The following is a 55,729-nucleotide window of genomic DNA, read 5'->3' as shown; positions in this document are numbered from 1 at the left end:
TGCCGAGCAGGGCCTGGCGCAGCGTCGCCGCGGGGATGCTGCGGGTGGCGTGCGCCGATCCGCTCAGCACGACCTGGCGGGCGCCGTGCACGACGGCCGGCGCGACGACGACGGTCTGGTCCTCCTTGATGCCGGCGTTGGACAGCGTGACGTCGTCGAGCAGCGCCACCCCGGGGGGAGTGCCCACAGGCGTCAGCGCGACGACGGCCGCGGTGTGCCTGGCCCCCGACAGCGCGATCCCGTCCCACTCGCGCAATCCGAGGGCGGTCAGCGCCTCCGGGTGCAGCCGCACCACCCCGCGTCTGGCGTCGGCGGCGGACGGATTCAAGCGAGCGGTGAGCGCCAGTTCTGCCACTGTGCCATTCTGCCCGCTTCCCGGGAGTCCGCCATCGCGCCTGCTGCGGTCGCGCGGACGGTCGCCCTTCCGCTCGATTCCCGGGGTTCCGCCGGCGCCACGGAATTACTCGGCGGCCTGCTTCGTCAGCCCCGCAGCCTCGGCGACGGTCTTTTCCGCGTTGGACTCCGACAAGCACACCAGCTTGGCGGTGCCGAGAGCGACGTTCGGGCTGCCCGAGTACTGGCTGTCGGGGTTCTCGGCGAGGATCGCCTCGACCACGGCCTTCTCCGCCTCGGTGTCGAGGGTCTTGAACTCCGCGCAGGTGATCTGCGTGGTCTTGTCCGCCGAGTCGGCTGCCTCGCCGGAATCCGAACCGCCACAACCGGAAAGGGTCAGGGTCAGCGCCGCTGCGGTGGACAGGACGACGGAAAATCGCTTCATGCTCGTTCTTCCCGGGGGTGCCATCAGGCGCCGGAGCCTCCGGCGCGATCGCAGAGCCTACCGGCGGGTACCGCGGGAAGTGGCACGGGTCGCGATGTCAGGGGAGAGCGATCTCAGGGGAGGGCACTGTCGTGCGGGCGTGCCGATGCGGATTCCGGGTCGAGGGTCATCCGGTGTTCGAGGACCAGGGCGAGTTCGGTGGGGGTGAGCAGGCGTTCGAGGCGCTCTTCGTCGGTGAGCGGGGCGGTCCGAGGTGCGGCGGTGGTCGGCGGCGCCGCGGCGGGGTCCACGGAGCGGCGGTCGTCGGGTCCGATCAGCGGCAGCGGTGGGACGCGGTCCGGGCGGCGGCGGTGGAGCAGGGAGCGCAGATTCACGGCCTGATCACCTCACTCGAATAGGTGGGATGCTGAGGGTTGTCTCATCGGGGTTGTTCATCGGTATCGGGATGCCCGTTGTCGCAACGCCTCTGCCGTGTCGTGCCGATTCGTGACGCAAATGTCTTCGGGACGTGGCGTGGAACACGCCGTCTAGGATGGCCGGGAACAGGTTCGTCGAGCACGGAGGTACTCATGGCCGAAAACCTCGAAGCAACAGTCGACATCATCGCTCCGCCCGAGCGGGTCTGGCGGGTGGTCTCCGACCTGGACCGTATGTCGGAATTCAGCCCGACGACTCGGCGCATGAAGACGCTGGGCACGCCGAAGGCGGGCGCCTGGACGGTCAACTGGAACAAGAAGGGCTGGAAGGTCTGGCCGACCAGTTCGCGCATCGTCTCCTACGATCCCGAACGCGAACTCGCCTTCCGGATGAACGAGAACGGCACCACCTGGAGCTTCACGCTCGAGCCGACCGCGACCGGCACCCGGCTCACCCAGCGCCGCGACGCCTCGGCGGGGGTGCCCTGGCCGATCCGCAAGGCCATCGACGTCTTCTTCGGCAGCGAAACCTCTTTCGAGAAAGACCTGGTCGGTGGCATGACCACCACGCTCGCCCGGATCAAGGCCGCCGCCGAGACGGCGTGATCGTTCGGCTCCGCGGCTGATTCCGGCGCGGAGCCTTTCCCAGCGCGGGGGACTACTTCCAGCGCGGCAGGGTGACCACTTGAGCGGCGTAGGACAGTCCGGCGCCGAAGGCGATCAGCAGCGCGGTATCGCCGGGGCGCGCCTCGCCCTTGCGAAGCAGCGCTTCCATCGCCAGCGGGATCGAGGCGGCCGAGGTATTTCCGCTCTCCTCGATGTCGTTGGCCAGTGCGCAGTCCTCCGGCAGCTTCAGCACCCGCGCCATGATCTCGATGATCCGGCCGTTGGCCTGGTGCGGGATCATCGCCTGCAGGTCGTCGGTGGTCAGCCCGGCCCGGTCGATCGCGTCGCGGCAGACCTTCTCCAGCGAGTGCGCCGCCCAGCGGAAGACCGCGGTGCCCTCCATCGCCAGGTAGGGGCGGACCGCCTCGAGTCCCTTCTCCTCGATCTCGGCGAAGAACTCGAGCCAGTCCTTGGTCTGGCGGATGGCGTGGTGCTGCGTGCCGTCCGACCCCCACACCGTCGGGCCGATGCCCGCTTCCCCCGGCTTCTCGGAGGGGCCGACCACCACCGCGCCCGCGCCGTCGGCGAACAGGAACGCGGTCGAGCGGTCGGTCATGTCGACGGTGTCGGTCAGCTTCTCCACGCCGATGACCAGCACCTTCTTCGAGGTGCCCGCGCGGACCAGGTCCGAGGCCATGGCGAGCGCGTGGCAGAAGCCCGCGCAGCCGGCGGAGATGTCGAAGGCGGCCGCGCCGTTCATGCCGAGCTCGGTGGCGATGCGCGGGGCGGCGGCGGGAGTGAGCAGCAGATGCGTGGAGGTGGCGACGATGACGCAGTCGATCTCGTCGGCGGAGACCTCGGCGGCGTCCATCGCGTTGCGCGCGGCGGCCACACTCATCGATTGAACGGTCTCGGAGGCGTCGGCGAATCGCCTGGTCCTGATTCCGGATCGGGTGCGAATCCACTCGTCGCTGGAATTGATCGGACCGGCGATCTCGTCGTTGGTGACGATCCGGGCCGGGCGATAGACGCCGAGTCCGAGGATCGCGGTGCTGTCGACGCCGGTCGTCTGGGCGATTCGTACGGACATGTGCGGCTCCTGGTTACCTGCGGGTTCAGATCCGAACTCCTTAGACATGAGGCACCCTCATATTAGCCCTCCGGTTGCGGATGTGTGGACCGAACGCCACATCGGTGTGAACGACCGGTCGGCGGAGGGGTGACCGGGACGAGCGAAGCGCCCGACCGCACGTTCGGCGTACTGTGTGGTGGCTTGCAGTTGGGCGCATCGAGCACGCGAAGCGCATCGAGCACGAAAGAGGAGTCTGTGGCACGCCGTCCCACCCCGCCCGGCACACCCGAGACCACCGGGGTCGGCCATGTCGTCGATCTGGTGCGATCCACGATCCCACCGTTGCATCCCGCCGGGCTGCCCTTCGTGGCCGTCCCGCTCGCGGTCGCGGTCGCGGCAGGTAAACGCAGGTGGCTGCGCCGGGCCGGTCTGGTCACCGCCGCCGCCTGCGCGGGTTTCTTCCGCCACCCCAACCGGGTGCCCCCGAACCGGGCAGGCGTGGTCGTCGCCCCGGCCGACGGTGAGATCGCCCTGGTCGATACCGCCGCCCCGCCCGCCGAACTCGGCCTCGGCGATCAGCCGCTGCCGCGCGTGAGCATCTTCCTCTCGGTGCTCGACGTGCACGTGCAGCGCACCCCGGTCTCCGGCGTGGTCCGCGAGGTCCGGCACCAGAGCGGGCAGTTCAAGTCCGCCGATCTGCCCGAGGCCAGCTCGGTCAACGAGCGCAACAGCATGGTGCTCGAGACCGCGAAGGGCGCGACCGTGGTGGTCGTGCAGATCGCCGGTCTGCTGGCGCGGCGCATCGTGTGTGACGCCCAGGTCGGCGACGTGCTGACCATCGGCGACACCTACGGCCTGATCCGCTTCGGTTCCCGGGTGGACACCTATTTCCCGGTCGGTACCGAACTGCTCGTGCAGCCGGGCCAGCGCACCATCGGCGGCGAGACCGTCCTCGCCCAGCTGACGTAAGGGAGTTGCCGTGATGGAGGCGGCCACGCCGTCCCCCAGGCGCCGCCGTCGCAGCATCCGACTGCTGCCGAGCGTCGTGACGATCCTGGCGTTGTGCTCGGGCCTGTCTTCGGTGAAGTTCGCCCTCGACGGTGAGCTGGCCGTGGCCCTGGCGATGATCGGCGCCGCGGCCGTGTTCGACATGCTCGACGGCAGACTGGCGCGGATGCTCGACGCCACCACCAAGATCGGCGCCGAACTCGATTCGCTGTCCGACGCCATCTCCTTCGGCGTCGCGCCCGCCTTGGTGCTGTATGTGGCGTTGCTGGACGAGCACAGTGTCGGCTGGATCATGGCGCTGCTGTTCGCGGTCAGCATCGTGCTGCGGCTGGCCCGGTTCAACACCTTGCTCGACGACGACAACCGCCCGGACTGGGCGCGCGAGTACTTCGTCGGCGTGCCCGCCCCCGCGGCGGCGCTGATCGCGCTGGTGCCCATCGCGCTGCTGGTGCAGTTCGGGGACGGCTGGTGGGTCGGCTTCTTCGAGGTCGCGGCATGGACCGTGCTGTCGGCCGCGCTCGCGGTCAGCACCATCCCGACGCTGGCGCTGAAGTCGGTGTCGGTGGCGCCGCAGGCCGCGGCCGGGCTGCTCGTACTCGTCGCGCTGGCCGCCGCGCTGCTGGTCACCTACCCGCTGATCCTGCTGCTGGTACTGGTCGCGGTCTATCTGGCGCACATCCCGTTCGCCTGGCATTCGCAGCGCTGGGTGGCCGCGCGGCCGGAGACGTGGCAGGCCAAGCCGGCCGAACGCCGGGCCCAGCGGCGGGCGCAGCGGCGCATTCCGCGGCCCGCGATCCGTGGTTCCAGTGCCCGGCTGCGGCTGCGCAGGCCGGGGGGCGAGCCGACGGATACGCCCGAGGACTGATTCGGGCCGACAGCCGGTCGCGAGGACGAGCTATCCGGGAGGAGCGGCGATGGACCAGGACGGGCTGCGCGCATTCGAAGCGCATCGTCGGCGACTGTTCGCGCTCGCCTACCGGATGCTCGGCTCGGCGACCGAGGCCGAGGACGCGGTGCAGGAGACCTACCTGCGCTGGGACGGCGTCGACCGGACCGGCATCCGCTCCGCCGAAGCCTGGCTGACCACCGCCGTGGTGAACCTGTGCCGCACCTGGCTGGTGTCGGCCCGCGCGCGCCGGGAGAGCTACGTCGGGCCCTGGCTGCCCGAGCCGGTGCCCACCTCGGAACTCGGTCCGCTCGAGACGGTCGAACTGCGCGAGTCGGTGTCGCTGGCGCTGCTCACCGCCCTGGAGCGGCTGAATCCGCTCGAGCGCGCGGTGTTCGTCCTGCGTGAGGCCTTCGGTTACCCGCACCGCGAAATCGCGGAGATGCTCGAGGTCTCCGAGGCGGCCTCCCAGCAGGCCCTGCACCGTGCGACGCAACGGGTCAGGCTGGACCGCAGTCGATTCGAGGTCTCCGGTGCGCACGCCCGGCAGATGCTGGAACGCTTCCTGCACGCCGCGAGCACCGGCGACGTGGAACGCCTGCGGCACCTGCTCTCCGCCGACGCGACCGCGACCGCCGACGGCGGCGGTGTGGTCAGCGCGGCCCGCCGCCCGGTGCACGGCGCCGATCACGTCGCCCGCTACCTGATCGGCCTGTTCCGCAAGCAGGTGCCCGGCATGGCCTTCGACATCGAGGAGATCAACGCCGCCCCCGCGCTGGTGGTCCGCCTCGGTGGGGCGCCGATGCTGGTGGTGGGCATCGACGTCGCCGACGGGCAGGTCGATGCCGTGCGACTGCTCGTGAACCCGGACAAGCTCGCCTACTTCATCCGAATCGCCACCCGTACGCCCTGACCAGGTCGCGCCCGGGTTCTGATCCGAGGTGGTCGCGTCGGCGTCCGTTGTGGCGCGGTCGCGTCGGCGTCCGTTGTGGCGCGGTCGCGCCGGCGTCCGTTGTGGCGCGGTCGCGCCGGTGTCGTTGTGACGCGGTCGCGCCGGTGTCGTTGTGACGCGGCTCACCGGTGCCGCGGTCAGATTCTGCGGGGCTGTCCGGTCTTGGTGAGAGAGGGCGAACGGAAGGAGCCTCATCATGACCGGAGAACAGCATCGGATCGTCGTGCTCGGCGCGGGATACGCGGGCCTGGCCGCGGTGCGGAAGCTGCGGCGGGCGCGCGGGGCGCGGGTGACCGTGGTGGACGCCAGGGCGGAATTCACCGAGCGGGTGCGACTGCATCAGCGGGTCGCCGGACAAGAACTCCGGCAGTGGGAACTGGCGCGGGCGCTCGATCGGCACGGCGCCGAGTTCGTGCGGGCCCGCGCGATCGAACTGGACCCGGCCGCGCGGTCGGTCCGCCTGGACACCGGCGGCACGCTCGAATACGACACCCTCGTCTACGCGCTCGGCAGCATCGCGCCGAATCACGTTCCCGGCGTGGCCGAATACGCCAGGTCGGTCGCCACCCCGGAGGACGCGTGGTGGACGACCGGGGTCGAGGGGCCGGTCGCCGTCGTCGGGGCGGGCGCGACGGGCATCGAACTGGCGGCCGAACTCGCCGAGTCGTATCCGGGCACGCCGGTGATCCTGCTGGGCGCCGACGAGCCCGCCGCCTGGCTGGGCGGCAAAGCGGTCGCGCACGTGCGCGGAGTGCTCGACCGGCTGGGGGTCGAGGTGCGCACGGGCGCGAAGGTGGTCGAGGTGACCGAGAACGGTCCGCGTCTGGCCGACGGCAGCGTGGTGCCCGCCGCGACGACGGTCTGGACGACCGGATTCGCGGTGCCGGATCTCGCGGCACGGGCGGGCCTGGACGTCGACGCGGCGGGCCGGATCCGCACCGACGGCTACCTGCGCTCGACCTCGCACCCGGAGATCCTCGCGGTGGGCGACAGCGCGGTGATCGCCGGTCCCGGCGGCCGGGAGCTGCGGATGGCGTGTGCGACCGCGATACCGACCGGCGCGCACGCCGCGGCGGTGATCGTCGCCGGGCTGCGCGGGCGCGAGCCGAAGCCGTTGCGGTTCCGGTATCAGGGGCAGTGCCTGAGCCTGGGCCGCCGAGACGGACTGGTCCACGGTCTGCGCGCCGACGATCGGCCGGGCAGGTGGATGCTGCGCGGCAGGGCCGCGGCGGTCGTGAAGGAACTGGTGGTGCGCAGCACGATTCCGATGGCCGGACTGCGCTGACGGCGAGCGCGGACCGCGCTGTCGGATATCGTCAACCAAGGGTTGACGATATGGGTTCGTCAACTTATGGTTGACGTATGACCTCGCAAATTCGCCTCGACGACCTCATCGCGGGCATCAAGACCGCCCGCCCGGACAGTGTGCTCGAACAACTCTCCGACGCTGTGGTCGTCGGGAATCACCTCGGCGAAGTGGCCGACCATCTGATCGGCCACTTCGTCGACCAGGCTCGGCGCTCCGGCGCCTCGTGGACCGAGATCGGCGCCAGCATGGGCGTCTCCAAACAGGCCGCGCAGAAGCGCTTCGTCCCGAAGGGGCCTGCCAGTGCGGCCATGGATCCCAAGGACGGCTTCGCCCGCTTCACCCCCCGCGCCCGCAATGCGGTGGCGGCCTCGCAGGAAGCCGCCCGCGAGTCCGGGCATGCCGAGATCGCCGCGCCGCACCTGATCCTCGGCCTGCTCACCGAACCCGAGGGCCTCGCGATACGTGAGATCGTGGGCCGCGGCATCACCGAGGACGCGCTGCGTGCCGCAGCCGTCGCCGCCCTGCCGCCCGCCCCGGCCGAACGGCCCGAACACCTCGACGGCGGTCTGATCCCGTTCGCCGCCGATGCCAAGAAGGTGCTCGAGCTGACCTTCCGCGAAGCGCTGCGACTGGGCCACAACTACATCGGTACCGAGCACGTGCTGCTCGCCCTGCTCGAGGAGGAGCACGGCGACGGCCCGATCAGCGGCCTCGGGATCGACAAGGAATCCGTCGAGGGCCATCTCGTCGAACTGCTCTCGCAGCTGATCCCGAAGGAGTCCTGAGCTCGGTTCGGCCGGTCAGCCCCGTCCGCGCAGTCCGCCGCCCCAGCGCGGCCACTGCGCGCGCGGGGCAGGCGGCGGCAACAGCGATTCGCGGTCGATATCGGTCACCAGCAGCGGCAACCGGTCGCGCAACGCGTCGAGCACGTTGAGCAGCTTGCCGCCGCGCGCCGCCTGGTACTCGGTCTCGGCCAGCCCGATGATCTGCAGGAACTCGACCCGCCCGTTGACCGTCTCGATGATGCCCAGCTCCGGGTCGGTCGCGAACCCCACCGCCCGGATGGGCGACTCGGCGTGATCGGCCGCGATCGGTCCGTTGGCCTTGATGGTCTGCCCGGCGGCGAAGCGCTTGCCCGAGGTGAACACGTAACGGGCCAGGTTCTGCATGAAATTCGCCGGCCACGTCGGCGCCGGGTCGACGTCGATGTCGCCGAGCAGCCGGAAGGTGAATTCGAACCCCCAGCCGGACACCGAGGGCTCGCCCCAGGCCTTCTCGTCCAGCTCGGACATGCCGTAGGTGATGTAGTGCCAGTGCGGGACCGGATCGGTACGTGCGTAGGCCGAGATGCCTTCCAGGGGGTCGGCGCTGCCTACGGTCCAGTGGTGCGACACCGTCCAGTGTTCGGGTTCGGTCGTTCCGTACAGCTGTGCCAGGACGCCGTCGATCGCGTCCCGGCCGGGTCTCACACTCACGCGGCAACTGTAAGTCGCGCCCGGGATAACGCCGGACGGCCGGTTAAGCTATAGCGATGCCGGATGAAACGGCCGAAGATTCCGACCTGGTCGCTGGGGAACGCCGTATCGACCTGCTGCGCGCGCTGTCCTATGTGGAGACCGAATCCGGTCCGGACGGCGAATTCGTGATCCACGGCGATCTGCCCCCCGAGGTGGCCCCGCCGTTCATCCGGGCCGTCATGCGCGTGGAGGCCGAGCTGCTGCTCGGCGACGCGGAGTTGGTGACCGTCGGCAACGAGGAGCCCCGTACGCCGGAGGACCGGCGCACCGATGCGTTCGTGGCGTTGCTGCTGCGCATCGACGACGGGCTCTGACGATCGATCCGGTGCTGCGGTAAACCTTGCACTCTCATCGGGGGAGTGCTAAAAATGGCTTTGGCACTCTCCACGTGTGAGTGCCAGGTCGGGACGGTGAGACCGGGTTTCATCGACACCCTCGGTCGTCCGTCGCGGGCACCGAACCTGGCCAGCGTAAATGGGGCGGCCCAACCGGCGGTCGTCCTGTGTGTCAGCCATACACATGGAGGATCTCAACAACGCCATGGCCAAGACAATTGCGTATGACGAAGAGGCCCGCCGCGGCCTCGAGCGGGGCCTGAACGCCCTCGCCGACGCGGTGAAGGTGACGCTGGGCCCGAAGGGTCGCAACGTCGTCCTCGAGAAGAAGTGGGGCGCCCCCACGATCACCAACGATGGTGTTTCCATCGCCAAGGAGATCGAGCTGGAGGACCCGTACGAGAAGATCGGCGCCGAGCTGGTCAAGGAAGTCGCCAAGAAGACCGACGACGTCGCGGGCGACGGCACCACCACCGCCACCGTTCTGGCCCAGGCGCTGGTGCGCGAGGGTCTGCGCAACGTCGCGGCCGGCGCGAACCCGCTGGGTCTCAAGCGCGGCATCGAGAAGGCCGTCGAGGCCGTGACCGCCAGGCTGCTCGACACCGCCAAGGAGGTCGAGACCAAGGAGCAGATCGCCGCCACCGCCGGTATCTCGGCCGGCGACGCGTCCATCGGTGAGCTGATCGCCGAGGCCATGGACAAGGTCGGCAAGGAAGGCGTCATCACCGTCGAGGAGAGCAACACCTTCGGTCTCCAGCTGGAGCTCACCGAGGGCATGCGCTTCGACAAGGGCTACATCTCCGGTTACTTCGTGACCGATCCCGAGCGTCAGGAAGCGGTCCTCGAGGACCCGTACATCCTGCTCGTCGGCTCGAAGGTCTCGACCGTCAAGGATCTGCTTCCGCTGCTGGAGAAGGTCATCCAGGCCGGCAAGCCGCTGCTGATCATCGCCGAGGACGTCGAGGGCGAGGCCCTGTCGACCCTGGTCGTGAACAAGATCCGCGGCACCTTCAAGTCCGTCGCCGTCAAGGCTCCGGGCTTCGGCGACCGCCGCAAGGCGCAGCTGGCCGATATCGCCATCCTGACCGGTGGCGAGGTCGTCAGCGAAGAGGTCGGCCTCTCCCTGGAGACCGCCGGTGTCGAGCTGCTGGGCCAGGCCCGCAAGGTCGTCGTCACCAAGGACGAGACCACCATCGTCGAGGGTGCGGGCGACGCGGAGGCCATCAAGGGCCGCGTGCAGCAGATCCGCGCCGAGATCGAGAACTCCGACTCGGACTACGACCGTGAGAAGCTGCAGGAGCGCCTGGCCAAGCTGGCCGGCGGCGTCGCGGTGATCAAGGCGGGCGCTGCCACCGAGGTCGAGCTCAAGGAGCGCAAGCACCGCATCGAAGATGCCGTGCGCAACGCCAAGGCCGCCGTCGAAGAGGGCATCGTCGCCGGTGGCGGCGTGGCCCTGCTGCAGGCCGCTCCGGCGCTGGACGAGCTGAAGCTCACCGGCGACGAGGCGACCGGCGCGAACATCGTGCGCGTCGCGCTGTCGGCCCCGCTGAAGCAGATCGCCTTCAACGCCGGCCTCGAGCCCGGCGTGGTCGCGGAGAAGGTGTCCAACCTTCCCGCGGGCAGCGGCCTGAACGCCGACTCGGGCGAGTACGAGGACCTGCTGGCCGCCGGCGTCGCCGACCCGGTCAAGGTCACCCGCTCGGCTCTGCAGAACGCGGCCTCCATCGCGGCCCTGTTCCTGACCACCGAGGCCGTCGTCGCCGACAAGCCGGAGAAGGCCGCCGCTCCCGCGGGCGACCCGACCGGTGGCATGGGTGGCATGGACTTCTGAGTCCTCGCCGCACGGCAACCTTTTCGACCGAAAGGCCGGCCCATCCGCAAGGGTGGGGCGGCCTTTCGGCCGTTTCGGCGTGGTCGGCGGCTCGGCCGGATCGATTCGTCACCTCTGACGATCGGCAGCCCGGCAGGGGCGGCGCGCAGGCGCCCGCCTGCGCGCCGACCGGTGGCACAGAGTTCCTGGTGGCGTACCCATCACCTCGGCGCGGGCCGGAAACCGGTCTCGCCGATCATGATCACGCACGGCTGATTCAGTACACCGGCCTTGTAGACGGCTTCATCGAGGTGGGTCGACATCAAGAGCATCCACGTCTGCCACGGGGTGCCCGCGCCCACCGGTCCTCCTGTATTCGCCGCGAGCCGCAGGTAGTAGTCGCGGAATTCCTGGTCGGTTACCACAAAGGTCAGCGGGGGCTCCACCGGTGATTCGCCGATATCCGTGATCTGCAGCCGACCCGCGTCATCGCGGCTTATCCGGTATCCGGAATCGGCACCGGCACGAATAACCGACTCGGTAAGTTCTTTCACACTCGGCTCATGCTTTTCCACGACATCCTCCTCCAGGAAAGGCAGTGATCACGATCCCGCCCTCACTCACGATCACGGTGGGCTGGACGGTCGTGGCTATCGCACCGGTAACACGGTTGACCAGGTAGATCTGCCCTGTATGACAATACCGGCCGCCGCTCTGTGGACCATGCCAGTCGGGTGCGTCGTGAGCCTTGGCGATCGCCATGTCGGCGATGTCGCGCCAGTTGCGGCCTTCGATTGCGGCGAGCCCTTCCCATTCGCTCATGTGACCGGCCTGGATGTGCCGGTACCCGTAGTCCTTGTTCCCGCACAGCAACTTCCACGCGCCGAAGGTTGTGACCACCTTGTCCTCGGGTGAGTCGATCCCGCAAGCGCCCCACGGGAAGGAGGCGTGAGCCGCCGGGAAGGGCAACAGCGCCATTACCGATATCACTGCAGCAGCTGTCGTCAATAAAAGTGCCGAAATCTTCAACTTGACTCCCCCAAGTCGTGCACCGATTGGTTCCTCTGCCGATAACTATGTTGTGTTCGCCAGTGGTTGTCGAAAACTTCGCTATCAACTTTACATGGCCGACCTCTGATTCGTTCGTGCTCTTCGCACATTTAGTCGGCGAACGGGGAGAATCCGTTTGGTTCGGCGAATCCTCACCGGGCCGGCGCGAACGGTGGAGCACGCAGCTGGCAGAGGCCGCGCAAGACTACGGGCAGACTCTCGTCACACAACTGCGCGAGTTTGCGGTGAACCTCGACTTCGACGCCGTGGTGGAGGCGATCACCAGTCCCGAGTTCGCCTTCTACCCCGTCGCGGCTTGACCACATTCACCACTCGACCCCGATACCGACCTCTCGGGCCAGGCTGCCCGCCAGCCCGAGCAGGTCGCCTCCATTCACAGTCGCTCCGGCCATTCCGCGGACGCCACTGATGTCGATGAGTGTGCAATCCGAGAATTGCACATTGTGCTGCATCTGCGCGTTCGAAAACTGTGCTCCCGTCAAATTGCAGCCCTGAAACAGAACGTTACGAAATTCCGCACGCTGCCAGTCCGATTGACGCAGATCGCAGTCTCTGAAAATGACGTTGCGAATTTTGGTGTTTCGGTACGAGCTGAGATCGGCACGGGCTTCGATCACCGACCCGCGCAGGATCCCGTGGCTCCACGAGATGCCGGTCAGACGACTGGACGTGACTACGGAATCAAGCAACGATGACTCGTCCACCTGCGCATTCGCGAGATCGCAGGACACCAGATGGGAACCCTCGATGGTTGTTCGCGAGATCGCAGTCGGCAGACGCACCCCTTCGAACCGGCAACCGTGGACCTCTAGGCCGTCGCCCGACTGATGCGACAGATCGTCAGCTGGATAATTCACGTTGCGGATCGACTTGTCCGATTCGAGTCTGTCTTCGATTCCGGCCATCCGAAGGCCGGAAGGAGTTGGAACAGTCGGGTTCACGTGAATGGTCCGCCGAGCTGTTTGCATCAAGTCCCCTCTGCGTTGCGGTGATTTGACCGCAAATCTAGCACGAGAATCATGGACGAAAATGGACGTCCAGGAACTGGCTCTTTTCGTCCGCCAATAAAGTTCATATTATACTTCTGCTCCGCTGCTACGACTCGGGAGCCGAGAGTGGTGTCGGGGCCGGTCGGTTCGACTGTCGGGCGGTCCCTTGTCGGTGGTCGGCACTACTGTCCCTGCCAACCGTCCACAGGTAGGGAAGGTAGGTCATGCCTTCGAGAGGCAACACGGTGATCGTTCCCCACACGCTGCGGGGCAGAGAATTCGTCGTTGTCGATGTCGAAGGCAACGGCCAGACCCCGCCGGAGATCATCGAAATCGCGATCCTGCCCGTGTCCCGCGACGAGGTGTCCGTTGAGGAGACGCGGTCCTGGCTCGTTCGCCCTATCCACCCGATCACCCCCATCGTCACCCGCAAGGTCCACGGCATCACCAACGGTGATGTCGATGGCAAGCCGAGCTGGGCGGAAGTATCCGAACAGATCAGTGGCGCGCTGACCGATCGAATTCTCGTCGCCCACAACGCGAACGTGGAGCGGCGGGTGCTTTCCGAGCACTTGCCCGGATGGGCGCCGCCGATGGTGCTGGACACCCTGCGTCTGGCCAAGGCGGTATGGCCCGGCCTCGCCGGTGGCTACGCACTGGAGAGGCTGATCACCCACGCAGGTCTCGATGGAAACGCTGTCGCGGACCAGGGGCATCATCGCGCTGGATGGGATGCCTGGGCGGCCTGGCAGTTGCTGGTCCGCTTGATCGAGGAGAGCGGACTGGGCTGGGACGGTCTCGTGCAAGCCGCGGCGCCGTCCGAGTTCATCCCGCCGAGAGAATCAGAAGGGCGATTGTGGTGACGGCCGCTTTCGTGCGTAACGATCGGGGTCACCGGTCGACACTCCACCATGCCCTCAACTCTGGTAACAGCGGATCGACCGGCGGGCCAGATCGGGTGGTCTCACTCACCGGGGGCGGACCAGGTGGCTGCGTTATCGGGGGCTGGCCGGCCCGATCGTATGTATGCCGTCCGGCGACCGGTGGAGGTGGTCAGACTACGGTCGAGGCTGTGAGTCGCACCCAGTGGACCATTCACGGCGAGACCGTGGTGGACGAGAACCGACACATCCGCCTTTCCACCGTTGACGTCGAACTACCCGACGGCGTCAAGTTCACCCAGTACGTCGCCCGCATGCCAGCCTGCGCAATGACCTTGGTTCTCAACGAACGCCGAGAAGCGCTGCTGATGTACCGGCACCGATTCATCATCGACCGGTGGGTGTGGGAGTTGCCGGGCGGATATGTCGACCACGCCGAAGACATCGCGGGGGCCGCAGCTCGTGAGGTCGAAGAGGAGACTGGGTGGCGGCCGCGCTCGATGGAACACCTCGTCACGTACCAGCCTGCGATCGGCACTCTGGACCATCCGCAGCAGGTGTACCTCGCCCACGGCGCTGATCTCACCGACACCCGCCCAGACATCAATGAAGCCGAAGACGTGCGCTGGTTCCCACTCGATGAGGCGGTCGAGATGATCGATCGCGGCGAGATCGTCGGCGCTGCAACGGTCGTCGCGCTCTACCGCGCGCTCAGTCTGCCCGGGGCATAGCTGCTTCGCGCACACGCTGCCGGAAGTCGGATACTTCCGGGAGCGCGGCGTGTGGGGCGAGGCGGTGCCGAATCTCCCGCAGGTAGGCCAGGCTGCGTCGCGACTCCAGGCCCGCTGCCATGCCGAGTGCGTCGTTTCCGATCCGTACCGCTTCGCGTGGATCTTCATCGGCGCGGGCAGAGGCGAGTAGGCACAGGTTGAACATGCGCCCCCGCGTATATCCATCGGCCATCGCTAGCTAGATCGACCTGATTGTGCTCGCGATCAGGTGTGAAAGCGGTTCATGGGAGGCACGGTTGAGGTGTATTCCATCGTCTCCCGCGCAGGCGACGGTAGCCGCGTCCGCGAACAGAACCTTGCGCTTGTCGGCAACGCGACGTATCGCCGCGCCGAGTTGGCGCGATTTGTGCACGGAGTCGGCGTCGTACTCGGAACTCTTCTCGGCGAACGCGGGCTGATCGGGATCGAGGTGGATCGGGCTGACCAGAAGTACTCCAGGCACTTCACCGGTGCGGGTCCAGGCCGTGCGCTCGATGTTGTCTATATAGCCTTCGAGCGCGGTGGCGACGGCGTCGGTTTCTCTACCGAACTTGGTCTTGAGGTCGTTGTTCCCCAGCATGATGACCACGATGTCCAACGGTGAGTGGCTGCGCAGGCAGGGTTGAAAATAGGTGCGGCCATTGCGGTCGTCACGATCGGGGTCGTCCAAATCGGTGGTACGACCACCGAGACCCTCCTCGATAACGGCGTATTCAGGACCGAGGAGTTGCTGTAACCGCCCCGTCCAGCGTACGTCGACCGGCAATCGGCCGTGCCCTTCGGAGGGTTGGCCGAAGGTGTTGGAGTCACCGAAGCACAGGACGGTGAATGCGGCAGGGTTGACGATCAACGTGGTATTCCTACAGGTCGGACGGATGCGTCGAGGTGTTCGGCAACGTCGACAAGCCCGTCCAGTCGGTACCTGCCTCGGCGCGTCAATAATTCATCGGTCAGCGTCCGGGCCAAAGAGATGTGCCCGACGAATTCTGGCGCCGTTGCGCACGCATGACGGAGCGTTTCCACGGCTCCCGCATCGTCGTGGTTGTGAATTTGGGCCTGCGCGACGTTGATGAGTCTGCGGCTGAGCACTGTGGGCGGAATTCCTGGGCCACCGCCTCTGACAACGGCGGCAAGTTTCAGAGCTTCCCGCGGCTGATTCGCCTCGATCTCGTTGATAACGCCGAAACTTGCGGCTGAAGTGCGACCGAACACATTGGATGTCTCCGGCCTGTTGGCATACTCGTCTTCCAGATGCGCTCCGGCCGACTCGCATAGACGCAGATACCTTCGCGCTTCGCCGTAGTCCCCGGCGCGGGAGGCCGCGAATGCGGCGTAGCAGAGGAGTTCTCCCCAAATGGCGATGTTGCGCGGGCTGGCGGATGACAATCGTGGCTCGATTTCAGTGGCGGTGCGCTCGGCGAGCGCGGCGGCGTCGTCGTATATTCGATTTTTTGCCAACAGCCATGAATGCGATCCTGCGATGGCGGCTCGCGTCAGCTCGTCTCCACTTTCTGTCGCGAGCGCATCTGCGCGGAGGAGCGCCAGAGCGGCCAAGTCTTCCTGAGCTGTGTACCCCAGGAGGTTTGATGTGGCGTGCAACAGTCGAGCAAGTGCGATATTGACCTGGCGTCGCAGCTCGCCGGTCGTCGTCTCCGCAGTGTTGTACGCGCATGCCAACACGGCAGGGAGCATCTGTTCCATCTGGCCGAAGCGGGCAGAGAAGAACAAATCCCATGCGTGCGTTACCTCAGCCTCGAGAGCTCTCTGTGTGCTGGGCGGTGTATCCGGTATACATCCCATGAGCACCCGTCGCAGAGGAAAGCGGCCGCGATCGCGCGAGTTGTCCATGAGCTCGAAACCGCCGCGAGGAGGCCTCACCGTCGAGGGCAGTGACAGCGGCGAGGTGACCGCAGCGGGAGAATCGTCGGCGAGCAAATTGGTCAGCTGATCGGCCGTAACTTGCAGTGCCGCAGCAAGCTTTGGCCACAGTCCCGCGTGGGGGCGGCTCTTACCGGCTTCCCAGCGAACCACGGTGGACCTTTCCACCTGCAGCGCGGCGGCCAGAGACTCCTGGGTGAATCCCTGCGCCCTACGGCGCTGCGCGAACTCGCGGCGTGCCATACGCCCGGCACCCTCCATACCGTTACCGCCTTCCGCCCCTGTGTGACACCCGAGTGCAGCGGGGCGATGCCTCTTCCACGCCTCAATAGTGACCAGCTGACGCGCTGGTCGGCGAACGCTGCGAACGGTTGACTACAGCGTACTCCCGGCAGCGGGCAGACGGTTATGTCCTCGCTGCCGGGAGCAGCCATCCGACTCACCGCAAAAGTCCGGGGGTTTCGTTCCATGTCCGCTACGGCCTCACTGCGTCGATACCGGCCCGCACAGTCGGCCTCGACGGGATGTCCTCTCGACACGAATTGGGGCCGACCGACATGGATAGGCCAGCCTACACGCTGGCCTCGCCTGCCACGGGCGGATAAACCTGCCGCCCATTGTAAGAACGTACTCGACAGGGGAATCTTCTTGCCCGCAGCACAATGCGACGTTTCTCAATGCCCGACTGGATATGGCTCGCCGGTCGACACCGAAAGTGAGTTTCGTTTTCCGCTTTACACCGACGACTTCGCCGCCGACCCACACACCGTGTACGCGTGGATGCGTGAGCGGTTCGGGTCGCTGGTGCCGGTCTGGCTGGCTCCCGGTGTCCCGGCGACGTTGGTGATCGGCTACTGGACCGCACTGGCGATCCTGAACGATCCCGAGCATTTTCCAGCCGATCCCACCCTCTGGCAGCGTGGCATCCCGGCCGAGTGCCCGATCCTGCCGATGATGCAGAAGCGTCCGAATGCACTGCGCAGCAGTGGCATCGAACACGCACGGTATCGGGTGGCCAACATGGATGCTCTGGGCCGTGTGGATTTGATCGCTCTGCACGCGGTGGTCGAACGCAGCGCCGTGGGGTTGATCGACGGGTTCGGCGGTAGAGGTCGCGCAGATCTGCTCGGCGAGTACGCGTTGCCGTTGGTGTTCGAGGTGATCAGCGAACTGATCGGTTGCGACCCCGACATCAGCGAGCAGACCGCCGCCGGTATGGCGATGATGTTCGACACGACCGCCGATGCCGCAGCGGGTAACCAGCTGGCGGTGGGAGCGTTGGCCGAACTCGTCGCCCGTAAACGCGCCCGGCCTGGCAAGGACGTCACTTCCTGGCTTATCGCTCATCGTGTCGGCCTGAATGATGCGGAACTCGTCCACCAGCTGTTCACACTGTATGCGGCGACGAGTGAGCCGTTGACGAACCTGATCGTCAACACGGTGTCGTTGATGATGACGCGCCCGGACTTCGGCGGCAGGGTCGTCGGCGGTGAGGTCACCACCCGTGACGCGCTCACGCATGTGTTGTTCCGTGACCCGCCGTTGGCGAACTTCTGCATGTCCTATCCGCGGCGACCGCAACTTGTCGACGGAAAGGTATGGGTGCCGGCGCATCAGCCGATCGTGATCAGCCTGGCAGCGTGTAACAACGACCCGGCCGTGGTGGGCGGCAACATCTTCGGAAACGAATCCCATCTGGGACTCGGCGCCGGTCCACACCGTTGCCCCGCGCGGACCCTGGCCGAACTGATCGCCGGAGACGCGATCGACCAGCTCCTCGATGCCCTGCCCGAGGTCGAACTCGCGGTGCCCGCCGAAAGGTTGAGGTGGCGGCCGGGACCGTTCCACCGGTCCCTGGAAGCGCTACCCGTCGTTTTCACCCCTGTGCGTCATTGTCCGTTCCGGCCGACCGCTGAAAGTCAGGAAATCCCCTCATGACCGATATGCAACCCGCCCCTGCCTCTCCTTCCGCTGCTGCTCCTGTCGTACTGGATGTCACCGGCACCGACATCCCCGGCGAGGCCATCGCCCTGCGTGACCGAGGGCCGTTGGTCCGGGCGGTGCTGCCCGGCGATATCCACGCGTGGGCGGTCACCGACCCCGATGTGTGCAAGGACCTGTTCACCGATTGGCGGGTATCCAAGGACGCCCACCAGCATTGGCCCGCATTCCGCTCCGGTGAGGTGCCCCCGGACTGGCCGTTGATCACGTGGGTGTCGGTGCGCAACATGTTCACCGCCTATGGCAAAGACCATCAACGTCTGCGCAAACTCGTCGGCCCTGCGTTCACCGCCCGCCGTGTCACCGCCTTGCGCCCGCAGATCAGGATGATCATCCGCAGGCTGCTCGACGATCTCGCCGCCCGGCCCGACGGGGCGGTGATCGACCTGCGCGAGGACTACGCCGCACAAGTGCCTTTGCGGGTGATCACCGCCCTGATGGGCGTGCCCGCCGACCTCCAGCCACGGTTGCGGGTGTGTGTCGACGAGATCTTCTCCACCACTCCTCAGCGTGACCCGCAGGCTACCTTCACCGAACTGGTCGGCCTCCTGACCACGCTGGTAGCGTGCCGTCGCGCCGAGCCGGGGGAGGACATGACCAGCCTGCTCGTCAGCCACCGCGACACCGATGATCGTCTCAGCGAGGACGAACTCGTCCACACCTTGCTGTTGGTGATCACTGCCGGCTACGAGACCACCGTCAACCTCATCGACCAGGCCGTTCACCAGATGCTGACCCGGCCCGAACTGCTGGGGCAGCTGCGGGTCGGCACCGTCGGGTGGTCGCAGCTGATCGAGGAAACGTTGCGGTTCGCGCCGCCGGTGGCGAACCTGCCGCTGCGCTACGCGGTCACCGATATCGACATCGCAGGCGAGCGGATCGAGGCCGGTGAGGCGATCATCGCCGCGCTCGCCGCCGCCAACCGCAACCCACGCCACCACGATCCGGACGCCTTCGACCCCGCCCGCCCGGACACCGAACACCTGTCCTTCGGCTACGGGCCTCACTACTGCCTCGGCGCACCCCTGGCCCGCCTCGAAGCCATCGAAGCATTGCCCGCCCTGTTCGGGCGCTTCCCCGATCTGACCCTCGCTGTCGATGCGAGTGAGTTGAAACCGATGCCCAGCTTCATTTCCCACGGCCACCAAATCCCTGCCCGTCTATTTGGACCGGCCGCACGGCATCGGAGGGGAACGCCGTGGTCACTGACACTCCGCCGTCGTCGCACGTCGGCGCGGTCATCCCGCTCGAGCATGCACCCAGTGTGCGCAATCGCCCGGCCCGCACCGACGAGAGCCGCCACGACAACCCGCGCTGGCCCACGCGATCACCCGAACACGCCGCGAACGCGCTGCTGCTCCACAGTGGCTGTTCCTGGCAGTGCTCCACCAAGGTCGCCGCGAACATCGTCAGCAGGAACGACTACCAGTACTTCCGGGACCGTGGCCGGATCGAAGGGGACGAATGGACACCATCGCGCTCGGGTTGCTGAACCTCACCGTCAGCACCTCACCCGACAACGACCGCCACACGCTCGTCGAACTCGCCGCGGCACACGGCTTCAACGTCACCCATGTCCTCCACATCGACGAGGACACGTTCATGCCCACCACGCTCATCATCGACAGCGCCCACAAGATCCGCGCTGCGACGATCCTGGCACCGAGCGTGGAGCATTTCGGGACAGCGACCAGAGCCCTCACCCTGGCATGCACATTGGTCGTTCCCACGGCCACGATTCCCTGTGTTCGCGGCTGGACCCCCAATCCCTGACCGTGGCATTCGCGCCCCGCGCCGACAGAAGCAGTCGCCGGATACCTGCACTCGGCCGAAGTCGACCACTGGTTCGCCCGTGCCTACGTCCTGCCTGTCCCCGCCTGATCGATTCGGCGGTCTCGACGTCGATCGTCCGGCGGGTGTCAGTGGCGGAACGGCGACGTTCTTCGGGCTGTGCGCGCGGCATCGGGGCGTAGGCGGGCCCGGTGTGCCGACGGACCGCTCCGGCCGAGCGATCAGCCGAGCGGGACGCCGAGTTCGGCGGCGAAGGTCTTGATCATGTGCTGGACGCCGATCTCGTTGCGGCCGATGATCATGTGGTCGTGTTGTCCGCGCCGCACGCCTTCACCGCACTGGGGAAGCATCGCGAAGTCCTCGTCGCGCACCGCGGCGTGCACCTGGCGGTAGATCTCGTCGTACACGGCGCGTTGCTCGTCGGTGGTCGCCGGAATCCTGGCCATCCAGCTGTGCCGGACAGTGCAGCGAGTCGGTTCGCCCGCGGGCAGCATGTCGAGGACCTCGACACCGACGGGGCTGTTGGCCAGCACCAGGTTCGGATAGATCCAATAGATGACGCCCATGTTCGCCAGCGGGTCCCAGGAGCCGCCCGGGTCGGTGTCGAGGGCGGTGATCCAGGTGAACGGGAAGCCCATCCGGTGGTGGCGGCCGAAGGCGTCGTGGGTGGAGGTGTCGGCCACGGTGTTCTGCCCGATCAGGCTCTCGCCGTGCACGAAAGGGAAGTGGTAGCTCTCGGCGAAGGCTTCCAGCGCGCCCTTCCAGCTGACCTCGGAGACGAACTCGCGGTCGTCGTGGTAGCCGTAGGAGGCGTAATCGAGTTGCGCCAGTTCCGGTCCCATCGCGCCGAGGTGGGCGTCGACGTCGATCGTGGCATCCGCGGTCAGCACCGCCCAGATGAAGCCGTGCCGCTCCTGGCTCGGTAGTTCCACCAGCCCGTAGTCGGCGCGGTCCATCCCGGTGAACCCCTTCTTGCCCGGCACGCCCGCCAGCTCGCCGGTGTTCTTGTAGGTCCAGGCGTGATAGGGGCAGGTGAAGCGCGCGGCCTTGCCCGCGCCGCAGGCCGGTTGCGCGCCGCGGTGACGGCAGTAGTTCAGGAACACGTGCGCGGCTCCGGTGCGGTCCCGGGTGATCAGCAGGGAATCGCCGAGCACGCTGCGCACGACGTAGTCGTCGAGTTCGGGGATGCGGGCGCTGGGCATGACGGCCAAGGGGGTCCGGCGCAGGATCTGGGACTCCTCGACCTCGGTGAGCTTCGGATCTCGGTAGTAGTGCAGCGGCACCCGCAGCGGGGCGTCGGCCAGCTCGGTGGTGCGGTCGAGCACCAGGCGCAGCGCTCGGCGGGTCAGGTCCTCGGTCGGTCCGGCGGTGGCGGACTCAGGCATCGTCATGTCTCGACCATACATATCTATCAAAGTGTATGGTCAAGATTCGGGGAACCGGCCGGACCGGCCGCGGCATCGGTCGGCTCCCGCGCTCGATAGGCTCGGCGGACAATGATTCCGCGGGAGGGCCGATGCGCACACACGGATGGTCGGGAACGGCGCCGGCCGACGACGCCGAAGCCGTCGACCGCATCCTCGCCGCCGCCCGCGCGGCGATCGAGCGCACCGGCGGAGAGTTCACGATGGCCGAGATCGCCCGCGACCTCGGCGTCACCCGGCAGACCGTGTACCGCTACTTCGCCAACGCCGACGCGCTGCTCGCCGCGACCGCACTGGCCGAGACCGGCCGGTTCCTCGATGTTCTCGCCGCGCATCTGGACCGCATCACCGACCCGGCCCGCGCCGTCGTGGAGGGCATCGCCTACACCCTCGAATCCCTGCCCGAGGACCGCTACCTGAGCTTGCTCCTCACCCCCGGCCGTGCTGGGACCTTTTCCGCCGCGGTCACTTCCGACGCCGCGCTCGCGTTCGGCCGCGCCGTCCTCGGCCGTTTCGCCGTCGACTGGGATCGGGCCGGTTTCGACGGGGCGCGCCTGGACGAACTGGTCGAACACATGCTGCGCATCGTCCAGTCGTTCGTCGTCGATCCCGGCCGCCCGCCGCGCCGGGGCGCCACGCTGCGCGCCTATCTCGACACCTGGGTGGCGCCCGCGATCGCCGGAGCCCGTTCCGCCGGAGCGTCCTCCGGCGGACGCCCCGGCTGACCGCCGGAGCAAGGTGCGGCCGGTGAACGAGTGCCTGATTCGGCTCAGGCCGTGGCGGGCAGGCGGAGTCGCTCGGCGAGTTCGTTGAAGATGTAGAAATTCGGGATGGTGCCGACCGGGACCAGCGAAATCCAGCGGCCGTCGTATTTGATGCGGACCAGTCCGCTACGGGCATCGATGAGCTGGATGTGATCCCAGGAGTAGGATTTTCCGGCGAAGATCAGCGCGTCGAGATTGAGGGCGATGTCGCCGAAATGCGCGGTGTCGCCTTCGTCGATGGTGGTGACGGCGGCGGGCAATTGGGTGGCGGTGATCGCGGATTGGATGGCCCGGGCCCATTCCCGGCCTTCGGCGAATTGGGTCTCGTCGAAACGGGCCCGGGAGCCGTCGGGGCCGGACATCTCCAGGGCGTATTCGACGTGCGCGGTGTTCTGGAAGGGGATCACCTGCTGGCGAACTTCGGCGGTGTCCCACCGGAATCCGGCTACCCGTTCGCCTTTTCGGTAGACGGTCATGCCGTGGTCGAAAATATCGAGGCGGGCGGCGCGGTTTCGATTGTTCAGGTGACCGCGGTAGAGCGCGAGACCCGCGGGCACCATGGCGACCACGCCCACCGCCACGCCGCCCCCGACCGCGCCGACGGCGGCGGTCATGACGGCGACCGCGCCGAGGCAGGCGGCGACGATTCCGCAACCGCGCACGAACGTGTCACTGATGGGCGCGGCGAGAAATGTCTGCCGGTGTGCGCCGAGTTTCAGGTATTCGGCCATCAGATGGACAAGTTGCGTCAGAGACACCGTGCGCCGAACATCGGTTCCGTCCGCACCGTCCTCCGGCCTACTCGGAGTGGTCAATCTTTCCTCCATGCGGCGGTCTGCTCCGCGCGAAAGCGTATTCCACGGGCGTCGATACCGCTACCCGCGGGGGAACTGCGCATCGGCGTGTCCATTCAATCCGCCAGCACGAACGAGACCAGAAATCCGGCGGCGGTGGCCATTCCGATCCACCAACCGCCTTCCCGATAGGCCTCGGGCATCAGCGAATCGGCCAGCACCGCGATGGTCGCGCCGCCGGCGAAAGCCTGCACGGCGGCGACTTGGGTTCCGGTGATCGATTCGGAGAGCGCATGTCCCAGCACCGTCACCGCGACCAGCGCGGCGGTGATGGCGGCCCAGAACAACAGAACGGTGGTGGTGGAGTTCTGCGAGCGCTCGCGCATCAGTGCCGCGCCACCGATCGCCTCGGGCACATTGCCGACGGCGATGGCGACCAGCAGCGCGATCCCGGTACCGGGACCGAGGGAGACGCCGAGCGCGGTGCTCTCCGGTATGCCGTCGAGCACGGCGCCGAGCAACAGCGCCCAGCCGATGGTCGCCGGGCCGAGTTTCGTCTCGATCAGCCGATCGGCCAGCACGTAGAAGCCGGCGCCCAGCAACAACGCGGCACCCGAGATCCACACGCCGGTCCGGCGGAAAGCGGGCTCGAACAGCTCCGTGGAGACCGCGGCGATCATGGTGCCCGCGCCGAACGCCATGAGCGCGCCCAGTCCCGCTTTCGGCAGTGTCCAGCGCAGTCCGACAGCCGCTCCGATCAGCAGCGGCATCGCGGCGCCGAGTCCGTACAAGAGCGCGGTCAGCATCGGAGAGCCCTCATAGGTCGACATTAGGGCCCGGCCGCCCGATTCGCCCGCCGTCCATGCCGATGACGCGCGGATGGCCGCGGTTGAAAAAATTCTAGAAAACTTCGGCTAAGTCTTTCCCGGTCGCGGGGCAGTCGGTATCGTCCCCCTCGGCAAACAGGTGGTGACGATTCGTCGCACCGCTCGGTCGCTGCCGCTTGGTCGGGAAGTCTGCTGCCCGCCCCGGATCGTGCGGCGGCAACTGTCCATCCTTGCCGGACGAGAAGTCACCCGATGACCGATCAGCCGGTGCGAGACAACTTTCGGCTAACGCGCGGTGAGTCGGACGTTGGAACGAAGGGCCCGATCCATGACGAGGGGATCGGGCCCTTCGGTATTGTCTGGCCCAATGTCACAGGATGCGAATACGGGACGAATGTATGCCGGGCAACCCGTAGAGGACCGGCAACGCCAGCGGCGTGCGCGTTTTCTGGAATCAGGACTGACGGTTTTCGCGCGCGACGGCTACGCCAACAGTTCGGTGGGCGCCATCTGCAAGGACGCCGGATTGTCCTCGCGGCAGTTCTACGAGGAGTTCACCGGCCGCGAATCCCTGCTGCTCGAGCTGTACGAGCAGATCGACCGGGAGTCGCGCGACGCGGTGACCACCGCCCTGGAGGGCAATGCTTCGGCCACCGCGCTGCAGCGGCTCGACGCGGCGGTGCGCGCCTACATCGAGACCATCGGCTCCGATCCGCGCAAGGCCCGGGTCGCGCTGGTCGAAGTGGTCGGCGCCGGACCGAAGGTGGAGAAGTTCCGTCTCGATCTACGTCGCATGTGGGGCGCGCTACTGGCGAGCGCGACCGAGGACGCGGCCCTGCAGGGGGAGATCCCGCCCGGTGACTACGAGATGCGCGTGCTGGCGATCATCGGCGCGGTCAACTACGTGGTCGATTCGTGGAGCGGAGCGGATCCGCGCCCGCCCCTCGACGATGTGATCGGGGTGCTCAGCCGGGTCATCATGGGGGCCGTGCGCGCCTGAGCCGCAACGCGCTCCGGACCCGCGCGGACGGGAGTACCCTGCGCGAATGCGGACCGTTCCCATCCAGATGCCGGACGGCAGCAGCATTCCGGTGCGGCTGATCCCGGCCGAGGGCAGTCATCGGCATCCGGTCACCCTCGATACGCCCCGCCCGGTGATCGTGATCATGCCGGGCCTGGGCGTGCCCGGCGCCTACTACGAATATTTCGCCCGTCAGCTCGCGGCGCGCGGATTCGACGTCGCCATCGGTGAACTACGCGGCAACGGCGACAGCAGGCCCCGCCCCGGCCCCGCGAGCACCTACGGCTACCACGAACTGGTCTCGGTCGATTTCCCGGCGATCTTCGGCGTGGTGCGTGAGGAATTCCCCGACAGCACTCCCTATCTGCTCGGCCACAGCATGGGCGGGCAACTGTCGGTGATGTACGCGGCGCGGGTGCGCGGCAGGCTCGGCGGGCTCATCCTGATCGCCTCCGGTACCCCCTACTACCGCGGCTACCGCGGACTGGCCGGTCCCGGCCTGTTGTTCGGCACCACCGCGGCCACGCTCACCGCGACTCTGGTCGGCTTCTGGCCGGGACACAAGATCGACGTGGGCGGCTTCGGCCCGCAGTCGAAGGTGCTGATCTCGGACTGGGCGCGGCTGTCGCGCACCGGCCGGTTCGTCCCGGTCGGCGCCGACATCGACTACGAGGAGCGCATTTCCCGGCTGAAACTGCCGATCCTGTCGGTGACCATGGAGGGCGACGAGTTGACCCCGCCGACATCGGCACGGCATCTGCTGGCCAAGATGCCCGAGGCCGAGGTCACCACCTGGCACGAGCCGAAGCGGCTGGGGCACAACGGCTGGATTCCCGACCCGGCCGACACCGTCGACCGGATCGAGAAGTGGCTGCGCGATCGCTGATCGGTCAGCCGCCCATGAGCATCTGGGTGAAGAACTCGTAGATCAGCGCCGCCTGGAATGCCATCTGCTTGTTGTCGGCCGCGCCGCCGTGCCCGCCCTCGATGTTCTCGTGGTACCAGAAGGTGTGGCCCTGCTCCTCGAGCAGCGCGGCCATCTTGCGGGCGTGGCCGGGGTGCACGCGGTCGTCGCGGGTGGAGGTGGTGAGCAGGATCGGCGGGTACTCGGCGTCGGCCCGCACGTTCTGATACGGCGAGTACTCGCTGATGTAGGCCCATTCCTCCGGCTTGTCCGGGTCGCCGTACTCGGCCATCCAGGACGCGCCCGCCAACAGCAGGTGGTAACGCTTCATGTCCAGCAGCGGCACCTGGCAGACGATGGCGCCGAACAGTTCCGGGTAGCGGGTGAGCATGACGCCCATGAGCAGGCCACCGTTGCTGCCGCCGACAGCGCCGAGTTGCCCGGGCGTGGTGATGCCGCGCGCCACCAGATCCCGTGCGACGGCCGCGAAGTCCTCGTAGACCCGATGCCGGTGCTCCTTTTGCGCGGACGTGTGCCACTCGGGGCCGTATTCGCCGCCGCCGCGGATATTGGCCATCACCCAGGTGCCGCCGCGTTCGAGCCAGCCCATGCCGGACGCGCCGCTGTAGGCGGGGGTGCGGGAGACCTCGAAGCCGCCGTAGCCCGACATCACCGTGGGTCCCGGCGTGCCGCGGTGGTCGCGGTGGCGGATCACGAAGTAGGGAACCCGCGTCCCGTCGTCGGAGGTGGCGAAGAACTGCTCGGTCTCGATGCCCTCGGCGTCGAAGAACTGCGGTTCCTGTTTCAACGTGGCGGTCGGCCCGCCCACCGACCCGGACAACAGGGTCGCCGGGGTCGTGAAACCGCTTGTGGTGAGCATGAACTCGTCGCCGCCCTCGAGCGGGTCGAGGTTGATGACGCTGGTGGTGGCCATCGGCGGGGCGTCGGCCAGCGGTTCGATCGTCCAGTGGCCCGGGGTGAGCACGTGCAACTTGGTCTGCACGTCCTGCAGGGTGATCAGCAGCAGGTAGTTCTCGGTCCAGCCGTAGCCGTGCAGGGAGGTGTGGGCGTCGGGGGTGAACAGCACCTGGAAATCGCGTTCCCCGGCGAGGAAGCGCTCGAAGTCGGTGGCCAGCAGCGCGCCGGTCGGGTAGGTCCGCCCGCCGACCTCCCACGGCGAGCGCAGTCGCACCAGCAGCCAGTCCTTGTACCAGGATTCGCTGGCATCGGTCGGCACGTCCAGCAGTCGCGGGGTGCCGTCGGGGTCGATCAGGTAGACCTCTTCGTTGAAGAAGTCGGTGGCGCGGCCGACGAAATGCCGCTCGTAGCCGGGGGTGCGGTCGTAGCCCGCCGACACCGCGACGTCACCGGGCTCGCCCTCGAAGACCACGTCGGCCTGCGCCAGGTCGGTGCCGCGCGTCCAGCGCTTGGCGATGCGAGGGTAGCCCGAATCGGTCAGCGACCCTGGCCCGAAGTCGGTGCCGACGTACACCTGGTCGATATCGATCCAGCGGATCTCGGACTTGGCCTCGGGCAGGACGTAACCGCCCTCCTCGGCCGGGATGAACCGCCGGGTCTCGATGTCGAATTCCCGCACCACCTTGGCGTCCGCGCCGCCGCGGGACAGGCTGATCAACGCGCGATGTTGCTGGGGGCGCAGCACGGCCGCCCCGCCCCACACCCAGTTCTCGTCCTCGGCCTCGGCCAAGGCGTCCAAGTCGATGAGCACGTCCCACTGTGGTGCGGGACGCGCGTACTCCTCGAAGGTGGTGCGCCGCCACAGTCCACGCGGATGGTCGGCGTCGCGCCAGAAGTTGTACAGCCACCGGCCGCGCCGGCCCGGGTAGGCGATCTTGGTGTCGGTGTCGAGCATGTCGAGAATGCGCTGTTCGAGCCCGCCGAACCGGTCGGTGGCCGCGAAGCGCCGCGCGACCACCTCGTTGTGGGCTCTGGCCCAGTCCAAAGCGCGCTCGTCGGTCACTTCCTCGAGCCACAAATACGGGTCGGTTACGTTGTGCTCCACGCCGCTCATGCCCACATTGTCTCCGAGCCGATCGCCGGGTGTGTGCGCGGTCGGCCGATGCGAGCCGCGCGCCGGGCGCGAAGGATGCCCGGTGTTCGCCCGCGCCCGCGCGGGACAACCGCTGCGGCTCAATAGGATCGAACTCCACACGAGCGAACAGGAGTCCTGGCGTTGGCGCCCTTCCTCTGGGAACAGCACTGCTGCCTGCCGTTGTCGCCGCGCGCCGACATCGCCGAACTGGCCCGTTATCCGCTCGGCTCGTACCTGTCGGTCAATGTCGGCTACTCCCGGCAGTCGACCGCCGACACTCTCGAACTGCTGCACGCCTTCCGCAGCGCGGCGGGTGCGGACGGCCGATTCCGGCTGGTACACAGTCTCGACGATGTGGCCGCGGTCGCCGATGCCGAGCAACCGGACCGCATCGCGCTGGCCTTCGACCTCGAGGACGCAGGCCCGCTCGGCGGCGATCTGGACAATGTCGCGCGCTTTCGCGACTTGGGTGTGCGCTCCTTGCTGCCCGCCTACAACCACGCCAACGCCGCGGGCGGCGGCTGTCTCGACGCCGTCGACACCGGCCTCACGCGATATGGGATCGACCTGGTGCGCGCGCTCAACGAGGCAGGGGTCTTCGCCGACGGCTCGCACTGTTCCCGCCGCACCGGCCTGGAGCTGGCCGAGCACACGCGCGTCCCGATGATCTACAGCCATTCGAATTTCGCCGCGCTGTGGGAGCATCCGCGCAATATCACCGACGAGCAGGCCCGCGCGTGCGCGCGAACCGGTGGTGTCGTCGGTGTCAACGGCGTGGGCATCTTCCTCGGCGTGAACGGGCCCGGTCAGCGCGCCGAACGGATCGAGGCGATGGCGGATCAGATCGAGTACGGCGCCGAACTGCTCGGCATCGAGCACATCGGCATCGGCTCGGACCACTCGTTCGACGCCGAGGACTTCAACGCCGAGCTGTTCGGTAATCCCGGCGCGTTCTCCGAGGTCTACACCCGTTGGGGCCCGCTGCAGTGGATCGCGCCGGAGGACCTGATCGGCCCACGGGAGGCGCCCGGGCTGGACGAGGTGCTTGCCGGGCGCGGCTTCGGTCCCGATGACCTGGACGCGGTCTTCGGCGGCAATTTCCGCCGCGTCGCCGGGGAGGTCTGGGCAGGCTGTCCGGCGCATTGATAGCAATGTCAAATGAGTCGCGTCCGGCGCTTTCGTTCGTGGCGTGCTCGTCCGGGCCGTGCGCTGTGTCCGGCATCTCACCGATGCGGGGGCGCGGTGGGTGAACTCCGGGCGGCGGAGTTAGGCTCGATGCCGTGACTTCCCACTACGATGTCGTCGTTCTCGGTGCTGGTCCCGGCGGGTACGTCGCCGCGATCCGCGCCGCTCAACTCGGCCTGCGAACAGCGATTGTCGAGCAGAAATACTGGGGTGGTGTGTGCCTGAACGTGGGCTGCATCCCGTCGAAGGCGCTGCTGCGCAATGCGGAGCTGGCCCATATCTTCCACAAGGAAGCCAAGACGTTCGGAATCTCCGGCGACGTCAGCTTCGACTTCGGCGCGGCGTTCGACCGTAGCCGCAAGGTCGCCGACGGCCGGGTCAAGGGCGTCCACTTCCTGATGAAGAAGAACAAGATCGACGAATACGACGGGACGGGCAGCTTCACCGACGCGAACACCCTGTCGGTCGATCTGACCAAGGGCGGGACGGAGTCGATCACCTTCGACAACGCCATCATCGCCACCGGCACCGTCACCAAGCTGCTGCCGGGCACCTCGCTGAGCAAGAACGTGGTGACCTACGAGGAGCAGATCCTCACCCGTGACCTGCCCGGCTCCATCCTCATCGTGGGTGCGGGCGCGATCGGCATGGAGTTCGGCTACGTCCTGAAGAACTACGGCGTGGACGTGCGGATCGTGGAGTTCCTCGACCGCGCGCTGCCGAACGAGGACGCCGACATCTCCAAGGAGATCACCAAGGCCTACAAGAAGCTCGGCATCACCATCACCACCGGTGCGGCCGTGCAGTCCATCGATGACGACGGTTCGAAGGTCACCGTCGCGATCAAGGACAACAAGTCCGGCGCGGTCGAGACCGTCACCGTCGACAAGGTGCTGCAGGCGGTCGGCTTCGCCCCGCGTGTGGAGGGCTTCGGTCTGGAGAACACCGGGGTGGCGCTGACCGAGCGCGGCGCCATCGCCATCGACGACTACATGCGCACCAATGTGGGGCACATCTACGCCATCGGTGACGTCACCGCGAAGCTGCAGCTCGCGCACGTGGCCGAGGCGATGGGCGTGGTCGCCGCCGAGACCATCGCGGGCGCGGAGACGATGGCTTTCGGCGACTACCGGATGATGCCGCGCGCCACCTTCTGCCAGCCGCAGGTGGCCAGCTTCGGCCTCACCGAGGAGCAGGCCCGCGCCGAGGGCTACGACGTGAAGGTCGCGACCTTCCCGTTCACCGCCAACGGCAAGGCGCACGGCCTGGGCGACCCCAACGGCTTCGTCAAGCTGATCGCCGACAACCGCTACGGCGAACTGCTCGGCGGTCACCTCATCGGCCCCGACGTCTCCGAGCTGCTGCCGGAGCTGACGCTGGCCCAGAAGTGGGACCTCACCGTCAACGAACTCGCCCGCAACGTGCACACGCACCCGACGCTGAGCGAGGCGCTGCAGGAGGCCATCCACGGCCTGGCCGGACACATGATCAACTTCTGAATCTCGTTGCGTGACAGCGCCTGTGTCCCGTGTGGGCCGGGCGCTGTCGTCGTTCGCGGGGGCGTGCGCCGGTTGCCGAGGTGTGCTTCGATGGCCTGATGCGTCGCAGTGGATGGATAGGCACCGCCGTCGGCCTGGTAGTCGTCCTGCTGGTCACGGTCGGCGGATACCAGTTGATCAGCGCGCGTTCCTATCAGCTGGCAGGGGAGCTCGTGGACCGCGTCGACACCCCGCAGAAGGTCGTCGCGCTCACCCTCGACGACGGACCGAGCGACCGCACCCCCGAGGTGCTGCGCGTACTGGCGGACCTGGACGTCCCCGCCACCTTCTACCTCAACGGCCGTGACATCGACGCCCGGCCCGAGCACGCGCGTTCCATCGTCGAGGCGGGCCACGAACTCGGCAACCACACCTATACGCATCGCCGCATGGTCTTCGTCTCGCCCGGCGTCGTGCGCGAGGAGGTCGAGAAGACCGACACCGCGATCCGAGCCGCCGGCTACCAGGGCTCGATCACCTTCCGCCCGCCCTACGGCAAGAAGCTCTGGTTCCTGCCCAAGTATCTGTCCGACCACGACCGCACCACGGTCATGTGGGACGTCGAGCCGGACTCCGGTGTCACCGCGAAGGCCGCCACCATCGCCGAGCAGGCCGTCCGGGAGACCCGCCCCGGCTCGGTCATCCTGTTGCACGTCATGTACGGCAACGCCGCCGAATCCCTTGCCGCCATTCCGCGGATCGTCGAGGATCTGCGTGCCCAGGGTTACCGCTTCGTCACCGTCTCGGAACTGATCGGGGGCTGATCGCCCCGCGTAACCGTAAGCCGGTACACGGCGCGGAGATCGGAGGATAGCCGGTCTGTGGATAATCGCCGGAAGACAGGTCAGCCCGGGGCGCGAACCCCTGGGCTGATCCATGTCGGTTCAACCTCGGGTAGCGGGTCGAGATTCGGCTGCCCGGGGTGTCTTCGAGCGTGCCGCTCGAATGTTCAGTCCTCAGGGCCGGCGACCAGGTACTCCTTCAGAAGGACTGCACCAGGCTCGAGATCTGGGAATTCCAGGTCGACGGGACCGCTGAGGAACATGATCTTGATGTAGGCATCGGGATCGACATCGGCGAAGGGGGCCAGCGAGAACCGCTGTTTGTTCTGGAACTTGTCGAGTAGTTCGATCTCGAGGCTGTCGCCGCCTTCCACCCCGTGCTTGCGGATGAGGGTGGCCAGGGTGGGGCGTTCAGGAACCCGGTCGAGCAGCGGCGCGAAGTGCTGGACCGACTCCGCATCACTCACTTCGCCGATGATCTGAATCTTGGTAATCAACGTCGAGCCTCTCGGTAGCTGTCACAAAACAGGCGTTGCGGCTGTTCGAGTCTCCGACGAAGCCTGTTGCCGCTCCCTCGGGACGCACAGGGCCCGCGTCAGAGTTCGGCCGATGCCAACTCTCCAGCCGCGGCGTCCTGTGTCTGCTGCGTAGTCCGGTGCGCACCATTCGACGCACCGCGGCAGGGAGGTTCCTGGTAATGCTCAGCCCTCGCCGTCGAGGGTCAGCACGACCAGCGGCATCGGCCGGTCGACCTTGGACTGGAAATCCGCCAGCAGGGGGTGGTTGGCCAGCGCCCAGGCCGCGAACTCGTCGTAGTCCGCGCCTTCGAGCACCTTGCCGGTCGCCTGGTAGGTCTTGTCCCGGAGCTCCACAGTGACCTGCGGATTCGCCTTGATGTTGTACCACCAAGCCGGGTACCTGTCTTCCATGAACGAGCTCACGAACATGGTGTCGCCCCGGTACAGGGGGCCCAGCGGAGTCGTGTGCCGCTTGCCGCTCTTGGCTCCCGTGGTGGTGAGCAGGATCAGGTCCCCGCCCGCGTAAGCGCCGCCCACCTTGCCCGAGTTCTCCCGGAACTCCTTGATCACATCATCGTTCCAGTCGGCGATGCTGTCCTGCGGGTCCCAAGCCTGGTTCCACGGCGCGTTCGGATCGTTGTAGTCGGTGATGTCGGTCTGATCCGGCTGTCCCGCAGTCGCTTCGGTTTCGCTCATGATTCGAGTGTGTCCCGGAATCAGGACAGTTACCGTCCTAATTCGTTCGCCTGTCGCGGCGCGGGGTGGTCAGGACGGAATGGGGGTGTGCCGGGCGAACTCGGTGGCACGAGTGAGGTCCATGACTCGATACCGACCGCCGCTTCACTCGTAGTCGGTGCCGGATCGGTCCGGCGAGAGGCGTGCCCATGCCGTGCGGACGGCCCGCAGTGCCTCCTCGGCCGTGACGGTCAGCCGAGTCTGGCCCGCGAGTTGCGATTTCCAGTCGTCCTCGGCCGGTGGCCGATCGAAAAGGTGCGCTCCCGGCAGCCTGTTCGTCGGGCCATAGCGTCGATACAGCTCTGCTGCTCTCAGGTCGATCCCGCCTATCGTGTTCAATGCCCAGAGGTCCCAAAGATCACGTGGTGCGCGGCGGTCGTGCCAGGTCGCTGTTTTGGCGGCGGCAAAGGCAGGCAGAGTGGGCACGGACAACTCAGCCGGTGGCGCGTCCCGATAGCGCTGTTCGACAACACGGTGCTCGGTCGGCCAGAGAACCCGGCCTTGCGATGAGAGCAGTTGGATCTTCACCGACAAGCCTCGTGCCGAGACGAGTTTGGCGGCAGAGGTATTCGCGATATCGCTCAGAGCCGGTGCCCACTCCAATCTGCCGTGACTGCGTGCCACGGCGCGAGGAAGAGCCGCGTCGAGTGCTGCTGCGAGCGCGGGCCGGCTGTCGAGAGCCACCAGATCGATGTCCTCGCTGAGTCGGCCATCTGTCAGATGTTCCGGTGTCCCCCCAGGTTTCGGCGCGGCGAAGCGCGGCGTCGAGGCGTTGTGTCGCCGCGAGTTGTGCGAGTCGGTCGTGATCGCTGCGAGCGTAGAGCGTCGCGACGGCCGCTGAGACGTCTGCCTCGGCGTTTCCCAGCTTCGGTCGTTTCGCGAGGTCCAGAACGGTCTGTTCGACACTCGTCGCAAGGGCAGGGCCGAGTGGGGTCTCGACGCGCTCGGCGTCCAGCGCGTCGGTGTCACGTCGGACGAAACGGATCACGGCCGGGCGGTCCGACAAGGTGATAGGTCGATGTTGCTGAGGTACGGCGACGACCGCGGTGGCCAAGGCGCGTGGAACAGCCCCCCACACCCGTGCCGCGCTGACTCCCATAAGAATCGCGTTGTCCGCTCCGTAGATCGACGAGGCGATGCCTGCGGCCGCTGCTTCGAGACTTGGCAGCCAGGCGCGCCCGACGTGCTCGGGGGGAACGACGACGTAATAGCCGCGTGCCACTCGATGGAGCAGTCCCATATGGCTCAGGCGGGCGATCTCGGGCCGAGGATGGGCATATGTACCGGTCACGTCCTGCGGGCGGATCGTTTGGAGGGGCCTCCGCCACAGGTCGGCAGGGACTGGTGTGCTGCGATGATTCGCCACGGCCGCCCTTCCTGGTCGAGTATGCATTTCGTAGGCCTTTACCCTACGAAATGCATACTAATGATCCGGCGTCGAAGGCGTACGTCATTGTCCAGGGTCGCTACGAAGTCAGTCGCGGAGGAGACCGTAGGCGCGGGTGGGCGTGAGGCGGGCGAGGACGCGGCGGTCGCGGACCATGGCTCGGCGGTAGTCGTCCCAGTCGGGGTGTTCGCCCGCGCCCGCGCGGTAGTAGGCGATGAGGGCTTCCACGGCGGGGTCGTGGGGGTCGGTGGCGATGCCGGTGAGGTCGACGTCGCATTCCAGGACGGCGTAGGAGTGGAAGTCGTCGCTGGTGACGTGCAGAGCGGCCCAGGGGGTGCGGTGCAGATTGTGGTACTTGGCGCGGTCGGCGGTGATCGAGATGAGTATCCGGTCGTCGTCCACCACGTGCAGGACGTTGGAGAGTTGGGGGCGGCCGTCGCGGCGCAGGGCGGTCAGGACGGAATGGGGGGTGTGCCGGGCGAACTCGATGGCGCGAGTGAGGTCCATGCTCGGTGCAACAGGGCCGGGGGCGGTCGCGTTCCCGGGCGGGGAGGGCCGCCGGTGAGGCGGCGGCCCTCGGTCCGGATCAGACCCACTGCACCAGCTGGAAGATGATGCCGTTCGGGTCGCGCATCTGGAAGTAGCGCTCGCCCCACTCCTCGGTCTCGATCGGGGTGACGATCGGGACGCCTTCGCCGCGCAGTCGCTCGTACTCCGCGTCGATGTCGGTGACCACGAAGACGACGAGCAGGCCCTCGCCGGCGCTGCCCGCGATCTCGGCGGGCTTGAAGGTGGGCAGGCCGGTGCGCAGGAAGATCAGATTCCCGGCGTCCGGGCGGGTGAGCGAGACGAAGCCGTCGGCGGACATCTGCTCGGTGAACCCGAAGTGCTCGGTGACGAAGCGGGCCGATGCGGCGGGGTCCGCGACGTTCAGGGACAGGGCGGTGGCGGTGATCTGCAAATCTGCTCCAGGGTGTCGACGACGGGAACTCCGTACATAGTACACCGTACATCGTACGGTTATTCCCGGCGTGGAAAAGTAGCCGCCGGCCGCCGGGCGGGTCAGAAGCGGTCGCGCTGGATGCGCAGTGCGGTGATGGTCGAGGCCAGGCCCTCGTACTGGTTGACCAGGAGCACGATCTCGATGAGTCTGCGCTCGTCGTAGTGCGCGGACAGCTCGGCCCACGCGGTGTCGTCGATGTCGCGGGTGGTGACCAACTGGTCGACCGCGGTCAGCAGGGCGCGACGCTTGCCCGACCAGGCCGGGTCGGCGGGGCCGGTGCGCACCTGTTCCAGGATCGCCGGGGTGATGCCCGCGCGCTTGCCCAAGCGGATGTGGTGGTCCATCTCGTAGTCGCAAGCACGCAGGTGGGCTACGCGGAGAATGACGAGTTCGGACTCGTGGCGGGACAGTCTGCCGCCGGGCATGAGCTTTCCGGAGAAGTGCAGCCAGCCGCGGAACAGCCCCCCGGTTCGGCCCAGGGTGCTGAACAGCTGGGCGTCACCGGTGCCCGCGGCGCGCGAAAGAACCTGCCAGACAAGCCAGTTGATCGGTCCGAGTTGGCGGAATCGGCCCGGATCGATGCGTGCCCGTGACGAGGACGTCGCCGGTGTTCTCCAGGACATTGCCGCTGCCTCCCGCCGTCGGATCGTCCGGACGGTGCCGCCGGACCGTGCGCCGAGCCTACCCGCCGGACACCTCCTCGGGAGTTCGTCGCTCCTGCGGTGGTTTTCGATGGCCCGGCCCGGCAATATCAGTATCGGTGGGGAGTCGGTGCGCCCCACATGGCGACGAACAGGGGCTGAGGTCGACGCGATGCTGGTGAGGATCAGGCCGGAAGCGGAATTATCCGCGGCCGAAAGAGAATTCGTGGACTGCCTACGCGCGTTGCGGACCACGTGTCTCACGCTCGTCGACGTGCGGGTGGACCGCGGCAACCGCCGGGTCGACGCCGTGCTCATCACCCCACGCGGCATCACGGTCGCCGAGGTCAGGGGGTTCCGGCGGCGCCAGAGCGGCATTCTGAGCGTGCGCGCGGGCGGACCGTGGAAGATCAGCGGCGAGCCGGTGGAGCTCGACGACGAATCCTCGCCGTCGGAGCAGCTCGAACACGGCGTCTACGCGGTGCGCGACACGCTGGAACGCGCGCTGCTCGACCCCGGCCACGTCTGTGGATTCGTCGCGCTGCTGCCCTATCGCGGTGTCGTGGTCCGGCCCGCGCGCACGAACCTTCGGTCCGGGCTCGACGTGGTCGTCGCCAATGCCACCGACACGGCGGAATTCCGTTCCTACATCGAGAAGTTCGGCGACGAACCGACGGTGTGGGATGTCGACCGGGTGGTCGGCGCGGTCGACGCGCTCGACATGGGCGACGGGCTCTCGCGCGCGGATCTGCGGGCCGACGGGTTCGAGGATCGGAATCCCGATGGACGCGAGCCGGGTCGGCGAACCGCCGCCCCGGATTCCGCCGCGCCGCCTGCCCCGGAACCCTCGATGCCCGTGCCCATGTCGGTGCCCATGCCCTCGGCTCCGTCCGCCCCGGAGTCCTCCGTAGACGCCGCGATGTTCGAGGCCGAGCCGGAGCGGACAGCTTCCGGGGCTATTCCGATGCCCGCACCCCCCGGGGCGGGGTCCACATCGGCCTCGATGCCGTCGCCCTCCGAGTCCGCGACGGCGTCCGCGCTGTCGGCCGCCACAGTGGTGGAGGCCGAACCCGTACCCGAGGCGCGCTCGGCCTCCGGCGCCATCCCGATGTCCGCGGCTCCCGTATCCACCGGTGCATCCGGGGCCGCTTCCGGCTCGTCTCCTGAGGACGCTCCCGAGGCCGCCGGGCGGGCGACGCGTGTTCGGGAGCCCTCCGCGCCCGACGACTACGCCCCCGCTCCGGACCTCGGACCGTCACCGGACTCGACGGAGCCGCCGGTCTACGTGCCCCCGCCCACTCCCGGGGCTCCGCCGCCTCCGCCGCCGGGTTCGGGGCCTACCGGAGGGGCGGCTCCGCCGCCTCCGCCGCCGGGTTCCGGGCCTACCCCCGCGTCGGCGCCGCCGCCCCCGGAATTCATGGAACCGCCGGTGGATCAACCTCGTCCGGATTCATGGACGGCGAGTCCCCGTCCCGGGCGATTGAATCCGCTGCCGCCGGAAGCCATGGTTCCGCCGTTCCCTGTGCAGGAACGCCCGGCCCCGCCCCCGCGGTCGCGGCTGCGCGGTTCTCTCGCCTGGGTGGTGCTGGCGGTCGCCGTGCTCGGCCTGCTCGCGGTGCTCGTCGTGATCGTGACCGCGCAGACGACCGACGACGGCGTTTCCGAACCGGGGCCGAGTTCCACACACATCCCCGGCACGGTCACCGTGGAGCCGACCACGACCCCGCCCGGGCCGAACGCCTGCTTCCCCTTCCAGACCGACTGCTGAACAGTCCGGACCCGAGGATTCTCTTCTCGGGCGTTGATATCGGTGATACTGTCACGGAACTATGAGTCTCAAACCGGTGCGTTCGCTGCTGATCGATGCACTGGCCTCATCTCCTGACGAAGGGGACACGACCGACGCGGTCATCCTGCAAGCGGCCGTCGACTGCCTGAGCAGACACGGCATCGAGAGGATGACCGTGGCCGATGTCGCCGCGGAGGCCGGGGTCGGCCGGGCGACGGTGTTCCGGCGCTTCGTCTCGAAAGAGGAACTCGTGCGCCGCGCGCTGGCCTGGGAACTCGCGCGCGTCGTCGACCGGTTCCACGATGCGGCCGACGCGATCGACGACCCGCTGGAGCGGGCGATCGAGTGGATCGTGCAGGCCGTTCGCGTGGCGCGCACCCATCCGGTGGCGCGCAGGTTGGTCGAGGACAACGCCGCGCTGCCGGTGATGCGCGATCCGGTGGTCGCCGCCATGCTGGTCGGCTCGGTGCGGCACGAGCTCGACGGCGTGGCCGAGCGCGCGGGCGTCGAGATCGACACCGAGGTGGCCGCGGAACTGGTCGCCCGATTCTTCGGCAGCATCTGGCTGACGCCGGATCTCGGGACCGCCGCGTCCACCGATTCCGGGGTGCGCAAGCTCGCCCGGACCATGTTCTCCTTCCTGCTCGTTCCGCGAGCGCCCGACGACACCCCCTGAGGGCCCGCCACCGACCACCGCCACCACGCGTAAGAGACGGGTCCCGGCGAGCGCCGTCGATCCCGTCGGAGCCGTCGCTGTCGCGCGCCCCGCGATACGGCAGACGGCAGCCGACCGTGTCCACAGTCGGCCTCGCACACCTGTCCAGTCCTGCCCGCAGAAAGGGAAATGCCGATGACTTCGCAAGTCGCCCCCCGGCCCGGCGGGGTCGTGATGACGCGCACGATCGAGTCCGTGCGGACCTTCGGACGACTGTTCCGTTTGGGTGTGCGCTCCTCGACGCTGTTGGTCGTCGATGTCGCTCGGGGGCGCTTCCCCTTGCGGGAGGCCGTCGTCCAGGGCTGGTTCTTCGTCTCGGTGTCGGCCCTGCCCGCGGTGCTGGTCGCGCTGCCGCTCGGCGTCGTGATCGCCGTGCAGGTCGGCAGCATGACCGACAACGTCGGCGCCAACTCGATGGCGGGCGCGGTCGGCGGCATGGGCGTCATGCAGCAGATCGCGCCGCTGGCCGCCGCCCTGCTGATCGGCGGCGCGGGCGGCTCCGCGATCTCGGCCGACCTGGCCTCGCGCACCATCCGCGAGGAGATCGACGCGCTGCGCACGATGGGCGTGGACCCGCACCGGCGCCTGGTCGCCCCGCGCATCCTGGCCATGGTGGTGGTCGCGCCGATGCTCTCGGTGCTGATCATCCTGATGAGCATCGTGGCCGGGTTCGCGGTGGCCTCGCTGGGGCAGGGCGTCGCGCCGGGGTCGTACTGGATGTCGTTCGGCAGCTTCGCCTCGGTCACCGACCTGCTCGTCTGCCTCGGTAAAGCCGCGGTGTTCGGCTATGTCGTCGCGGTGATCTCCAGCCATCGCGGGCTCGAGGCCAAGGGCGGGCCGAAAGGCGTGGCCGACAGCGTCAACGCCGCGGTCGTGCTCGGCATCCTCGCCTGCATGGTCGCGAATCTCGTGATCACCCAAATCGTCCTGATGTTCGTCCCCATGAGGTTTCTCTGATGTCTTCTCCACACGCCGGTGAGGTCGCGGTGCCGACCCGATACCGGCCGAGGGCGCTGCGCTGGACGCGGCATGCCGAACGGCTGTGGTCCCCGATCGAATCCCTCGGGCACACCACGCATTTCGTCGTGCAGGCGGTCCTGGGCATCGGCCACGCGCTGCGTCGCCACCGTCGCCATGCCGTCGCGATCTTCACCGACCTGACCTGGGGCAACGGTCGCGCGGTCATCGTCGGCGGCGGTGTCGCCCCGGTGCTGGCGATCATGGGCATCGTCGCGGGTGGTGTGGTCGGCATCGTCGGCTTCTCCGCCCTGGACATGCTCGGCATGGGACCGCTGGCCGGGGCGATGTCGGCGCTGGCCAATCCGCGCGAACTGGCGCCGCTGATCGCCGCCGTCGGCTTCGCCGCCCAAGCCGGGTGCCGGATCACCGCCGAGGTCGGCGCGATGCGCATCTCCGAGGAGATCGACGCGCTGGAATCGCAGGCGATCGACCCGATCCCGTATGTCGTCTCCACCCGGATCATCGCCGCCGTGGCAGCGGTGATCCCCTCGTACCTCATCGCGCTGGCGCTGGGTTTCGCGACCACCGGCGCGACCGTCGCGCTCGTCGAGGGGAACGCCTCGGGCGCCTACGACCACTACTTCCACATGTTCACCGAGCCGATCGACCTGATCTATTCGCTGATCAAAGTGGTGGTGTTCGTTCTCGTGGTGACGCTGGTGCACGCCTACGAGGGCTTCCACGCCGGCGGCGGACCGGAGGGCGTCGGGATCGCTTCGGGGCGGGCGATCCGCGCCAGCCTGGTGCTGATCGTGACCACGGACATGATCCTGACGCTGTGCATGTGGGGTCTGGACGCGACGGTCAGTTTCTCGGGGTGAGGTGAGATGAGCAGAGCAGCACTGTATTCAGCGCACGGCCCGACCCCGTGGGGTCTGCGGATGCGCGGCATCGGGGTGATCGTGGTCCTCACGCTGGTGCTCGCCGGCGCGTGGCACATCTCTCGCCCGGAGCGGGACGGACAGATCGAATTCGCGGTGCGGGCCGCGCATCTCGGAGACGGCGTGTCCACCGACACCGCGGTGCGCCTGCGTGGCATGTCGATCGGATCGGTGGTCGGCGTCCAGGCGCACGGCCCGAATCTGCAGCTGGTGACCCTGAGCGTCGACGAGGAGCGGGTGCGCGAACTGTCCACCGCCATGCACACGCGCTTCGTCTCCTCCAACATCTTCGGTTCGACCGCGCTGGAGCTGATCCCGATGCCGGGCGGCGAGGCCATCGGGCCGAGCACCGTGCTCGATCTGGGCGAGGTCGGCGACTACACCGTCACCACGGTGCTGCGCGACTCGGGCAGGCTGCTGCTCGACGCGGTGACCACGAAGCTGTCGGATTCGATCGACAGCTCCGTCGCACTCACCGAGCAGATGGCGCCGTTGCTCGCCTCGGCACTGCTGGTGGCGCGCACGACGGCGCGGGCGAGGAACATGTCGCTGGCCGAGATGCTGCCCAGAATGGCCGACGTGTCCGAGGGGACCGCGGTTTTCACGCCCTCGGCGCTCGGCATCCTGCACTCCCTGGCCTCCGTGGAAGAACTCGACGACGAATTCCGGACGCGGCAGGCCGGCGACACGATCACCGAGGTCTCCAATCTCGTGCTGGCCCTGTCGGGCACCGTGGCCGACGAGCTCGGCCCGACCGCCGACGCGGTCGACATGCTGCTCGATCTGATCATTCCGTTGAACAGGTCGATCGCGAATGTGACACCCGACCAGGTGGCACGACTGATCGACGGACTCGACGGCGCGCTGGACAGGAACGGTGACAAGGTGGTGCTCGGCGTGGACGTGCTGATCGAGACGTTCCCGGCGTTCCGGATGCCGATCGAGGCGACCGGGGGTGCGCCGCGATGAGAACACCGGGACAAGCCGCCCTCCGGCTCGGCGTACTGGCCTGTGTGGTCGTGGCGATCATCGTGCTGGTCGTGCAGGCCATCCAGCGCCCGGTCTCCGGGTCGACCACCACCTACCGCGCCGATTTCGGCGACGTGTTCGGGTTGAAAGAGAACACCGACGTCCGGCTGCGCGGCGTCCAGATCGGCAAAGTCGTCGACATCGCGATCTCGGAGAACAGCCGGGCGATCGTGGAATTCACCGTCCTCGACGAGTACCGGCTGCGCGCGCCCGACCGCCTGGCGATCAAATTCCAGAACCTCACCGGGCAGCGCTATCTCGAACTCGAGCGTGCCGCCGAGGACGCACCGGAGCTCGATCCGAGGGAACTGGTCACCCACACGGTGGACTCCTTCGACATCACCATCGTGTTCAACGGCCTCAAACCCCTGCTGCGAGAGGCGGACCCCGCCGTGTACAACCGGCTCGCCATGAACGTGGCCGCGGTGATCGACGGCAGCGAGGACAGCGTCACGCCGGTCATGCGCGACATCGCCACGCTGGCGACCTACGCCGAGGACCGTAGCGCGTTGATGAGCACCATCCTCACCAATCTGCAATCGCTGTCGGATCAACTGCAGGGCCGCTCGCAGAACCTGGAGAACATCCTGAAGGTCTTCCATTCGATCTTCACGCCGCTGGTGACCCGGATGGGCGAGTTCCTCGACCTGGTCGAGAAGGGCGCGCTGGAGATGTCGGAGGTGGGCAGGACCGTCAACGCGCTGGCACGACTGGGCCTGGGCGCGACCGACTACAAGGACGAGTTCACCCGACGGGTGTCGGAGGTGATTCCCGATCCGGCGATCGCCATGCGCACCCTGTCGGTGCTGCCGGGCGTCTTCGAGGGACTCAACGCGCTCATCCCGAATACCGATCCGCAGCGACAGTGCGGCAACGGCCTGCTCCCGCTGCCCATCACCGCCGACGTCCTGCTGCACGGCAGGCAGTTGGTCGTCTGCAACGGAGGTGCCTGATGCGCCTGCCCACATGGTTCGCCTCGTTCGATCTCGGCTCCGAGGACGCCGACCCGACCGCTCAGACGCGCTGGGCGCTGGCCGGACTCGGAGTGCTCGCGGTGATCTTCGCGGTCGTGGTCGCGCTGTATGTGCATCCGCCCGGCACCGCCACCTACTCGCTGGAGCTGCCCGAGTCGGGCGGCCTGGCCGAGGGCGACGAGGTCAGGATCGCCGGCGTGCCGGTCGGATCGGTGGCCTCGCTCGCGCTCGCCGACGACCACGTCGATGTCACCTTCACCGTTGATTCGCAGTACACGCTGGGGGACACGACCTCGGTGTCGGTGCGCATGCTGACCCCCATCGGCGGCCTCTATCTGGCCCTGCATCCCGCCGGCGAGCAGCCGCTGCGTGGCCCCATCCCGCCCGAGCGGGCGAGCCTGCCCTTCCTCGTCGGCGACCTGTTCGACGAGGCCGACGCGGTGTTCGAGGAACTCGACGCCGAGGCGTTGCGCATCGCGCTGGACAAGACCTCCGCCGCGTTGTCGGAATCGCCCGAGGCGATCAACTCCACGGTGATCGACCTCGAAGCGGTGATGGCGGTGATCGCCGCGCAGAAGAACCAGATCGAGGATCTGCTGGCGCTGTCGAACGAATACCTGAACACGGCCATCGACAATCAGCAACTGGCACTCGAGATCATCCGCGGGTACGCGACGCTCGCTCCCCAGATGATCGCGGCCCGCGAGGACGTCACCTTGTTCGCCGACGTGCTCGGGGGTCTGAGCGGGGCGCTGTTCGACTTCCTCAGCGGTCCCTACGCCGAGAAGGTGGAGCCGTTGCTGCCACCGCTGGAGGAGGCCGCGGACCGCAGCGAAGAGCTGCGGGCCCAGGTCGATTCGATGATGACCTCCATCACCACCACCCTGAACGGACTCGCGGGAATCGTGGGGCCCGAGGGCCAGGTGCTGATCGATCAGAGCGGGCTGACGGTCCAGCGACCCGATGCCTGCCTTCCGATGCCGGGAACACGGTGCTGACGTGCGTACACATTTCACGGGGAAACGACGACTGGCCGTGGCGGCCGTGACCGCGGTAGCGCTCGCCGTCGCGGGCGCGGCCACGGTGCGAGCCGTGAGCGGGGCCGAAACCCGTTCACTGTGCGCGTATTTCGACGATTCGTTCGGGCTCTATCCCGGCTCGCCGGTCACGATCCGCGGCGTCGCGGTCGGCACGGTGCGTGGTGTCGAGCCCGACGGCGCGCGGGTGCGGGTCGACATGCGGACCGATCGGCGTGAGCTGCCCGCCGAGACCGGCGCGGTGATCGCGAACGCCTCGATCCTGACCGACCGGCGCGTGGAACTCGTCGACGCCGATCCAGGTTCGGGACCGGCCCTGCCGCCGGACTCGTGCATCGACCAGGCCAGAACCCGCACACCGGTCAGCGTGTCGGACGCTCTGGGCTCGTTCTCGACTCTGGTCCAGCAGATCACCGACCTCGGTCCCGACGGCACGGCGCCGCTGGAATCGGTGCTGCGCGACGCCGGTCACCAGGTCGAGGGTCTCGGCCCCACGCTCAACCGCGAACTGCGAGACCTGGCCGATCTGCTGGCGACGCCGGACAGTTTCATGGCCCAGCTCGGCGAACTGCTCGACAACTCGGCCGAGATGAGCGGCTTCGTCAGCCGGGATTGGGAGAACGTCAAGGTCACCCTGCAGACCTTCGGGCCGGGCCTGGCCTCGATCGCGGAGATGCTCGTCATCGTCAAGGACCTCGTCGAGAGACTGTCCGCGGCGGTGGAGCCGCTCGACCGGCTATTCCACGACCATTTCCCGTACCTGATGAACGCCCTGAACTCGACCCTGCCGATTCTGACGATGGTGCGCACCCGGGCCGAGAACTCGGGCGAGCTGCTCGCCAAGATCCCCGGCATCGTGGGCATGCTGCAGACGATGGCCGGGTCACACGAGGGATCGCTCGGCGTCGAACTCGAACCCGCGCGCGCCGAGGTGGCCACCCCCGACGCGGGGCTGGTGTGCGCCGCACTGGCACAGCTCGCGCCCGACAGTTGCACCGTGCTGTCGGACCGTTCGGTGTCGGTTCCCCTTCCACAACTGGTGCTGTCGACGATCGGAGCGATCCCGTGACCATCACCCGCACACGGCTGGGTCGTCTGATCGCCGTCCCGTTGGCGATGTTGTTCGTGCTCTGCGGCTGCGGTTTCGACCCCAGCGATCACGCGCTGCCCGGGGCGGGAGTGCGTGGGCCGACCTATCGGCTGAACCTCGAGTTCGCATCGCTGCTCAGCCTGCCCGCGGGCGCGGACGTGCGCAGCGGCGGCGTCTCCGTCGGCACCCTGGACTCCATCAGTCTCGAGCCGCACAGCGCGATCGCCCACATCGACGTGCGCGACTCGGTGGTCGTCCCCGTAAACACCAGGGCCGAACTGCGCCAGACGACCGTGCTCGGCGACATCTACATCGCGTTGCTGCCGCCGGAGAACGACGGCGGGCATCCGCTGCGCGACGGCGACACGATCCCGCTCCAGCAGACCGATCCCGGTCCCCAGATCGAGGAGATGCTGGACCGGATCGCGATGTTCGTCAACGGCGGCAGCCTGATGCGATTGCAGGACTCGATCGCCCGGCTCAACGAGGTGCTGCCCGAGGACCCGGCGCAGACCCGGGTGCTCGCGGCCGCGGTGGCGAAGGACGTCGGTGAGGCCGCCGCGAACCTGGACCAGATCGACCGGATCGTGGTCGCCACCGACGACCTGACACAGCGCCTGAACGCCGCGCGCGACGAAGTGGGTTTCGTCTTCTCCGATGTCGCCCGTCGGCGCCTGGATCGCGTGCCGCTGTTCATGGACGCGGTGCTCAACACCGTCATCGACGCGGGCACGCTGGTCACCGGCCTGGAATGGCTGATCCCGCGCCTGCCGCACATCAACGAGAATCTCGAGGCGATCGTGCCGTTGATCCGCGATCCCTCACCCGGCGCGAACCAGTTGGCGGGCAACGCCGCCGACCTGCTCGCGCTGGTAAACGACAAACTGCTGCCGTTCCTGCTCGGTCCCGGCGTCGACATCCGCCAGGTCGGTATCGCCGGCGTGGGCGAAGGCGATCCCGCCAAGGACGGGCTGGTTCTCCTGCGGATGATCGGAGCTCTGCCATGACCCGGATTCCCCCTTGGCTGTCGGCCGTGGCCCTGCTCGCGGTGATGATCCTGGGCTCGGGGTATCTCGTCGTCGATGTGCTCACCATCGACCCGACGCAACGCCGCCTGCACGCGGTGGTGGATCTGCGCGACGCGGCCGGGCTGCGCGCCGGCAGCGAGGTCGTCTACCGCGGTGTGAACATCGGCCGGGTCGACGAAGTGCGCAGTCACGACGGACTGGTCCGGATGCGTTTCTCCTACGACGCGAAATACCGCATCCCGGTCGACAGCGAGATGCGCGTGGAAAACCTGTCCGCGCTGGGCGAACCGGTCTTCGCGCTGCTTCCGCACACCAGCGAGGGGCCGTGGCTGGTCGACGGCGCGCACCTGACCGAGGCGGTGGAACTGCCGACCTCGGTGCCCGATCTGCTCGCGAGCACCTCGAGCCTGCTGGATCAGGTGGATGCCGAGTCCGTGCGCAGGCTCACCGACGCCTTCGCCGAGGCGCTCGACGGTCTCGATGCCACGGTCCCGCAGGCCCGTCGGGGCGCCGAACTGCTGCTGGCGACCTTGTCCAGGCACGAGGGCTCGCTCGAAGTGGTGCTGCGTGAGCTGACGCGGGTGATGGGCGACGTGGAGTGGGCTCGTGCCGCGCTCACCGAGGCGCCGCCGATGCTCGACGAGTTCGGGGAGACCCTCGGCGTCTCCTACGAATACCTGTTCGCCGGTTCGCAGGTGCTGCGCGGTGACGAGATCCTCGGGTCCTGGCGCGCCCAGGAAGCGGAATTGTTCGAGTACCTGGCGAAGATGGCCCCCGAGATCGCCGCCATCGGCGTGGCGCTGCGGCCCGCGACGCAGGCGACCGGGCCACTGCTCGGCTCTATCGACCTGGGCACCTTGCTCGAACGAGCGATTGCGACACTGCCGGGCGAGAGCGTCCGCTTCACCGTGACTGTTCCCCGTTGAGAAGAGACGAAATCATGACGAATGCCGCCGACACCGACGAGGGTGTGCAGAACTCGGCCGACAGCACCGAGTCCCGGAGTGCCGGGGAGCGCCGCAAGCCCGGCGACCCGTGGTGGCAGTCCGTCCGCGCCGTCGCGGTCCTCGCGGTCCTCGCCCTCGTCGCCGCCGTGACGTTCGGCGCGCTCTGGGCGACCGACGATTCCGCCGACCAGCTGTCGGCCCTGCGATCCCGCCTGGACACCGAGGCCGCGGCCGAGACCGCCGCCTCGGAGTACGCGCTGCGCGTCTCGGAAGTCGATTTCCGCGATCTCGATGCCTGGCGCGAGGCCCTCACCAACGGCGTCAGCGAACAACTCGCGCCCAAGCTCGAAGCCGCCGTCGACGTGGTGGGCCCCTGGCTGAGCCAGATGGAATACACCGCGACCGCCCGCCTGCTGGCCGCCGATGTCTCCGAGACCGACGGCGACCGGTTCGTGGTGCAGGTCTTCGTCGACATGACCTCCAAGAGCAAGCAGACCCCCGACGGTGTCGCCGCCACCGCCACCTACACCGTCACCATGGACCGCGCCTCGAACTGGACGATCACCGACGTCGGCGGCGTCGGCGGCGGCCTGCCCGGAGCCGGCGCGCCCGGCACCGGAGGCCGCTGACAATTCGTCAGCCGAATGCCTGCGCCGACGGCTCTGACGCCAGAGCTATCGACTGGAAGCGGTGCGTTCGAGGCGAGATGCTCCGGTGCCGACGCCACGGCGCCACCGGCTGAAGGTGTGCCGGGTCAGGCGACCTGGTGGAAGTGTTCGACAGTGGGGAACGGGTCGTAGAAGTGGTGGAGGAGTTCCTTCCAGCGCTGGAATTCGGGGGACAGGCGGAAGCCTTCGGTGTGGTCTTCGAGGCGTTCCCAGTCGACGAGAAGCAGATAGCTGCTGGGGGATTCGATGGAGCGGGCGAGGGTCAGCCGCAGGAAGCCGGGCATGGACTCGATGATGGTGCGGGCCTGGGCGAAGGCGGCTTCGAAGTCCTCTTCGCGGCCGGGGACGACGGGCAGCACGACGTGTTCGGTGATCACGGGTTGCATTCTCGTCGCGGGCGGCGTGGGCGCGTGGGGACGGGGTGATCCGCTGTCACGCTGGGGCGATGGAGATCACGGTCGCGGAAGAGGGTGGGCCGTTCTACAGCGTCGTCGGTGAAGACCTCACCTGTGCCGAGTGGGAGGACGACCTCACCCTGCAGATGGTCAGGGACCTCGACGAGAACGGACGCGAGATATTCCGGTTGCTGCGCCGGATCGGTTACCGCGACCCGCTCTTGGGGGCGATCGTGGTGCCCGCGAATCTGGAGTGGACCACCGATTTCGCCTCGGTCCCCTCCTTCCTGACCTGGCTGGTGCCCAAGACCGGATCACACCTGCCCGCGGCGATCCTGCACGATGGTCTCGTTCTCGAAAAGGACCACGACGATCCGAGGCCAGGGAAAGACCGCCGCGATCCGGAGCGGGAGGATCGTCGAAGGTGGGGCTACGTCGCCGCGACGCCGATCACCCGTGACCAGGCCGACCGCATCTTCCGGGACGCCATGATCGCCACCGGCACACCGACCCTGCGCGCCTGGCTGGTCTGGGCCGCGGTCACCGCCGCCACCATGTTCCACGGCACCCAGGTCGAGTGGAGCCCGCTGCGCAGGTGGTATTACTTCGGCGCGCTGTGCGGCACGGCGGGACTGATCGTCGTGCTCGGAATCCTTTCGACGCTGGATGTGCTGGGTGTCGAGAACATCCGGCTGGGCGGGCTCGCGATCGGCGTGCCGAAGGTGCCCTGGATCGGGGACGGCTGGCCGGGATTACTGGGCGGATTCGCGGGCAGCGTCGTGATCCCGCTCGCGCTCGGCATCTTGTGGGGAAGATTCCGCGTCGCGGGCTGGATACTCGGCCCGATCGCGGCGATCCTGCTGCTCGCGGTGTTGCCGATCGTGTTCCTGGGCGCGCTGTACTGGGCCGCCGAGACGGTCTACCGCCGGCACCCCGGGCTGGTCCGGGTGTCGGCAGTCGCCGGGGTGGTCGCCGCGGTCGTGGTGTTCGCCATCGCCCTGACCGGGTGGTAGGCAGGGCGATCCTGCGGGCGTCGGTGTCTGCTTCCGGTCGCCCGCATCGCTCAGTCCCGCACGGCCCGGCCGAGTTCGGCCATCTCCAGGGCGTGTCCGGTGCGGGTCAGTACGTGGGCGCGCGAGGACTCGATGTGGGCGATCAACACCGACAGTGCGGTCTCGGGTTCGCCTGCCAGCAGATGCTCGGCGATGGTGATGTGCTCGGCGATCATGTGGGTGATGCGGTCGGGGGTGGGCAGGTCGAGGATGCGGACCGGACGCAGGCGGACGTGCACGGAGGTCAGAGCTTCGGCCAGAGCGTGGTTGCCCGCGGCGGCGAGCAGGGTGGTGTGGAAGCGCTCGTCCTCGGTGAGCAGGCTCAGGCTCGGGGTCGGCGGCGCGTCGCGCAGGCGGCGCCAGTGTCGCAACTGGGCGCGGACTTCGTCGAGATCGTGGGCGCGCCGTGCGCCCGATGCCGGGCGGGGGCCGGTGACGCGCTGTATTCCTCTGGCCTCCAGGGTGACCCGCAGTTCGAAGAGGTCGTCGAGATCCTCCAGGCGGGGCCGGTACGGGTAGAGACCGTCGGGGTGGCGTTGGACGAGGCCGTCGGCCTGCAGGCGGGTCAGTGCTTCGCGCACGGGAGTGCGGGAGACGCCGTAGGCCCCGGCTAGACGTTCCTCGCTGAGCCGTTCGGTGGGCACGACGGCGCCGGAGGCGAGATCGTGGCGCAGCTGGTGGTAGACCTGTTCACCCAGTGGCACCCGCCCCCGGCGCGTCATGGCGCGCTCAGATCGCCATCGCGGCGCGCACCGCGGTTTCCGCGCCCTTGCCGCCCTCGCCGGTCGATGTCGCTCTGCCGGATTCCAGCACGTAATAGCGCTGCGCGGCCTGCAGGGCGAAGCCGATGTGCTGTTCGACGAGCAGCACGCTGAGCCCGCCGCGATGGGTGAGATCGATGATGGTGCGCTCGATCTCGGCCACCACCGAGGGCTGGATGCCCTCGGTCGGCTCGTCCAGGATCAGCAGCTTCGGCTCGGTGATCAGTGCCCGCGCGATCGCCAGTTGCTGGCGCTGGCCGCCGGAGAGCAGACCGGCTTTGCGGGTGAGCAGTTCGCGCAGCGCGGGGAACAGGTCGAGGGATTCCTCGATCAGCGCCTTGCCGCGCTTGCGGCCGTCGGCCACCACCTGCAGGTTCTCGGCTGTGGTCAGCTGGGGAAAACTCTGCTGGCCCTGCGGGACATAGGCGATGCCGCGCTTGACCCGCTTGGAGGGGGAGTACTTGGTGATGTTCTCCCCGTCGAAGCGGATCTCGCCGGACTTGGCGCCGATCAGCCCGACGGCGGTGCGCAGCAGGGTGGTCTTGCCCGCGCCGTTGTGGCCCATGACGGCCACCACGCTGTCGTCGGGGACGGTCAGCGACACATTGTGGATGACCTCGGTCCGACCGTAACCGGACCTGATGTCAACGAGCTCGAGCATCGTCGGACTCCTTCTCGAGCTCGGTGCCGATCGCCGCGGCGGTGCCGAGGTAGACCTCCTGCACCTTCGGATCGGCCTGTACCTGTTCGACGGTGCCCTCGCTGAGCACCTTGCCGCCCGCCAGCACCGTCACCGAGGTGGCGAACGAGCGCATGAACTCCATGTCGTGCTCCACGACCACGACCACCCGCTCGGCGCCGATGCGGCGCAACAGGTTTCCGGTCTCCTCACGTTCCTCGGCGCTCATACCCGCCACCGGCTCGTCGAGCAGCAGCACCGAGGCGTTCTGCACCAGCAGCATGCCGATCTCGAGCCACTGCTTCTGACCGTGGGCGAGCACACCGGCGGGCTTGTCGCGCAACGCCGTGAGACCGGTGGTCTCGAGCGCCTCCTCGATGGCGGGCAGCACGGCCTTGCGCCTGCGCAGCATGGTGAGGAAGGAGCGGCCCGCGCCCGCGGCGATGTCGAGGTTCTGCAGGACCGACAGCTCCTCGAAGACGCTGGCGGTCTGGAAGGTTCGGCCGACGCCGAGCCGGGCGATCTGGTGCACCTTCTTGCCGAGCAGTTCGGCGCCGGATTTCTGGGCCGACCCGGTGGCGGGCACCAGGCCGGTGATGGCGTCGATCAGGGTGGTCTTGCCCGCGCCGTTGGGGCCGATGAGGAACCGCAGGTCGCCCTGCAGGACGGTCAGATCGACGTCGGTCACTGCCTTGAAGCCATCGAAACTGACCGAGAGGCCGCGAATCTCGAGGTATTCGCTGTCCATACCGGCGTTGCCGCCGAGCCGGGGTTCCTGTGCGGGAGCGGTCATCGCGATTCCACCTTCTCCTCTTCGTCCGGGGCGGTGAACGTGCCACCCACCAGGGACTCGCCGACATCGGCGGGATCGGTCTTCGACGCCGGGACGGGCGCGTCCGGGGTGGGGGGCATGCCGAAGCGGGACTGCCAGAACCCCTTTGCCATCGGCCACACACCGGCCAGACCGGCGGGGATGAAGCCGACGACGACGATGAACAGGATGCCCTGCAGGTAGGTCCAGCCCGAGGGGAACTGCTCGGACAGGGTGGTCTGCGCCCAGGCCACGCCGATCGCGCCGAGCACGGGGCCGAGCAGGGTGGTCCGGCCGCCGATGGCGACGCCGATCAGGAAGGCGATCGAGGGCACCACGCCGATGTCGGCGGGGGAGATGATGCCGACGATCGGGGTGAACAGCGCGCCCGCGATACCGGCGAAGAAGGCCGCCACCACGTAGGCCAGGATCTTGACATCGGCCGGGTCGTAGCCGAGGAAGCGGACCCGTTCCTCCTGATCGCGCACCGCGACCAGCAGTTCGCCGTAGCGGCTGTGCATCAGCTGACGCACGATGGCGACCACCACGAGCAGCGTGCCCGAGGCGATGAAGAACAGCATCTGCCGGTTGGCCGGGTCGGAGAGCTTGAAGCCGAAGAAGGCACGGAAATCCGACAGGCCGGTGAAGCCGCCGAGCATCTGCTGACCGGTGAGCAGGATGGCCATCGCCGCCGCAAGCGCCTGGCTCAGGATGGCGAAGTAGGCGCCCTTCACCCGGCGCTTGAACACGCCGTAGCCGAGCACCGCGGCGACCAGGCCGGGCACCACCAGGATGCCCACCAGGGCGACCGGCGCGGAGGCGAACGGCTGCCAGAGCGTCGGCAGGTGACGGATGCCGGCGATCTGCATGAAGCCGGGCACGTCCTGGCCGAGCCGGGCGGCATCGGCCATCTGCATGTGCATGGCCATGATGTAGGCGCCGAGACCGAAGAACACACCCTGGCCGAGGGTCAGCATGCCGCCGCGCCCCCAGGCCAGGCCGATGCCGACGGCGACGATGGCGAAGCACAGGAACTTCGCGAGCAGATTGAGCCGGAAATCGCTGAGCACCGCGGGAGCCACCGCGAACAACAGGATCGCGGCGACGGCGAAGCCGGCGAGCGTGGTGAGCGAGGAACGTTCCCGCCGTGCGCGTTGCCAGGAGGACACCAGTGAGGTCACGCCAGACTCCTTGTGCGAACCGTGAACAGACCCTGCGGGCGGACCTGCAGCACGATCACGATGATCACGAAGACGATCACCTTGGCGATCGACGCGGTGGTCGAGTACTCGATGAAGGAATTGAGCAGGCCGAGGGCGAAGGCCGCGATCACCGTGCCCTTGATCTGCCCGAGGCCACCGATCACGACCACCAGGAAGGCGTCGATCAGATAGCTCTGCCCGATCGTCGGGCTCGTCGAGCCGATCAGCGTCAGCGCCACACCGGCCACACCGGCGAGGCCGGAACCGATGAAGAAGGTGCTGATGTCGGTGAATCGGCTGGATACGCCGCTGGTTTCGGCCAGACCCCGGTTCTGCACCACGGCCCTGATCCGCCGGCCCAGCGGCGTCGCCTTCAACACCGCTGCCAGCACCGTCACCGCGACGATCGCCAGCACCAGGATGAAGATTCGTGTTTTCGGAACGACGGCGCCCATGATCTCGACGCCGCCGCTCAGGAACTCGGGCACCAGCACGTTCTTGGCGGGTGCGCCGAAGATGTCGCGGGCCAGCTGCTGCAATACCAGGCCCACACCGAATGTCACCAGCAGCGTGTCCAGCGGCCGGTCGTACATCCAGCGGATCAACCCCATCTCCAATGCCGCGCCCAACGCGCCGCCGACGAGGAACCCGATGACCAGCGCCACGAACAGCGACACCCCCGCGGAGGTGAACACTTTCTGCACGACATAGGTCGTGTAGCAACCGGCCATGATGAATTCCCCATGGGCCATGTTGATCACGCCCATCTGACCGAAGGTCAGCGACAAACCGAGAGCGGCGAGCAGCAGAATCGAGCCGAGGCTCAATCCGGTGAAGAGTTGTCCGACAAGTACGTCCACGTCAGGTCAGCGCTCCCCGGTCAGAGTCCGTCGGCCCACGGGTAGGACTTCAGGTACGGATCCGGCTGGATCGGCTGACCCGAATCCCAGACCGTGTAGATCAGGCCGTCGGCCCGGATCTCACCGATGCGGGCGGTCTTGGTGATGTGGTGGTTGGAGCCGTCGATGGTGACCAGGCCCTCCGGCGCGTCGAAGGTGACGCCGTCGGCATTGGCCTGGATGTCGGCCACCGCGAAGGAATTCGCCTTCTCGACGGTGTTCTTCCACAGGTAGACCGAGGTGTAGGCGGCTTCCATCGGGTCGGAGGTGGGCTTGTCGGCGCCGAAGGCGGCCTTGTAGGCGTCGACGAAGGCCTTGTTCTGCGGTGTGTCGACGGTCTGGTAGTAGTTCCAGGCGGTCAGCTGGCCCGCGATGTTCTGGGCGCCGATGCCGGCGACCTCCTCCTCGGCGATGGACACCGAGACCACCGGCATGTCGGCGGCTTTGAGGCCCGCGTTGGTGTACTCGCGGAAGAACGCGACGTTGGAGTCGCCGTTGAGGGTGTTGAAGACCGCGTCGGCGTCGGCGGTGCGGACCTTGTTGACGATGGTGGAGAAGTCGGTCGAGCCCAGCGGGGTGTAGTCCTCGCCCTTGATCTCGATGCCGTTGGCCTCGGCGTAGGCCTTGATCTCGCGGTTGGCGGTCTGCGGGAAGACGTAGTCCGAACCCACCAGGTAGAGCGACTTCACGCCCTTCTGCTTCAGGTAGTCCAGCGCCGGGACGATCTGCTGGTTGGTGGTGGCGCCGGTGTAGAAGATGTTCTTGCTGTCTTCCAGGCCTTCGTATTGCACCGGGTAGTACAGCAGCGAGTCGAGGCTCTCGAACTTGGGCAGCATGGCCTTTCGGCTCGACGAGGTCCAGCCGCCGAACACCGCCGCGACACAGTCGGAGCTGATCAGTTTCTCGGCCTTCTCGGCGAAGGTCTTCGGGTCGGACGCGCCGTCCTCGAGCACCAGTTCGATCTGCTTGCCGAGCACGCCGCCGGCGGCGTTGATCTGGTCGACGGCCAGCTTGGTGGAGTTGGCGACGGTGACCTCGGAGATGGCCATCGTGCCCGAAAGGGAGTGCAGTGAACCGACTTTGATGCTCGGACCCGAGGTGTCGACGCAGGATGCGGCGGCGACGTCGGAGTCCGCGTCGTCCTTGGCGCCACAGGCGGTCAGCAGGAGGCCGGTGAGTGCGAGCGCGGTCGGTGCGACCAGCGCTTTGCTCACTCGACGAGATCTCTGCCGACGAGTGGAACGTGGATCAGACATGTGGCGAACCCTTCTGGCGCGTATACAGCGGCTGTATTCGTGCCGCGAACGTTAGCCAGCAGTTGTTGCGCCGGAATATCTGTCGATGACAAGTGGATTGCCGATGTTTCGGTCTCGTGAACGAAACGTCCGGTCTGTCCGGTTCTCTGTCGATTCTCCAGGAAAAGGGCTGCTACTTCAGCACATACGGCGATACCGAGCTGCGGTGTTCGCTGATGTCGAGGGTTTTGCCCAGCGGCGGAAACGCGCGTTGTGGGCAGTTGGCTCGCTCGCAGACCCGGCAGCCCGCGCCGATCGGCGTGGCCTTGACCTGATCGAGGTCGATGCCGTCGGCATAGACCACCCGGCCCGCGTGGCGCACTTCGCATCCCAGGCCGATGGCGAAAGTCTTGCTCGGCTGCCCGTAGCGCGTCGCGCGGCGCTCCACGGTGCGCGCGACCCACAGGTACTTGCGCCCGTCGGGCATCTGCGCGATCTGGGTCATGATCTTGCCGGGGTAGGCGAAGGTCTCGTAGACGTTCCACAGCGGGCAGGTGCCGCCGCTGGAGGAGAAGTGGAAACCGGTGGCGGACTGGCGTTTGGACATGTTGCCCGCCCGGTCCACCCGGACGAAGGAGAACGGCACGCCGCGCGCCGACGGGCGCTGCATGGTCGAAAGCCGGTGGCAGATGGTCTCGTAGCTCTGCGAGAAGAACGCCGAGAGCCGCTCGATGTCGTAGCGGAAGTCCTCGGCGACCTCGAGGAAGTGGGTGTAGGGCAGCACGGTGGCGGCCGCGAAGTAGTTGGCCAGACCGAGCATCGCCAGCTTGCGGGTGTCCTCTGCGGCGAAGTTGCCTTCGTCGACCAGCTTTTCGAGCAGGTCGCCGCATTCGTAGTAGGCCAGCTCGGCGGCCAGCTTGAAGGTGCGCTGCCCGCCGGACAGATGCGGGGAGATCTCCAGGCGCAGCGCCTCGGGGTCGTAGCGGTGCAGCACGCCCTCGCCGAGATCGATGCGCTCGATGATGCGCACACCGTGTTCGCGCAGGATTCTGGCGATTCCTGTGTTGACGTCGCCGCCGTGCAGCCGGATGCGCGAATTGAGTTCCTCGGCAGCGGTGTCGAGTTCGTGGATGTAGTTCTGGCGTTGATAGAAGTAGTCGCGCACTTCCTCGTGCGGCTTGGAGATGGTGGCGCTGCCCGCGCCGTCGGCGAAGCGGTCCTCGGTGGCCGCGGCCAGCTGAGCGCTGGTGTTGCGATAGCGGTTGTGCATGGCCACCATGGCGCGGGCCATGCTCGGATGCGCGGAGACCATCTCGGCGATCTCCTGGGTGTCGGCCTCGATGCCGAGTTCCTGATCCATCACGACCTCCTGGAGCTCGGCGATGAGCCGGGTGTCGTCCTGGGAGGAGAAGAAGGTCGCGTCCACGCCGAACACGTCGCTGATCTTGAGCAGGACCGGTACCGTCAGCGGGCGCACGTCGTGTTCGATCTGGTTCAAGTAGCTGGCCGAGATCTCGAGCTGCTGGGCGAGCACGACCTGGCTCAAGCCGCGCTCGGTGCGCAGTTGCCGCAGTCGGGCGCCCACATAGGTCTTGGCCATTCGTCCAGTTTAGAGCGGTTTCGCAGCTCTGCCAATGCGAAATTAGCAGCGCGGTCACAGCCGTTGCCGATACTCACGGTTACCGTGAGAGGTGTGCTGTTCGCCGATGTCGTACGAACTTCGGCCGCCGTGCGGTCCACGCGGTCCAGGAAAGCCAAGATCGCCGCATTGGCGGAGTTGCTGCGCGCGGCCGCGCCGGAGGAGGTCGCGCCGGTCGTCGCGTGGCTGTCCGGGGAGCTGAGCCAGGGGCGCCTGGGCGCGGGCTGGCGCA

General features: G+C 67.6%; 60 protein-coding genes and 3 pseudogenes (1 of these 63 cut by a window edge). 34 read left to right on the top strand and 29 right to left on the bottom strand.

Annotated elements, in window-relative coordinates; all coding sequences use genetic code 11:
- The 3 genes from NS3_RS00295 to NS3_RS00285 all read right to left on the bottom strand — a co-directional run.
- A protein-coding gene (locus NS3_RS00295) for an AAA family ATPase (RefSeq protein WP_067852090.1) crosses the window boundary here: on the bottom strand, positions 1–355 show its start. The gene continues 1,928 nt to the left of window position 1, outside the view; 355 of the gene's 2,283 nt are visible here — the first part of the coding sequence; its start codon is at positions 353–355; its stop codon lies beyond the left edge, outside the window.
- Positions 356–460: 105 nt separating this feature from the next.
- The gene (locus NS3_RS00290; RefSeq protein ID WP_067852089.1) at positions 461–778 is read right to left on the bottom strand and encodes a hypothetical protein; all 318 of its coding nucleotides are present in this window, start codon (positions 776–778) and stop codon (positions 461–463) included.
- Positions 779–891: 113 nt separating this feature from the next.
- Positions 892–1,152, bottom strand: a complete 261-nt coding sequence (locus NS3_RS00285; protein ID WP_067852087.1) for a hypothetical protein — start codon at positions 1,150–1,152, stop codon at positions 892–894.
- 195 nt (positions 1,153–1,347) lie between these two features.
- Between NS3_RS00285 and NS3_RS00280 the strand changes: the two genes are divergently transcribed.
- On the top strand, positions 1,348–1,800 hold the full coding sequence (locus NS3_RS00280; protein WP_067852084.1) for an SRPBCC family protein: 453 nt from the start codon (positions 1,348–1,350) through the stop codon (positions 1,798–1,800).
- A 52-nt stretch (positions 1,801–1,852) separates the two neighbouring features.
- Here the strand turns inward: NS3_RS00280 and NS3_RS00275 are convergent, their stop codons facing one another.
- Complete coding sequence (locus NS3_RS00275; RefSeq protein WP_067852082.1) at positions 1,853–2,890, bottom strand: beta-ketoacyl-ACP synthase III; 1,038 nt, start codon at positions 2,888–2,890, stop codon at positions 1,853–1,855.
- 237 nt (positions 2,891–3,127) lie between these two features.
- Between NS3_RS00275 and NS3_RS00270 the strand changes: the two genes are divergently transcribed.
- The 5 genes from NS3_RS00270 to NS3_RS00250 all read left to right on the top strand — a co-directional run bounded on the left by NS3_RS00270 (position 3,128) and on the right by NS3_RS00250 (position 7,812).
- On the top strand, positions 3,128–3,841 hold the full coding sequence (locus NS3_RS00270) for a phosphatidylserine decarboxylase (RefSeq protein ID WP_067852080.1): 714 nt from the start codon (positions 3,128–3,130) through the stop codon (positions 3,839–3,841).
- Positions 3,842–3,854: 13 nt separating this feature from the next.
- Positions 3,855–4,745, top strand: a complete 891-nt coding sequence (locus tag NS3_RS00265) for a CDP-alcohol phosphatidyltransferase family protein (RefSeq protein ID WP_067852078.1) — start codon at positions 3,855–3,857, stop codon at positions 4,743–4,745.
- Between the two features lie 49 nt (positions 4,746–4,794).
- Positions 4,795–5,679, top strand: coding sequence for an RNA polymerase sigma-70 factor (locus NS3_RS00260; RefSeq protein ID WP_067852076.1), 885 nt, complete (start codon positions 4,795–4,797; stop codon positions 5,677–5,679).
- Positions 5,680–5,914: 235 nt separating this feature from the next.
- Entirely contained in the window at positions 5,915–7,003 is a 1,089-nt protein-coding gene (locus tag NS3_RS00255; RefSeq protein ID WP_067852074.1) for an NAD(P)/FAD-dependent oxidoreductase, read from the top strand.
- Positions 7,004–7,080: 77 nt separating this feature from the next.
- The gene (locus NS3_RS00250; RefSeq protein WP_067852072.1) at positions 7,081–7,812 is read left to right on the top strand and encodes a Clp protease N-terminal domain-containing protein; all 732 of its coding nucleotides are present in this window, start codon (positions 7,081–7,083) and stop codon (positions 7,810–7,812) included.
- Positions 7,813–7,827: 15 nt separating this feature from the next.
- Here the strand turns inward: NS3_RS00250 and NS3_RS00245 are convergent, their stop codons facing one another.
- On the bottom strand, positions 7,828–8,502 hold the full coding sequence (locus NS3_RS00245) for a suppressor of fused domain protein (RefSeq protein ID WP_067852069.1): 675 nt from the start codon (positions 8,500–8,502) through the stop codon (positions 7,828–7,830).
- 56 nt (positions 8,503–8,558) lie between these two features.
- Between NS3_RS00245 and NS3_RS00240 the strand changes: the two genes are divergently transcribed.
- Together NS3_RS00240 and groL are read left to right on the top strand one after the other, a co-directional pair.
- Positions 8,559–8,858 (top strand): hypothetical protein, encoded by a 300-nt coding sequence (locus NS3_RS00240; protein ID WP_067852067.1) that lies wholly within the window; start codon positions 8,559–8,561, stop codon positions 8,856–8,858.
- 226 nt (positions 8,859–9,084) lie between these two features.
- Positions 9,085–10,710, top strand: a complete 1,626-nt coding sequence (gene groL, locus NS3_RS00235; protein WP_067852707.1) for a chaperonin GroEL — start codon at positions 9,085–9,087, stop codon at positions 10,708–10,710.
- 200 nt (positions 10,711–10,910) lie between these two features.
- Here groL and NS3_RS28760 read toward each other — a convergent pair whose 3' ends face one another.
- Together NS3_RS28760 and NS3_RS00225 are read right to left on the bottom strand one after the other, a co-directional pair.
- Positions 10,911–11,264 (bottom strand): hypothetical protein, encoded by a 354-nt coding sequence (locus NS3_RS28760; protein ID WP_157101086.1) that lies wholly within the window; start codon positions 11,262–11,264, stop codon positions 10,911–10,913.
- Positions 11,251–11,718: a hypothetical protein gene (locus tag NS3_RS00225; RefSeq protein ID WP_157101085.1), complete on the bottom strand. Its 468-nt coding sequence runs from the start codon at positions 11,716–11,718 to the stop codon at positions 11,251–11,253. The genes NS3_RS28760 and NS3_RS00225 overlap by 14 nt, the downstream gene beginning before the upstream one ends.
- Before the next feature lie 62 nt (positions 11,719–11,780).
- Here NS3_RS00225 and NS3_RS00220 point away from each other — a divergent pair, with 62 nt between their 5' ends.
- Positions 11,781–12,059, top strand: a complete 279-nt coding sequence (locus NS3_RS00220; protein WP_157101084.1) for a hypothetical protein — start codon at positions 11,781–11,783, stop codon at positions 12,057–12,059.
- Between the two features lie 6 nt (positions 12,060–12,065).
- Here NS3_RS00220 and NS3_RS00215 read toward each other — a convergent pair whose 3' ends face one another.
- Positions 12,066–12,665, bottom strand: coding sequence for a pentapeptide repeat-containing protein (locus tag NS3_RS00215; RefSeq protein ID WP_067852059.1), 600 nt, complete (start codon positions 12,663–12,665; stop codon positions 12,066–12,068).
- A gap of 329 nt (positions 12,666–12,994) precedes the next feature.
- Here NS3_RS00215 and NS3_RS00210 point away from each other — a divergent pair, with 329 nt between their 5' ends.
- Together NS3_RS00210 and NS3_RS00205 are read left to right on the top strand one after the other, a co-directional pair.
- Entirely contained in the window at positions 12,995–13,612 is a 618-nt protein-coding gene (locus NS3_RS00210) for a 3'-5' exonuclease (protein WP_067852057.1), read from the top strand.
- Positions 13,613–13,821: 209 nt separating this feature from the next.
- Positions 13,822–14,361 carry an NUDIX hydrolase gene (locus NS3_RS00205; RefSeq protein ID WP_067852055.1) on the top strand — a complete coding sequence of 180 codons (540 nt, stop codon included), beginning with the start codon at positions 13,822–13,824 and terminating at the stop codon, positions 14,359–14,361.
- Positions 14,362–14,599: 238 nt separating this feature from the next.
- Here NS3_RS00205 and NS3_RS00200 read toward each other — a convergent pair whose 3' ends face one another.
- Positions 14,600–15,250, bottom strand: coding sequence for a GDSL-type esterase/lipase family protein (locus NS3_RS00200; protein ID WP_067852053.1), 651 nt, complete (start codon positions 15,248–15,250; stop codon positions 14,600–14,602).
- Entirely contained in the window at positions 15,247–16,521 is a 1,275-nt protein-coding gene (locus NS3_RS28160; RefSeq protein WP_169811571.1) for a helix-turn-helix transcriptional regulator, read from the bottom strand. The genes NS3_RS00200 and NS3_RS28160 overlap by 4 nt, the downstream gene beginning before the upstream one ends.
- Positions 16,522–16,746: 225 nt before the next feature.
- Here NS3_RS28160 and NS3_RS00195 point away from each other — a divergent pair, with 225 nt between their 5' ends.
- From NS3_RS00195 to NS3_RS29845, 4 genes and pseudogenes are all read left to right on the top strand, one after another.
- On the top strand, positions 16,747–18,216 hold the full coding sequence (locus tag NS3_RS00195; RefSeq protein ID WP_245649368.1) for a cytochrome P450: 1,470 nt from the start codon (positions 16,747–16,749) through the stop codon (positions 18,214–18,216).
- Positions 18,213–19,295 (top strand): annotated as a pseudogene (locus NS3_RS29855) (cytochrome P450); the annotation flags it as partial. The gene NS3_RS00195 and the pseudogene NS3_RS29855, both read left to right, overlap by 4 nt.
- A 182-nt stretch (positions 19,296–19,477) precedes the next feature.
- A complete protein-coding gene (locus NS3_RS29850) occupies positions 19,478–19,771 on the top strand; it encodes a hypothetical protein (protein WP_067852048.1) in 294 nt (97 codons plus the stop codon).
- Positions 19,744–20,052, top strand: a complete 309-nt coding sequence (locus tag NS3_RS29845) for a hypothetical protein (protein WP_067852046.1) — start codon at positions 19,744–19,746, stop codon at positions 20,050–20,052. Before NS3_RS29850 ends, NS3_RS29845 begins: the two co-directional genes overlap by 28 nt.
- A 239-nt stretch (positions 20,053–20,291) precedes the next feature.
- Here the strand turns inward: NS3_RS29845 and NS3_RS00175 are convergent, their stop codons facing one another.
- The gene (locus NS3_RS00175) at positions 20,292–21,461 is read right to left on the bottom strand and encodes an aromatic ring-hydroxylating oxygenase subunit alpha (RefSeq protein ID WP_067852044.1); all 1,170 of its coding nucleotides are present in this window, start codon (positions 21,459–21,461) and stop codon (positions 20,292–20,294) included.
- A gap of 125 nt (positions 21,462–21,586) precedes the next feature.
- Between NS3_RS00175 and NS3_RS00170 the strand changes: the two genes are divergently transcribed.
- Positions 21,587–22,219: a TetR family transcriptional regulator gene (locus NS3_RS00170; RefSeq protein WP_067852705.1), complete on the top strand. Its 633-nt coding sequence runs from the start codon at positions 21,587–21,589 to the stop codon at positions 22,217–22,219.
- Positions 22,220–22,263: 44 nt separating this feature from the next.
- Here NS3_RS00170 and NS3_RS00165 read toward each other — a convergent pair whose 3' ends face one another.
- Together NS3_RS00165 and NS3_RS00160 are read right to left on the bottom strand one after the other, a co-directional pair.
- A complete protein-coding gene (locus NS3_RS00165; protein ID WP_245649367.1) occupies positions 22,264–23,016 on the bottom strand; it encodes a DUF6585 family protein in 753 nt (250 codons plus the stop codon).
- 152 nt (positions 23,017–23,168) lie between these two features.
- Positions 23,169–23,858 (bottom strand): ZIP family metal transporter, encoded by a 690-nt coding sequence (locus tag NS3_RS00160; RefSeq protein ID WP_067852703.1) that lies wholly within the window; start codon positions 23,856–23,858, stop codon positions 23,169–23,171.
- 388 nt (positions 23,859–24,246) lie between these two features.
- Here NS3_RS00160 and NS3_RS00155 point away from each other — a divergent pair, with 388 nt between their 5' ends.
- Positions 24,247–24,879, top strand: coding sequence for a TetR/AcrR family transcriptional regulator (locus NS3_RS00155; RefSeq protein ID WP_245649365.1), 633 nt, complete (start codon positions 24,247–24,249; stop codon positions 24,877–24,879).
- Positions 24,880–24,925: 46 nt separating this feature from the next.
- Positions 24,926–25,786 (top strand): alpha/beta hydrolase family protein, encoded by an 861-nt coding sequence (locus tag NS3_RS00150; RefSeq protein WP_067852037.1) that lies wholly within the window; start codon positions 24,926–24,928, stop codon positions 25,784–25,786.
- A gap of 4 nt (positions 25,787–25,790) precedes the next feature.
- Here the strand turns inward: NS3_RS00150 and NS3_RS00145 are convergent, their stop codons facing one another.
- On the bottom strand, positions 25,791–27,836 hold the full coding sequence (locus tag NS3_RS00145) for a prolyl oligopeptidase family serine peptidase (protein ID WP_067852035.1): 2,046 nt from the start codon (positions 27,834–27,836) through the stop codon (positions 25,791–25,793).
- Positions 27,837–27,998: 162 nt separating this feature from the next.
- Between NS3_RS00145 and NS3_RS00140 the strand changes: the two genes are divergently transcribed.
- The 3 genes from NS3_RS00140 (at position 27,999) to NS3_RS00130 (ending at position 31,344) form a co-directional block, all read left to right on the top strand.
- Positions 27,999–29,003, top strand: coding sequence for a dipeptidase (locus tag NS3_RS00140; protein WP_067852033.1), 1,005 nt, complete (start codon positions 27,999–28,001; stop codon positions 29,001–29,003).
- 134 nt (positions 29,004–29,137) lie between these two features.
- Positions 29,138–30,541 (top strand): dihydrolipoyl dehydrogenase, encoded by a 1,404-nt coding sequence (lpdA, locus tag NS3_RS00135; RefSeq protein ID WP_067852031.1) that lies wholly within the window; start codon positions 29,138–29,140, stop codon positions 30,539–30,541.
- Between the two features lie 98 nt (positions 30,542–30,639).
- Positions 30,640–31,344, top strand: coding sequence for a polysaccharide deacetylase family protein (locus tag NS3_RS00130; protein ID WP_067852029.1), 705 nt, complete (start codon positions 30,640–30,642; stop codon positions 31,342–31,344).
- 185 nt (positions 31,345–31,529) lie between these two features.
- Here the strand turns inward: NS3_RS00130 and NS3_RS00125 are convergent, their stop codons facing one another.
- From NS3_RS00125 to NS3_RS00105, 7 genes and pseudogenes are all read right to left on the bottom strand, one after another.
- On the bottom strand, positions 31,530–31,829 hold the full coding sequence (locus tag NS3_RS00125) for a hypothetical protein (protein ID WP_157101083.1): 300 nt from the start codon (positions 31,827–31,829) through the stop codon (positions 31,530–31,532).
- A 234-nt stretch (positions 31,830–32,063) separates the two neighbouring features.
- Entirely contained in the window at positions 32,064–32,576 is a 513-nt protein-coding gene (locus NS3_RS00120) for a nitroreductase/quinone reductase family protein (RefSeq protein WP_067852025.1), read from the bottom strand.
- A 144-nt stretch (positions 32,577–32,720) separates the two neighbouring features.
- Positions 32,721–33,335 carry a nucleotidyl transferase AbiEii/AbiGii toxin family protein gene (locus tag NS3_RS28150; RefSeq protein ID WP_281204623.1) on the bottom strand — a complete coding sequence of 205 codons (615 nt, stop codon included), beginning with the start codon at positions 33,333–33,335 and terminating at the stop codon, positions 32,721–32,723.
- A 61-nt stretch (positions 33,336–33,396) separates the two neighbouring features.
- Positions 33,397–33,714, bottom strand: a pseudogene (locus tag NS3_RS28145) (type IV toxin-antitoxin system AbiEi family antitoxin); the annotation flags it as partial.
- Between the two features lie 375 nt (positions 33,715–34,089).
- Positions 34,090–34,509 carry a PPOX class F420-dependent oxidoreductase gene (locus NS3_RS00115; protein ID WP_067852023.1) on the bottom strand — a complete coding sequence of 140 codons (420 nt, stop codon included), beginning with the start codon at positions 34,507–34,509 and terminating at the stop codon, positions 34,090–34,092.
- Between the two features lie 79 nt (positions 34,510–34,588).
- Positions 34,589–34,963 (bottom strand): VOC family protein, encoded by a 375-nt coding sequence (locus NS3_RS00110; RefSeq protein WP_067852021.1) that lies wholly within the window; start codon positions 34,961–34,963, stop codon positions 34,589–34,591.
- 101 nt (positions 34,964–35,064) lie between these two features.
- A complete protein-coding gene (locus NS3_RS00105; protein WP_067852019.1) occupies positions 35,065–35,628 on the bottom strand; it encodes a carboxymuconolactone decarboxylase family protein in 564 nt (187 codons plus the stop codon).
- Positions 35,629–35,818: 190 nt separating this feature from the next.
- Between NS3_RS00105 and NS3_RS29705 the strand changes: the two genes are divergently transcribed.
- The 11 genes from NS3_RS29705 (at position 35,819) to NS3_RS00050 (ending at position 46,785) form a co-directional block, all read left to right on the top strand.
- Positions 35,819–37,414, top strand: a complete 1,596-nt coding sequence (locus NS3_RS29705; protein WP_067852017.1) for a nuclease-related domain-containing protein — start codon at positions 35,819–35,821, stop codon at positions 37,412–37,414.
- A 61-nt stretch (positions 37,415–37,475) separates the two neighbouring features.
- Positions 37,476–38,111 carry a TetR/AcrR family transcriptional regulator gene (locus NS3_RS00095; protein WP_067852015.1) on the top strand — a complete coding sequence of 212 codons (636 nt, stop codon included), beginning with the start codon at positions 37,476–37,478 and terminating at the stop codon, positions 38,109–38,111.
- Between the two features lie 174 nt (positions 38,112–38,285).
- Positions 38,286–39,107 carry an MlaE family ABC transporter permease gene (locus tag NS3_RS00090; protein ID WP_174550410.1) on the top strand — a complete coding sequence of 274 codons (822 nt, stop codon included), beginning with the start codon at positions 38,286–38,288 and terminating at the stop codon, positions 39,105–39,107.
- Positions 39,107–39,991 (top strand): ABC transporter permease, encoded by an 885-nt coding sequence (locus tag NS3_RS00085; RefSeq protein ID WP_067852011.1) that lies wholly within the window; start codon positions 39,107–39,109, stop codon positions 39,989–39,991. The genes NS3_RS00090 and NS3_RS00085 overlap by 1 nt, the downstream gene beginning before the upstream one ends.
- Before the next feature lie 6 nt (positions 39,992–39,997).
- Positions 39,998–41,020 carry an MlaD family protein gene (locus tag NS3_RS00080; protein ID WP_067852009.1) on the top strand — a complete coding sequence of 341 codons (1,023 nt, stop codon included), beginning with the start codon at positions 39,998–40,000 and terminating at the stop codon, positions 41,018–41,020.
- On the top strand, positions 41,017–42,033 hold the full coding sequence (locus tag NS3_RS00075) for an MlaD family protein (protein WP_067852007.1): 1,017 nt from the start codon (positions 41,017–41,019) through the stop codon (positions 42,031–42,033). Before NS3_RS00080 ends, NS3_RS00075 begins: the two co-directional genes overlap by 4 nt.
- Positions 42,033–43,052 carry an MlaD family protein gene (locus NS3_RS00070; protein WP_067852005.1) on the top strand — a complete coding sequence of 340 codons (1,020 nt, stop codon included), beginning with the start codon at positions 42,033–42,035 and terminating at the stop codon, positions 43,050–43,052. The genes NS3_RS00075 and NS3_RS00070 overlap by 1 nt, the downstream gene beginning before the upstream one ends.
- 1 nt (position 43,053) lies before the next feature.
- Positions 43,054–44,160: an MCE family protein gene (locus tag NS3_RS00065; protein WP_169811570.1), complete on the top strand. Its 1,107-nt coding sequence runs from the start codon at positions 43,054–43,056 to the stop codon at positions 44,158–44,160.
- The gene (locus NS3_RS00060; protein WP_245649361.1) at positions 44,157–45,188 is read left to right on the top strand and encodes an MlaD family protein; all 1,032 of its coding nucleotides are present in this window, start codon (positions 44,157–44,159) and stop codon (positions 45,186–45,188) included. Before NS3_RS00065 ends, NS3_RS00060 begins: the two co-directional genes overlap by 4 nt.
- Complete coding sequence (locus tag NS3_RS00055) at positions 45,185–46,135, top strand: MlaD family protein (protein ID WP_067852002.1); 951 nt, start codon at positions 45,185–45,187, stop codon at positions 46,133–46,135. Before NS3_RS00060 ends, NS3_RS00055 begins: the two co-directional genes overlap by 4 nt.
- 14 nt (positions 46,136–46,149) lie before the next feature.
- Positions 46,150–46,785 (top strand): hypothetical protein, encoded by a 636-nt coding sequence (locus NS3_RS00050; protein WP_067852000.1) that lies wholly within the window; start codon positions 46,150–46,152, stop codon positions 46,783–46,785.
- A 125-nt stretch (positions 46,786–46,910) separates the two neighbouring features.
- On the opposite strand, the gene NS3_RS00045 is transcribed toward NS3_RS00050, so the two are convergent.
- Positions 46,911–47,201: an antibiotic biosynthesis monooxygenase family protein gene (locus NS3_RS00045; RefSeq protein WP_067852699.1), complete on the bottom strand. Its 291-nt coding sequence runs from the start codon at positions 47,199–47,201 to the stop codon at positions 46,911–46,913.
- A gap of 68 nt (positions 47,202–47,269) precedes the next feature.
- On the opposite strand from NS3_RS00045, the gene NS3_RS00040 reads away from it, so the two are divergent.
- Positions 47,270–48,232 carry a DUF1353 domain-containing protein gene (locus NS3_RS00040; RefSeq protein ID WP_067851998.1) on the top strand — a complete coding sequence of 321 codons (963 nt, stop codon included), beginning with the start codon at positions 47,270–47,272 and terminating at the stop codon, positions 48,230–48,232.
- 50 nt (positions 48,233–48,282) lie between these two features.
- Here NS3_RS00040 and NS3_RS00035 read toward each other — a convergent pair whose 3' ends face one another.
- The 7 genes from NS3_RS00035 to ramB form a co-directional block, all read right to left on the bottom strand.
- A complete protein-coding gene (locus NS3_RS00035) occupies positions 48,283–48,993 on the bottom strand; it encodes a GntR family transcriptional regulator (RefSeq protein ID WP_067851996.1) in 711 nt (236 codons plus the stop codon).
- Positions 48,994–49,000: 7 nt separating this feature from the next.
- Positions 49,001–49,693 carry an urea ABC transporter ATP-binding subunit UrtE gene (urtE, locus tag NS3_RS00030; protein WP_067851994.1) on the bottom strand — a complete coding sequence of 231 codons (693 nt, stop codon included), beginning with the start codon at positions 49,691–49,693 and terminating at the stop codon, positions 49,001–49,003.
- Positions 49,677–50,504, bottom strand: a complete 828-nt coding sequence (urtD, locus tag NS3_RS00025; protein WP_174550409.1) for an urea ABC transporter ATP-binding protein UrtD — start codon at positions 50,502–50,504, stop codon at positions 49,677–49,679. The genes urtE and urtD overlap by 17 nt, the downstream gene beginning before the upstream one ends.
- Positions 50,501–51,694: an urea ABC transporter permease subunit UrtC gene (urtC, locus tag NS3_RS00020; RefSeq protein WP_067852697.1), complete on the bottom strand. Its 1,194-nt coding sequence runs from the start codon at positions 51,692–51,694 to the stop codon at positions 50,501–50,503. The genes urtD and urtC overlap by 4 nt, the downstream gene beginning before the upstream one ends.
- Before the next feature lie 5 nt (positions 51,695–51,699).
- A complete protein-coding gene (urtB, locus tag NS3_RS00015; protein ID WP_067851992.1) occupies positions 51,700–52,584 on the bottom strand; it encodes an urea ABC transporter permease subunit UrtB in 885 nt (294 codons plus the stop codon).
- 20 nt (positions 52,585–52,604) lie between these two features.
- The gene (urtA, locus tag NS3_RS00010; protein WP_067851990.1) at positions 52,605–53,879 is read right to left on the bottom strand and encodes an urea ABC transporter substrate-binding protein; all 1,275 of its coding nucleotides are present in this window, start codon (positions 53,877–53,879) and stop codon (positions 52,605–52,607) included.
- A 172-nt stretch (positions 53,880–54,051) separates the two neighbouring features.
- Positions 54,052–55,458 carry an acetate metabolism transcriptional regulator RamB gene (gene ramB, locus NS3_RS00005; RefSeq protein ID WP_067851988.1) on the bottom strand — a complete coding sequence of 469 codons (1,407 nt, stop codon included), beginning with the start codon at positions 55,456–55,458 and terminating at the stop codon, positions 54,052–54,054.
- A gap of 84 nt (positions 55,459–55,542) precedes the next feature.
- On the opposite strand from ramB, the pseudogene NS3_RS28750 reads away from it, so the two are divergent.
- Positions 55,543–55,729 (top strand): annotated as a pseudogene (locus NS3_RS28750) (ATP-dependent DNA ligase); the annotation flags it as partial.

This window comes from Nocardia shimofusensis NBRC 100134 (assembly GCF_001613125.1).
Lineage (GTDB): Bacteria > Actinomycetota > Actinomycetes > Mycobacteriales > Mycobacteriaceae > Nocardia > Nocardia shimofusensis.
The sequence above is the reverse complement of the archived record's forward strand: the minus strand, read 5'-3'. Positions and strand labels throughout refer to the sequence as shown.

Coding starts and splice junctions, on each gene's coding strand:
- NS3_RS00250 (WP_067852072.1), top strand. CDS start 7,081: ATGACCTCGCAAATTCGCCTCGACGACCTCATCGCGGGCATCAAGACC.
- urtD (WP_174550409.1), bottom strand. CDS start 50,504: ATGACCGCTCCCGCACAGGAACCCCGGCTCGGCGGCAACGCCGGTATG.
- NS3_RS00260 (WP_067852076.1), top strand. CDS start 4,795: ATGGACCAGGACGGGCTGCGCGCATTCGAAGCGCATCGTCGGCGACTG.
- NS3_RS00255 (WP_067852074.1), top strand. CDS start 5,915: ATGACCGGAGAACAGCATCGGATCGTCGTGCTCGGCGCGGGATACGCG.
- NS3_RS00280 (WP_067852084.1), top strand. CDS start 1,348: ATGGCCGAAAACCTCGAAGCAACAGTCGACATCATCGCTCCGCCCGAG.
- NS3_RS00290 (WP_067852089.1), bottom strand. CDS start 778: ATGAAGCGATTTTCCGTCGTCCTGTCCACCGCAGCGGCGCTGACCCTG.
- NS3_RS00105 (WP_067852019.1), bottom strand. CDS start 35,628: ATGTCCTGGAGAACACCGGCGACGTCCTCGTCACGGGCACGCATCGAT.
- NS3_RS00120 (WP_067852025.1), bottom strand. CDS start 32,576: ATGAGCGAAACCGAAGCGACTGCGGGACAGCCGGATCAGACCGACATC.
- NS3_RS00195 (WP_245649368.1), top strand. CDS start 16,747: ATGTCCGCTACGGCCTCACTGCGTCGATACCGGCCCGCACAGTCGGCC.
- NS3_RS00085 (WP_067852011.1), top strand. CDS start 39,107: ATGTCTTCTCCACACGCCGGTGAGGTCGCGGTGCCGACCCGATACCGG.
- NS3_RS00070 (WP_067852005.1), top strand. CDS start 42,033: ATGCGCCTGCCCACATGGTTCGCCTCGTTCGATCTCGGCTCCGAGGAC.
- urtA (WP_067851990.1), bottom strand. CDS start 53,879: ATGTCTGATCCACGTTCCACTCGTCGGCAGAGATCTCGTCGAGTGAGC.
- NS3_RS00275 (WP_067852082.1), bottom strand. CDS start 2,890: ATGTCCGTACGAATCGCCCAGACGACCGGCGTCGACAGCACCGCGATC.
- ramB (WP_067851988.1), bottom strand. CDS start 55,458: ATGGCCAAGACCTATGTGGGCGCCCGACTGCGGCAACTGCGCACCGAG.
- NS3_RS00160 (WP_067852703.1), bottom strand. CDS start 23,858: ATGCTGACCGCGCTCTTGTACGGACTCGGCGCCGCGATGCCGCTGCTG.
- NS3_RS00150 (WP_067852037.1), top strand. CDS start 24,926: ATGCGGACCGTTCCCATCCAGATGCCGGACGGCAGCAGCATTCCGGTG.
- NS3_RS28160 (WP_169811571.1), bottom strand. CDS start 16,521: ATGGCACGCCGCGAGTTCGCGCAGCGCCGTAGGGCGCAGGGATTCACC.
- NS3_RS00175 (WP_067852044.1), bottom strand. CDS start 21,461: ATGACGATGCCTGAGTCCGCCACCGCCGGACCGACCGAGGACCTGACC.
- groL (WP_067852707.1), top strand. CDS start 9,085: ATGGCCAAGACAATTGCGTATGACGAAGAGGCCCGCCGCGGCCTCGAG.
- NS3_RS00075 (WP_067852007.1), top strand. CDS start 41,017: ATGAGAACACCGGGACAAGCCGCCCTCCGGCTCGGCGTACTGGCCTGT.
- NS3_RS00035 (WP_067851996.1), bottom strand. CDS start 48,993: ATGACGCGCCGGGGGCGGGTGCCACTGGGTGAACAGGTCTACCACCAG.
- NS3_RS00050 (WP_067852000.1), top strand. CDS start 46,150: ATGACGAATGCCGCCGACACCGACGAGGGTGTGCAGAACTCGGCCGAC.
- NS3_RS00040 (WP_067851998.1), top strand. CDS start 47,270: ATGGAGATCACGGTCGCGGAAGAGGGTGGGCCGTTCTACAGCGTCGTC.
- NS3_RS00240 (WP_067852067.1), top strand. CDS start 8,559: ATGCCGGATGAAACGGCCGAAGATTCCGACCTGGTCGCTGGGGAACGC.
- NS3_RS00145 (WP_067852035.1), bottom strand. CDS start 27,836: ATGAGCGGCGTGGAGCACAACGTAACCGACCCGTATTTGTGGCTCGAG.
- NS3_RS00155 (WP_245649365.1), top strand. CDS start 24,247: ATGTCACAGGATGCGAATACGGGACGAATGTATGCCGGGCAACCCGTA.
- NS3_RS00095 (WP_067852015.1), top strand. CDS start 37,476: ATGAGTCTCAAACCGGTGCGTTCGCTGCTGATCGATGCACTGGCCTCA.
- NS3_RS00090 (WP_174550410.1), top strand. CDS start 38,286: ATGACTTCGCAAGTCGCCCCCCGGCCCGGCGGGGTCGTGATGACGCGC.
- NS3_RS00265 (WP_067852078.1), top strand. CDS start 3,855: ATGGAGGCGGCCACGCCGTCCCCCAGGCGCCGCCGTCGCAGCATCCGA.
- NS3_RS00130 (WP_067852029.1), top strand. CDS start 30,640: ATGCGTCGCAGTGGATGGATAGGCACCGCCGTCGGCCTGGTAGTCGTC.
- NS3_RS00115 (WP_067852023.1), bottom strand. CDS start 34,509: ATGGACCTCACTCGCGCCATCGAGTTCGCCCGGCACACCCCCCATTCC.
- NS3_RS00055 (WP_067852002.1), top strand. CDS start 45,185: ATGACCCGGATTCCCCCTTGGCTGTCGGCCGTGGCCCTGCTCGCGGTG.
- urtE (WP_067851994.1), bottom strand. CDS start 49,693: ATGCTCGAGCTCGTTGACATCAGGTCCGGTTACGGTCGGACCGAGGTC.
- NS3_RS00080 (WP_067852009.1), top strand. CDS start 39,998: ATGAGCAGAGCAGCACTGTATTCAGCGCACGGCCCGACCCCGTGGGGT.
- NS3_RS00170 (WP_067852705.1), top strand. CDS start 21,587: ATGCGCACACACGGATGGTCGGGAACGGCGCCGGCCGACGACGCCGAA.
- NS3_RS29705 (WP_067852017.1), top strand. CDS start 35,819: ATGCTGGTGAGGATCAGGCCGGAAGCGGAATTATCCGCGGCCGAAAGA.
- NS3_RS29845 (WP_067852046.1), top strand. CDS start 19,744: ATGGACACCATCGCGCTCGGGTTGCTGAACCTCACCGTCAGCACCTCA.
- NS3_RS00215 (WP_067852059.1), bottom strand. CDS start 12,665: ATGGCCGGAATCGAAGACAGACTCGAATCGGACAAGTCGATCCGCAAC.